The organism is Nocardia amamiensis, from assembly GCF_015477605.1.
In the GTDB taxonomy this organism is placed as follows: Bacteria; Actinomycetota; Actinomycetes; order Mycobacteriales; family Mycobacteriaceae; genus Nocardia; species Nocardia amamiensis_A.
Window position 1 is genome coordinate 57,672 of the sequence record NZ_JADLQX010000018.1, and the last position, 57,671, is coordinate 115,342.

At 68.1% G+C, this 57,671-nt stretch carries 40 protein-coding genes (2 of these 40 cut by a window edge); 22 read left to right on the forward strand and 18 right to left on the reverse strand.

Annotated elements, in window-relative coordinates; translation table 11 throughout:
- The 5 genes in view from IU459_RS23295 to IU459_RS23315 are tightly spaced (at most 37 nt apart) and all read left to right on the forward strand, a layout consistent with a single transcriptional unit that may run on beyond the window.
- A protein-coding gene (locus IU459_RS23295; RefSeq protein WP_195131694.1) for a type I polyketide synthase crosses the window boundary here: on the forward strand, positions 1-3,617 show its end. Its footprint begins 18,175 nt before the window's first position; 3,617 of the gene's 21,792 nt are visible here — the last part of the coding sequence; its start codon lies off the left edge, out of view; it ends in the stop codon at positions 3,615-3,617.
- Complete coding sequence (locus tag IU459_RS23300; protein ID WP_195131695.1) at positions 3,614-16,669, forward strand: SDR family NAD(P)-dependent oxidoreductase; 13,056 nt, start codon at positions 3,614-3,616, stop codon at positions 16,667-16,669. The genes IU459_RS23295 and IU459_RS23300 overlap by 4 nt, the downstream gene beginning before the upstream one ends.
- The gene (locus IU459_RS23305; RefSeq protein WP_195131696.1) at positions 16,666-18,510 is read left to right on the forward strand and encodes a thioesterase domain-containing protein; all 1,845 of its coding nucleotides are present in this window, start codon (positions 16,666-16,668) and stop codon (positions 18,508-18,510) included. Before IU459_RS23300 ends, IU459_RS23305 begins: the two co-directional genes overlap by 4 nt.
- 15 nt (positions 18,511-18,525) lie before the next feature.
- Positions 18,526-18,942, forward strand: a complete 417-nt coding sequence (locus IU459_RS23310; RefSeq protein WP_195131697.1) for a cupin domain-containing protein — start codon at positions 18,526-18,528, stop codon at positions 18,940-18,942.
- A 37-nt stretch (positions 18,943-18,979) separates the two neighbouring features.
- Positions 18,980-19,702, forward strand: coding sequence for a hypothetical protein (locus IU459_RS23315; RefSeq protein WP_228838380.1), 723 nt, complete (start codon positions 18,980-18,982; stop codon positions 19,700-19,702).
- Here the strand turns inward: IU459_RS23315 and IU459_RS23320 are convergent.
- Positions 19,680-20,438: a polyprenol monophosphomannose synthase gene (locus tag IU459_RS23320; RefSeq protein ID WP_195131698.1), complete on the reverse strand. Its 759-nt coding sequence runs from the start codon at positions 20,436-20,438 to the stop codon at positions 19,680-19,682. The two genes, IU459_RS23315 and IU459_RS23320, sit on opposite strands and share 23 nt — an antisense overlap.
- 86 nt (positions 20,439-20,524) lie before the next feature.
- On the opposite strand from IU459_RS23320, the gene gmd reads away from it, so the two are divergent.
- From gmd to IU459_RS23360, 8 genes are read left to right on the forward strand one after another with little or no spacing between them, the layout of a single operon-like run.
- Positions 20,525-21,547 (forward strand): GDP-mannose 4,6-dehydratase, encoded by a 1,023-nt coding sequence (gmd, locus tag IU459_RS23325; RefSeq protein ID WP_195131699.1) that lies wholly within the window; start codon positions 20,525-20,527, stop codon positions 21,545-21,547.
- Entirely contained in the window at positions 21,544-22,803 is a 1,260-nt protein-coding gene (locus tag IU459_RS39765) for a class I SAM-dependent methyltransferase (RefSeq protein WP_324198997.1), read from the forward strand. The genes gmd and IU459_RS39765 overlap by 4 nt, the downstream gene beginning before the upstream one ends.
- Positions 22,800-23,747 carry a GDP-mannose 4,6-dehydratase gene (locus IU459_RS23335; protein WP_195131700.1) on the forward strand — a complete coding sequence of 316 codons (948 nt, stop codon included), beginning with the start codon at positions 22,800-22,802 and terminating at the stop codon, positions 23,745-23,747. The genes IU459_RS39765 and IU459_RS23335 overlap by 4 nt, the downstream gene beginning before the upstream one ends.
- Position 23,748: 1 nt before the next feature.
- Positions 23,749-24,933 carry a class I SAM-dependent methyltransferase gene (locus tag IU459_RS23340; protein WP_195131701.1) on the forward strand — a complete coding sequence of 395 codons (1,185 nt, stop codon included), beginning with the start codon at positions 23,749-23,751 and terminating at the stop codon, positions 24,931-24,933.
- A 4-nt stretch (positions 24,934-24,937) separates the two neighbouring features.
- On the forward strand, positions 24,938-26,110 hold the full coding sequence (locus tag IU459_RS23345; protein WP_195131702.1) for a nucleotide disphospho-sugar-binding domain-containing protein: 1,173 nt from the start codon (positions 24,938-24,940) through the stop codon (positions 26,108-26,110).
- A gap of 58 nt (positions 26,111-26,168) precedes the next feature.
- Positions 26,169-27,734, forward strand: a complete 1,566-nt coding sequence (locus tag IU459_RS23350) for a glycosyltransferase family 87 protein (RefSeq protein ID WP_195131703.1) — start codon at positions 26,169-26,171, stop codon at positions 27,732-27,734.
- Positions 27,731-29,008 carry a flavin-containing monooxygenase gene (locus IU459_RS23355; protein ID WP_195131704.1) on the forward strand — a complete coding sequence of 426 codons (1,278 nt, stop codon included), beginning with the start codon at positions 27,731-27,733 and terminating at the stop codon, positions 29,006-29,008. The genes IU459_RS23350 and IU459_RS23355 overlap by 4 nt, the downstream gene beginning before the upstream one ends.
- A gap of 11 nt (positions 29,009-29,019) precedes the next feature.
- Entirely contained in the window at positions 29,020-30,369 is a 1,350-nt protein-coding gene (locus IU459_RS23360) for a cytochrome P450 (RefSeq protein WP_195131705.1), read from the forward strand.
- A gap of 63 nt (positions 30,370-30,432) precedes the next feature.
- On the opposite strand, the gene IU459_RS23365 is transcribed toward IU459_RS23360, so the two are convergent.
- From IU459_RS23365 to IU459_RS23375, 3 genes are all read right to left on the reverse strand, one after another.
- Entirely contained in the window at positions 30,433-30,687 is a 255-nt protein-coding gene (locus IU459_RS23365; RefSeq protein ID WP_195131706.1) for a hypothetical protein, read from the reverse strand.
- 361 nt (positions 30,688-31,048) lie between these two features.
- A complete protein-coding gene (locus tag IU459_RS23370; protein WP_195131707.1) occupies positions 31,049-31,201 on the reverse strand; it encodes an acyl carrier protein in 153 nt (50 codons plus the stop codon).
- Between the two features lie 454 nt (positions 31,202-31,655).
- Positions 31,656-32,393: an SDR family oxidoreductase gene (locus IU459_RS23375; protein WP_195131708.1), complete on the reverse strand. Its 738-nt coding sequence runs from the start codon at positions 32,391-32,393 to the stop codon at positions 31,656-31,658.
- A 317-nt stretch (positions 32,394-32,710) separates the two neighbouring features.
- On the opposite strand from IU459_RS23375, the gene IU459_RS23380 reads away from it, so the two are divergent.
- Positions 32,711-33,616, forward strand: a complete 906-nt coding sequence (locus IU459_RS23380; protein WP_324198998.1) for an NAD(P)H-binding protein — start codon at positions 32,711-32,713, stop codon at positions 33,614-33,616.
- A 43-nt stretch (positions 33,617-33,659) separates the two neighbouring features.
- Here IU459_RS23380 and IU459_RS23385 read toward each other — a convergent pair whose 3' ends face one another.
- A complete protein-coding gene (locus IU459_RS23385; protein WP_195131710.1) occupies positions 33,660-34,652 on the reverse strand; it encodes an SDR family NAD(P)-dependent oxidoreductase in 993 nt (330 codons plus the stop codon).
- Between the two features lie 207 nt (positions 34,653-34,859).
- Here IU459_RS23385 and IU459_RS23390 point away from each other — a divergent pair, with 207 nt between their 5' ends.
- Positions 34,860-36,110 carry a sensor histidine kinase gene (locus IU459_RS23390; protein WP_324198999.1) on the forward strand — a complete coding sequence of 417 codons (1,251 nt, stop codon included), beginning with the start codon at positions 34,860-34,862 and terminating at the stop codon, positions 36,108-36,110.
- Between the two features lie 11 nt (positions 36,111-36,121).
- On the forward strand, positions 36,122-36,757 hold the full coding sequence (locus IU459_RS23395) for a response regulator (protein WP_195131780.1): 636 nt from the start codon (positions 36,122-36,124) through the stop codon (positions 36,755-36,757).
- Here IU459_RS23395 and IU459_RS39770 read toward each other — a convergent pair.
- The 3 genes from IU459_RS39770 to IU459_RS23410 are packed head-to-tail and all read right to left on the reverse strand — an operon-like array spanning position 36,724 to position 39,116.
- Positions 36,724-37,464 carry a winged helix-turn-helix transcriptional regulator gene (locus tag IU459_RS39770; protein ID WP_195131711.1) on the reverse strand — a complete coding sequence of 247 codons (741 nt, stop codon included), beginning with the start codon at positions 37,462-37,464 and terminating at the stop codon, positions 36,724-36,726. The two genes, IU459_RS23395 and IU459_RS39770, sit on opposite strands and share 34 nt — an antisense overlap.
- Positions 37,465-37,473: 9 nt before the next feature.
- Positions 37,474-38,166 (reverse strand): alpha/beta fold hydrolase, encoded by a 693-nt coding sequence (locus IU459_RS23405; protein ID WP_195131712.1) that lies wholly within the window; start codon positions 38,164-38,166, stop codon positions 37,474-37,476.
- Positions 38,163-39,116: an LLM class flavin-dependent oxidoreductase gene (locus IU459_RS23410; RefSeq protein WP_195131713.1), complete on the reverse strand. Its 954-nt coding sequence runs from the start codon at positions 39,114-39,116 to the stop codon at positions 38,163-38,165. Before IU459_RS23410 ends, IU459_RS23405 begins: the two co-directional genes overlap by 4 nt.
- Before the next feature lie 80 nt (positions 39,117-39,196).
- Here IU459_RS23410 and IU459_RS23415 point away from each other — a divergent pair, with 80 nt between their 5' ends.
- The gene (locus IU459_RS23415; RefSeq protein ID WP_195131714.1) at positions 39,197-39,625 is read left to right on the forward strand and encodes an organic hydroperoxide resistance protein; all 429 of its coding nucleotides are present in this window, start codon (positions 39,197-39,199) and stop codon (positions 39,623-39,625) included.
- A 91-nt stretch (positions 39,626-39,716) separates the two neighbouring features.
- On the opposite strand, the gene IU459_RS23420 is transcribed toward IU459_RS23415, so the two are convergent.
- The 3 genes from IU459_RS23420 to IU459_RS23430 all read right to left on the reverse strand — a co-directional run bounded on the left by IU459_RS23420 (position 39,717) and on the right by IU459_RS23430 (position 43,383).
- On the reverse strand, positions 39,717-40,433 hold the full coding sequence (locus tag IU459_RS23420; RefSeq protein ID WP_195131715.1) for a hypothetical protein: 717 nt from the start codon (positions 40,431-40,433) through the stop codon (positions 39,717-39,719).
- A 661-nt stretch (positions 40,434-41,094) separates the two neighbouring features.
- The gene (gene prcB, locus IU459_RS23425) at positions 41,095-41,919 is read right to left on the reverse strand and encodes a proteasome subunit beta (RefSeq protein WP_195131716.1); all 825 of its coding nucleotides are present in this window, start codon (positions 41,917-41,919) and stop codon (positions 41,095-41,097) included.
- A gap of 138 nt (positions 41,920-42,057) precedes the next feature.
- Complete coding sequence (locus tag IU459_RS23430) at positions 42,058-43,383, reverse strand: family 1 glycosylhydrolase (protein ID WP_195131717.1); 1,326 nt, start codon at positions 43,381-43,383, stop codon at positions 42,058-42,060.
- A 414-nt stretch (positions 43,384-43,797) separates the two neighbouring features.
- On the opposite strand from IU459_RS23430, the gene IU459_RS23435 reads away from it, so the two are divergent.
- Entirely contained in the window at positions 43,798-44,889 is a 1,092-nt protein-coding gene (locus IU459_RS23435) for a hypothetical protein (protein ID WP_228838381.1), read from the forward strand.
- Positions 44,890-45,000: 111 nt separating this feature from the next.
- On the opposite strand, the gene IU459_RS23440 is transcribed toward IU459_RS23435, so the two are convergent.
- Positions 45,001-45,999 (reverse strand): SMP-30/gluconolactonase/LRE family protein, encoded by a 999-nt coding sequence (locus IU459_RS23440; protein ID WP_228838382.1) that lies wholly within the window; start codon positions 45,997-45,999, stop codon positions 45,001-45,003.
- Positions 46,000-46,340: 341 nt separating this feature from the next.
- Positions 46,341-47,057, reverse strand: a complete 717-nt coding sequence (locus tag IU459_RS39775) for a metal-dependent hydrolase (protein ID WP_195131718.1) — start codon at positions 47,055-47,057, stop codon at positions 46,341-46,343.
- 838 nt (positions 47,058-47,895) lie between these two features.
- Here IU459_RS39775 and IU459_RS23450 point away from each other — a divergent pair.
- Positions 47,896-48,804: a hypothetical protein gene (locus IU459_RS23450; protein ID WP_228838383.1), complete on the forward strand. Its 909-nt coding sequence runs from the start codon at positions 47,896-47,898 to the stop codon at positions 48,802-48,804.
- Positions 48,805-49,137: 333 nt separating this feature from the next.
- Here the strand turns inward: IU459_RS23450 and IU459_RS23455 are convergent, their stop codons facing one another.
- Complete coding sequence (locus IU459_RS23455; RefSeq protein WP_228838384.1) at positions 49,138-49,317, reverse strand: hypothetical protein; 180 nt, start codon at positions 49,315-49,317, stop codon at positions 49,138-49,140.
- A gap of 25 nt (positions 49,318-49,342) precedes the next feature.
- Here IU459_RS23455 and IU459_RS23460 point away from each other — a divergent pair, with 25 nt between their 5' ends.
- From IU459_RS23460 to IU459_RS23470, 3 genes are all read left to right on the forward strand, one after another.
- Positions 49,343-49,843, forward strand: coding sequence for a CGNR zinc finger domain-containing protein (locus IU459_RS23460; protein WP_195131721.1), 501 nt, complete (start codon positions 49,343-49,345; stop codon positions 49,841-49,843).
- Between the two features lie 257 nt (positions 49,844-50,100).
- Positions 50,101-50,739: a membrane protein YczE gene (yczE, locus tag IU459_RS23465; protein WP_195131722.1), complete on the forward strand. Its 639-nt coding sequence runs from the start codon at positions 50,101-50,103 to the stop codon at positions 50,737-50,739.
- Positions 50,740-51,071: 332 nt separating this feature from the next.
- Positions 51,072-53,285: a molybdopterin oxidoreductase family protein gene (locus IU459_RS23470; RefSeq protein WP_195131723.1), complete on the forward strand. Its 2,214-nt coding sequence runs from the start codon at positions 51,072-51,074 to the stop codon at positions 53,283-53,285.
- A gap of 44 nt (positions 53,286-53,329) precedes the next feature.
- Here the strand turns inward: IU459_RS23470 and IU459_RS23475 are convergent, their stop codons facing one another.
- From IU459_RS23475 to IU459_RS23490, 4 genes are all read right to left on the reverse strand, one after another.
- Complete coding sequence (locus IU459_RS23475) at positions 53,330-53,716, reverse strand: hypothetical protein (RefSeq protein WP_195131724.1); 387 nt, start codon at positions 53,714-53,716, stop codon at positions 53,330-53,332.
- 122 nt (positions 53,717-53,838) lie between these two features.
- Positions 53,839-56,088: a molybdopterin-dependent oxidoreductase gene (locus tag IU459_RS23480; protein ID WP_195131725.1), complete on the reverse strand. Its 2,250-nt coding sequence runs from the start codon at positions 56,086-56,088 to the stop codon at positions 53,839-53,841.
- The gene (locus tag IU459_RS23485) at positions 56,085-57,056 is read right to left on the reverse strand and encodes an enoyl-CoA hydratase/isomerase family protein (RefSeq protein WP_195131726.1); all 972 of its coding nucleotides are present in this window, start codon (positions 57,054-57,056) and stop codon (positions 56,085-56,087) included. The genes IU459_RS23480 and IU459_RS23485 overlap by 4 nt, the downstream gene beginning before the upstream one ends.
- Before the next feature lie 169 nt (positions 57,057-57,225).
- Positions 57,226-57,671, reverse strand: the 3' portion of a protein-coding gene (locus tag IU459_RS23490; protein WP_228838385.1) for a TetR/AcrR family transcriptional regulator. The gene runs 166 nt beyond the window's last position; only the last 446 of its 612 coding nucleotides appear in the window; the start codon falls outside the window, past its right edge — the gene reads right to left on this strand; its stop codon occupies positions 57,226-57,228.

Genomic DNA, 57,671 nt, shown 5'->3' on the forward strand with positions numbered 1-57,671 from the left:
CCCGTGAGCGGTACTGGATTCCGGATGTCGCATCCACGGCGGAATCCACTCCCATGCAGCTCACGCATGCCGCCACTACGCCGGTGCAGTCCACACCGGTGCACCTGTCCGCACAAGCCGGGCAATCCACGCCGGTGTGGCAGCCCGCGTCAGTGCACCAGGCCACGCCGACCCCAGAGCCCACGCCGACCGCGCAGTCCACTCCGGTGCCGCAGCCCACGCCCACGGCACAGCCTGCTCCTACGGCACAACCTGCTCCCACCGCGCAGTCCCCAGCAATACAGCGGCCTGTGCCCGGCGCGAACGCTGGATCGGCGCGGCAGTTCGCTCGGACGGACCGGCGGCTACTGGTTCCGGTGTGGCGGGAACTCCTCCTGCCTGCCGGGGATCTGCGTTCTCGGCGCACCCTCGTCGTCTACGACGCACGGACCCCGCACCCGCTGGTCGAGGCGCTGACTGCCGCGACCGGTGATCCGGGACGCCTGGTCCGGCTCGCGCAGCCGGATGGGTTGGCCCGCGACGACTTCGACGCGGGCGCACGGCACGGCCGAGGGTTGATGGCACGCTATCCCGATACCGACTCCGTGATCGATCTGTGCGACCTCGCCCCGGCACCGGGCGGCCGACCGACCGGCGACCTCGGGCGGATGGGCCTCTACCAGGGCGTTATCGAGGCACGAACGGGTGCCCTCGCGCTGATCCACCTCACCGCCGGGGACCCAGGCACCGACGGCCCGGAATCTGCACCGCTGGGTGGCCTGGCCGCCGCGCTCGCCGACGAGATCCGCGGCGTGCGGACTCGCAGCGTCCATCTGGTCGCCCAGCGCGACGCGGTGTGCGCGGACCCGGCTCGGTTGCTGGAGATCCTCGGCGCGGAATGCGCGGCCGATGACGGCGCACCGCGGGTGCGGTACCGCGGCGGGGTGCGCGAGGCCGTGGAATTCGCGGACGCGATCCCGCGCGACGGTCTCGTCGTCGATCCCGCGCGCACCTATGTGGTGACCGGCGGTACGCGCGGTTTGGGTGCGGAGTTCGCGGCGGCGCTGGTCGAGCGCGGCGCACGCCGCCTGGCCATCCTCGGCCGGGAACCACTTCCGCCAGAAACGGAATGGGACCGGGTGGCCGGTGCGTCCGGCTCGGATGCGGACAAGGTGCGGCGGCTGGTCGCGCTGCGTGATCGCGGTGTCGCGGTGCGGACCTACTTCGGCAGTCTCGCCGACGAGGCGGCATTGACCGGATTCTTCGACCAGGTGCGGCGCGAACTGGGTCCGATCGGCGGCGTGCTGCACTGCGCGGGAAGTGTGTCGCCCGAGAGTCCGGCGTTCGTACGCAAAACCGGCCCCGCCGTCGCGACGGTGCTCGCTCCCAAGCTGGCGGGTACCGCGGTTCTCGCGGACGTACTCGCCGCCGACCGTCCGGATTTCTTCGTGTTGTTCTCGTCGGTGTCGGCGGTGCTGCCCGCTCTCGCGGTGGGCCTGTCGGACTACGCGATGGCGAACGCGCACCTGGACCGGTTCGCCGAGGCCCAGCACGCCGCGGGACGGACCTGGTTCCGGTCGATCAACTGGCCGTCCTTCCGCGACACTGGATTCGGTGAGGTAACGAGCGCGGCCTACCGGGCCACCGGCCTTCCAGCCCTGACCGCCGCAGAAGGATTCGACCTGCTCGACGCCGTGCTGGGGCTGCCGGAAACTCCGGTGGTGCTGCCGTATCACGGTGCGGCGCTGCATCTTTCGACGAGAGCGAGCCAGTCGGCCGTCGAGGTCCGGCCCGCGTCGCCGACAGCTGCTGCCCAACCGTCGCCGAACGGCTCCGGGCAGGCGTATCAGGAACTGCTGCGGATCTTCGCCGACGAGTTGAAGCTCGCACCGGCGCGGTTCGAGGGTGACAAGCGGTTCGAGGAGTACGGCGCGGACTCAGTGCTCATCGCCTCGGCCGTGCGCCGGATCGAGCAGGTCGTCGGTCAGCCTTTCGACCCGGCACTGGTGCTGGAATTCCCGACCTTGGACGCGCTGGCGGGGCTGCTGACCGAGCAGTTCCCGCAACGTTTCGCCGCTGCGCCGCAACCGGATACCCTGCAGCCGACGAGCGACGCAACCACGCCAGGGGACGATCCGGTTGCGCCGCGCGGGGCGACGAACACCTGGTCCGCCGATGCCCGGCGGGGCCAGGCCGCCGAACCCATCGCCGTGGTCGGCATCGGCTGCCGCCTGCCGGGCGGCGACGATCCAGGCTCCTTCTGGCGCATGCTCGCCGAGGGCCGATCCGGCATCCGAGAAGTGGATCCGGCGCGCTGGGATCCCGCGCGGTTCTATCGTCCAACCGGCGGTCCCGGGTTCACCAACAGCAAGTGGGGCGGGTTCGTCGACGGCGTGGATCTGTTCGACCCGCAGTACTTCAGGGTCAGCGACGAACAAGCATGGCAGATGGATCCGCTGCAGCGGTTGCTGCTCGAGACGTCGGTGCTGGCCACCGCTGACGCCGGATACCGCCGTGAGGAGTTGGCGGGCAAACGGGTCGGCGTCTACGCGGGCAGCCGCGCGGCCAACTACTTCAACCGGATTCCGGTCGCCGACCGGCACACCATCATCGGCATCGGCCAGAACTTCATCGCGGCCCGGATCTCCGACTACTTCGACTGGCACGCGGGCAATGTCGTGCTCGACAGCGCGTGCTCGTCCTCGCTGCTGTCGGTGCACCTGGCCTGCCAGGCGCTGCGCGCGGGCGAGGTTGACGCCGCGCTGGCCGGCGGCGTGGAGGTGCTGCTCGACGAGATGCCGTTCGTGACGCTCTCGGCGGCGGGTGTGCTCTCGCCGAACGGCAGGTGCGCGACGTTCTCCGAGGACGCCGACGGTTTCGTGCCGGGCGAGGGTGCGGCGCTGCTGGTGCTCAAGCGGCTCGACGACGCGCTCGCCGACGGTGATCGCGTCTACGCGGTGCTGCGCGGCTCGGCCATCGGCAACGACGGGCACACCATGGGCATCACGACACCCAATATGCGGGCGCAGATCGAGGTGGTCACCGCGGCGCTCGAGGTGGCGGGGATGTCGCCGGACGCGCTGTCCTACCTGGAGGCGCACGGCACCGGCACCATGATCGGCGACCCCATCGAATTGAAGGGGCTGGCCACCGTGCTGGGCGACCGGTCGGGGCGCCTGGAGCCGTGCGCGGTCGGCAGCGTGAAAACCAATATCGGCCATTTGCTTTCGGCCGCGGGCATCGCCGGGGCCGTCAAGACGATCCTGGCCGTGCACCATGCGGCGCTGCCGCCGTCGCTGCATTGCGACAACCTCAATCCGCGCTTCCAGTTCGCCGGTTCACCGCTGCAGGTCATTCGGGAGCTGCGCCCGTGGCGGCCCGCCGACGGCAGGCCCCGCGCCGCGGGCGTCAGCTCGTTCGGGTTCGGCGGCACCAACGCTCACCTCGTCGTCGAGCAGGCGCCCGATGGGCATCGGCCGACACGTCGTCCCCTGGATCCACCTGTCTTCCGCAAGAGGAGCTTCATGCTGCCGAAAACGGTTCCGAGCACACCCACGGTGCCCGAGCCACGGTTCGTGGTCCCGATGACGCCGAGCGCCCCGGCGCCGTCGTTCCTGCGCGTGGAGCCGCTGCGATGAGGGGGATCGATCTGGACAGCTTCGCCACCACCCTGCACGCCGATGACCCGGTGGTGCGCGACCATCGCGTGCACGGCGTGCGGATCCTGCCCGGCGTGGTGTATCTCGACATGATCCTGCGCGCGGCGATGGCGGCCGGTTATCAGCCCGCCGACCTGACCATCCGGGAGGCGCTGTTCCAGCGTCCGGTCGCGCTCGCCGAGGACGGCGCGGTGCGCATCGCGTTTCGGGTGGACCGCCCGACCGGGCGCATCGCCATCGACGTTCAGCGACTAGACCACGCGGGCGCGCCGTACGGACCGGTCGATCCTGTCGCGGAATGCGTTCTGGTGCAGTCAGATACGCCAGACGAGCCGCCGGCGTCGGATACCGCGGCCGGGTCGACGCAGGTGCGCGGCATGGCCGAGATGTACGCGCAGAGCGGTAGCCGCGGCATCGAGCATCGCGATTTCATGCGGGCCACCGGCCATTTCACGCGCAGCGGCGACATCGTCACCGCGACGATGGGGCTGGGCCCCGAGGCGGCCGCGCACCTGCCCGGCTTCCTGCTGCATCCCACGTTCCTGGACGCCTCGACGATCGTTCCGTTCGTCGATCCGCAACGGTTGGGTGCCGACGACGACAGCGCGTTCATCCCGATCTACTTCGGCGACGTGCACGCCTGGCGGGCCACGCCGGAGGAGGTCTTCGTGCGGGCTTCGGTCCGCGGCGGGCACGGCGGAGACCTGCTCGAAGCCGACGTGGCGCTCTACGCCCCGGACGGCTCGCCGGTGGTTCGCTATCGGCTGACGTCGAAGCGTGTGCGCGGCAGCGCGGACATCCAACGGTTGCTCACACCGGCGGAGGGGACCGCGCCGCCGGTATCACACGATGCCGTGCGCGCCAGAGCGGCAGCCGCGCAATACGATCCGGCGGCTACCGGCCCGGCACCCGCCGCGCAGTATGGTCCGCCGGCCACCAGCCCGGCACCCGCCGCGCAGTATGGTCCGCCGGCCACCAGCCCGGCACCGGCCGCGTCGGCGGACGACCCACAGGCACTGATCTCCGCCGACCTGGCTGCCCTGGTCGCCGTCGAACTGGGTGCCGATGCGTCCGGTATCGCCACCGACGTGGGGTTCTACGAACTCGGCCTGGATTCCGGGCGCCTGCTGCGGCTGACCGCCGAACTGGAAGGACGGGTCGGCGAACCGCTGTATCCGACACTGCTGTTCGAATACCAGACCATCGACGCGCTCGCCGGTCACCTTGCCGAGACAGTCGGCGCGAAGTACCGAGCCGACGCCGCCACGGCAGTCCCGGCAACGACCGCATCCCAACCCGGCCCAGGTGCGAGCACGGCTGAGTTCGCCACGCAGTCAACGGAGCTCGGTTCAGCGCCGCAAGTGGCAGCCCCGGCGACCGGATCAACCGACCCCGGTCCCGCGCCATATGCATCCACGCCGACGGGATCAAACGAACTGGGAACGACTCCGCAGGCGGTTATCCCGGCGGCAGGATCATCCGACCCTGGTCCCGCGCCGTATGCACCCACACCGACGACAGGGTCAACCGGACTGGGTTCGGCGCCGCAAGCGGTTACCCCGCCGATCAGATCGACCGACCCCGGCCCCGCGACCGCAGGGGCGAGGGCCGCCGTGCAGCAAGCGGCCACACCGACAGCCGCATCGACTGAAATTGGTTCGGCGCCGCAAGCAGGCGCCCCGAAGGCGGGCTCAACCGAATTCCGTTCGGCGCCCCACCCGACCGCGCCGATAGCGGAACCGCCCTTCGCATCGTCGAGAACTGTCGACCCCACGGCAGCGGCCGGGGACGAGCTGGTCACCTTTGGTTTCGACTGGGAACCCGACACCATCGCACGCTCTCGCCGCGAAGCGACCAGCCTGCTGGTCTTCGACACGACCGACCACCCCTACCGTCACGCCGGGGCCGCCGCCGTGGTCAGGGTCCGGCCTGGTGACGAGTTCTTCTCCGCCGCAAGTGATTTCGTTGTCAATCCGGCAGACCCACGGCATATGGGCCTGCTGGTCGAGCAGCTGATGGCCCGCGGGCTGCGCTTCGACGCCACCCTGTATCTGTGGCCCGATTCGATCGGCGACGATGACTCGCGGGACTTGATCGAGCGCGTGTACTTGCCTCTGCGTGATCTCGTGCGTGCGACAGCCGGGGTATCCGAACCGCCGGTACGGCTGGTGCTCGCTGTCACGCGCGCGACGCCCGCAGGTGAGCTGAGCTGCGCCCTTCTGGGTGGTTTCGCCCGCACGCTGCGGCTGGAGCAGCCCCAGCCGATCCTGCGCGCTGTGCAATGCGAGCCGGAGGCGGCGATCGATGACATCGTGGCCGCCGAACTGGGCGTGGAGGAACGCCACCCGGCCGCCGAGATCCGCTATCGCGCTGGCCGACGCGAGATCCGGCTGCCGCGCTTGCGTACGGACCCCACGGGCGCCGCCGGGGACAGGGTGCTGCGGACGGGATCGGTGGTCGTGGTGACCGGCGGATTCGGCGGCATCGCCCGGCATCTGGCGCGCCGTCTCGCGACCGACTACGGCGCCCGTCTGGTGCTCGTATCGCGTCGCCCGCTCGACGCCGCAGCCGCTGATCTGCTCGCCGAACTCAACGACCTCGGCGCCGAAGCGGTGCATGTGCGCGCCGACGTGTCGATCGCCGAGGACGCCGAGCGCGTCGCCGCCATCGCACACGCCACGTTCGGGCCGGTCGATGTGCTCTACCACGGTGCGGGACAGCTGCGCGACGGGCTGGTGTCCGGCACCGGCCGCGACGAAGCGGTTTCGGTTCTGGCGCCGAAGGTGCACGGCGTGCGCCACCTGACCCGTGCGCTGCCGGAAGCCCGGCTGACGGTCTTGTTCTCCTCGATCTCCGCGGTGATCGGCAATCCGGGGCAGGCGGACTACGCGGCGGCCAACCGCTATCTCGACGTCTTCGCCGAACAGCGTGACCAGGCCGGAACCAGGACGGTCAGCGTCAACTGGCCGCTGTGGGCCGACGGCGGCATGCATCCGCCCGCAGAGCAGATCGCCGCGCTGCGGCGGGCCGGGATCGGACTGCTGCCCACCGCGACCGGACTGGACCTGCTGCTGTCGTGCGCCGCGCTGGACCGCGCCCAGCTGGCCGCGGTCTGGGGAGACCCCGAAGTCGTGCGCGCCCGGCTTCGTCCGGCTGCCTCGCCGGCGAGCACCTCCGTCGAGTCGGTGGCCGCCAGCGAGCGCCCTGCCCCGGCGAGGCCGACAGGCGTCGGGGAGCCAATCGCGATCGTGGGGATCAGCGGACGCTATCCGCACGCCGACGACCTCGACGAGTTCTGGCGCAATCTGCGCGACGGCCACGACGCCGTCGGCCCTGTTCCCGCTGAACGCTGGTGGTTGACCGCAGCCCGAGACACCCCCGGCGCACCGCCGATGACCGGCGGTTTCCTGCGCGAGGTAGGCGGTTTCGACCCCCAGTTCTTCCGCATTCCCCCCGTGCAGGCGCCACTGCTGGATCCGCAGGAACGGTTGTTCCTGCAACAGGCGTATGCCGCGCTGGAGCATGCGGGCTACCACCACACCGACCCCACGGTGCGGGATCGGCGCGTCGGTGTATTCGTCGGCGCCACCTGGAGCGACTACCGACTGCTGGGGGTGGAGGCAACCCGCGACGGCGATCCGGTCGCCGTCGCCTCGATTCCGTCGTCCATCGCCAACCGCACCTCCTACACCCTCGGCCTGGGCGGACCGAGTCTCACCGTGGACACCGCCTGCTCGGCATCGCTGACCGCCCTGCACCTGGCGCGGCGCAGCATGCTGGACGGCGAATGCGACGCCGCCATCGTCGGCGGCGTGAATCTGCTGCTGCACGAGGACAAGTTCCTGCTGCTGAGCAGTCTGGGCATGATGTCGGACAGCGGCCGGTGCAGGCCGTTCGCCGCGAGCGCCGACGGCTACGTCCCGGGCGAAGGCGTCGGCGCGCTGTATTTGAAGCCGCTGGCCGCCGCTCGCGCCGACGGTGACACCATCCACGGTCTGATCCTGGGCAGCGCCGTCAATCACGGCGGCCAGACTTCCGGGTACAGCGTGCCGCACCCCGGCGCGCAGGCCGAGGTGATCACCGAGGCGCTGCGTGCGGCGGGAGTCGATCCGGCGGCGGTCGACTACCTGGAGGCGCACGGCACCGGAACGCCGCTCGGCGATCCGATCGAAATCGCCGGTCTGGCCGCGACGTTCGGCCGATCCGATGGAACCGGTCGCTCTCGCGCGCTCGGCTCGACCAAGTCGAACATCGGCCACCTGGAAGCGGCCGCGGGCGTCGCGGGGCTGACCCGCGTGCTCCTGCAGATGCGGCACGGACGGATCGCGCCGACCCTGCATGCGGCCCAGGTCAATCCGGCCATCGCGTTCAACTCGGTGCCGTTCCATCTGCCGCGCGAGCTGGAGGACTGGCCGCGGCGCACGGTCGACGGCGTCACCATGCCGCGGCATGCCGGTGTCAGCGCGTTCGGTGCGGGCGGCGCCAATGCCCATGTGGTACTTGCCGAATTCGTCGACGACCGAGCTCGGTCCAGGGTGCCGGGTGGGTCGGAGATCTTCGTGCTGTCGGCACGCACAGCGGCCCAGCTGCGCCGCTACGCCGAGATCATGGCGCAGCACTTCCGTACTCTCGACCCCGACGATTTCGCCGACGCGGTGCGCACATTACAGGTGGGCAGGCCCGCGCTCGCGCACCGGCTGGCGGTGGTCGCGTCCTCGCCTTCCGCGGTGGCCGACGCGCTCGACCAATTCCGCACCGATCAGCTCGGTCCGGTGGTGACCGGCACAGTGGACGCGCAGACCCGTCCGCTGTTCGGCCCGCCGGCGAGCGATCAGGACCTGGCTCGCCAGTGGGTCGCGGGCGCCGACATCGATTGGCGTGACCGCGGCGGCCCGGAGAGACGAATCCCGTTGCCGGGCTATCCCTTCGACCGCACCGACTACTGGATCATCACGCCGCCGCGCTCCGGTTTCGACTCCGCGGTGGCGCAGTTCGAGGCGGCTACCGGGCCCGCGGGCATCGTGGAGCCCGGCAAGCCCGAGCTCGGCCGCTACGCGGCGATGCTGCTGTTCGCCACGCTCGCCGGGATGGGTCTCACACCAGGGGAGTGGACCGCCGAGTCGATGGACGCGGCACTGGGCGTGCGGCCCGAGTTCGCTCGGTTGCGCACCAGCTGTCTGGACATCCTGCTGCGGCACGGGCTCGTCCGGTCGCAGCAGGGCAGCATCGTCGTGCCCGGCCCGCCTCCCGGCACCAGCGGCATGCGCGCCGACCTGCTCGCACGCTTCCCGGAAACCGAGGCGTACGTGGCCCTGCTCGATGCCTGTCTGGCCGCGTATCCCCGCGTGCTGCGCGGGGAGCTGTCCGCCACCGAGGTGTTGTTCCCCGGCGGCGACCTGGGGCTGGTCGGCGCGGTCTATCGCGGCAACGCCGCCTACGATTTCACCAACGGCCTGCTCGCCGAGTTGGTGTCGGCCCTCGCGCAGCAGCGCGGCACCGCGCGTCCCTTGCGGGTTGTCGAGATCGGCGCGGGCACAGGCGGTTCCACGCATGCGGTGCTCGCCGCACTGGCCGACCGCGGGATCGCCTACGAGTACCACTACACCGACGTCTCGCACAGTTTCGTCGCGCACGGACGACGCACCTTCGGCACGTACCCGAACCTGCGTTTCGCCGTGCTGGACATCGAGACCGATCCGGTCGCGCAAGGATTTCCGGCGTACGACGCCGACCTGGTGGTCTGCGCCAACGTCCTGCACGCCACGCGCTCGATCGACTCGACGCTGCGAAACGCGCGGCGGCTGCTGGCACCAGGCGGCGTACTGGCATTCACCGAGGCGACCACCGATCTGGAGGTGCTCGCATTGACCTTCGGGCTGCTGGAGGGCTGGCACGCCTACCGCGATCCCGCAGCGCGAATCCCGCACTCCCCGTTGCTGTCCGAACAACAGTGGCGCGCCGCCCTGAGCGCTGCGGGATTCTCCGGAATCCGAGCATGGGGTCCCGGCCTGTCCGAAGACCCGGAACCGAGCTTCCGGCTGCTGGCCGCCGTCAGCGCCGCCGCGCCCGCTGATGGTCGGTCCGGGACCGATGTCGCCCCGGAACCGGCGCAAACGGCTGCGACCGGCGCATCCACGTGGGCTGCCCACACCCCAGCGCGGGGATCCCAACACACCGGCGCCGTCCCGCAGATGGCACAAGCCGCCGCAACCGGCGCATCGACGCAGACCGTCGGGAACTCGGCACTGGGCGCCCAACGCATCGGCGTGGTCCCGGAACCCGCGCGAGCCTCCGCGGTCAGCTCATCCACCCAGATCGCCCACATCCCGGCGCGGGAAGCCGAACGAATCGGCCTGGAATCGACGCAGACCGACGTCGGCGCATCCGAGCAGTTCGCTGAAGACTCGGTGCCGGCGGTGGAACGCATCGTCTCGGAACCCGCGCGGACGGCGACCGCCCCCGCATCGGCCGCCGCTGTCTCGGCGCTCGAGGCCGAGCTCATCGGACTGGTCGCCGATGGACTCGGCGTGGCGCACTCCGAGGTGCGCGCCGAATTGCCGCTGTCGGAATACGGCGTCGATTCGATCCTCGCGGTGAAGATCATCGACCGCGTCAACGCCCGCTACGGGCTGGCGCTGCGGCCGACAGTGGTGTTCGACCACCCCTCCGTGCGGCTGCTCAGCAGGCGTATGGCCGAAGACGGCGCGACGGCGACCAGCACACCGACGACTCAACCGACCGACAGTGCCCCCAGCCGAATGTCCTCGGCGGCGCGCCCATCGGCATCCAGCCCCAAGACCGTCGGCGCGCCATCCGCATACAGCGCGCCGACCGAGGGGCCCAGCGAAAGGTCAGCATCCATGGACATTGCCATCATCGGCATGTCCGGCGAGTTCCCGGGCGCGGCGAATCTCGCCGAGTTCTGGCGCAATCTCGCCGCCGGACACGACTCCGTGACCGAGGTGCCGGCTTCTCGCTGGCCGGTCGCCGACTACTTCCGGCCGGGCCCGGCGACGCCGGGCAAGACTTACTCCAAGTGGGGCGGGTTCCTCGACGGCGTCGACCAGTTCGATCCGGCGTTCTTCGACCTGGTGCCTGCCGAGGCCGACTACATGGACCCGCAGCAGCGATTATTCCTCGAACACAGCTGGCTCGCGCTGGAGGACGCCGCCATCGACCCGAAGTCGTTGCGGCGCAAGCGGTGCGGCGTGTTCGCCGGGTCGCCCGGGTCGGACTACGCGACCCTGCTGCGCAACCGCGCAGCGGTCGGCTCGCATCACATGTTCACCGGCAACAGCCCCGCCATCCTGCCCGCGCGAGTGGCCTACCATCTGGATCTCACCGGTCCGTGCCTCGGGCTGGACACCGCGTGCTCCTCGGCGCTGGTCGCGCTGCACCAAGCCTGCCGCAGCGTCGCCTCAGGCGAATCCGAGCTCGCGCTCGCCGGTGGCGTCGCGGTCTTCGTGACACCCGAATACCACCTGCTGGCCTCCTCGATGGGCATGCTGTCCCCGCGGGGGCGGTGCGCGAGCTTCGGCGCCGACGCCGACGGTTTCGTCATCGCCGAGGGCGCCGGGGTGGTGGTGCTCAAGCCGCTGGCCGCCGCCGAACGCGACGGCGACCCGATCCACGGCGTGATCCGCGGCATCGGAGTGAACCACGACGGCCGCACCAACGGCATCACCGCGCCGAGCGTGCGCTCGCAGACCGAACTGGAGCTCGCGGTCTACCGCGACGGCGGAATCGACCCGGCCACCATCGGTTATGTCGAAACACACGGGACCGGAACACGATTGGGCGACCCGATCGAGATCGAAGCGCTCACCGCGGCCTTCCGCCATTACACCGACGCGGTCGCCGCCATCCCGGTGGGCTCGGTGAAGTCGAATATCGGGCACGCCTCGCACGCGGCCGGGATGGCGAGCCTGTTCAAGGTGCTGCTGGCCATGCGCGCCGGACAGGTGCCGCCCTCGCTGCACGTCGCCTCGGTGAACCCGCTGCTCGGCCTGGACCAGTCACCGTTCTTCGTCAACACCGCGCTGCGTGAGTGGAGCGGGCCGCGCCGCGCCGCGATCAGTTCCTTCGGTTTCAGCGGCACCAATGCGCACGTGGTGGTCGACGCCGCGCCGATCGCCGACGCCACCCGTCCGCACGTGCCCGGCGGTCCACAGCTGATCGTGCTGTCCGCACGCAGCGCGACGAGCCTGACCCGGATGGCGCGGACACTGCGCAGGCATCTGGCCGCGAATCCGGACCTGGTGCCCGCGGACATCGCGCGGACGCTGGCACACGGGCGCAGCGGATTCGAGCACCGGCTCGCGATCGTCGCGGACTCCTTGGACGCCATCGCAGCCCGGCTCGCCGCGTTCGCCGAAGGCGACCGCCCCGCAGGCGTTTTCACTGGCGTGACCGACGTCGTGACGGACCGAGTCGGTGCGACGGTGCTGGGTGATCCGGTGGCGGCGGCGCAGCAGTGGGTCGAGGGCGGCCACGTCGAGTACGCGGGCTGGACCGACCCGGCGGCGCGTCGTATTCATCTGCCCGGCTACGAGTTCGACCGGGAACGGTGCTGGGTACCGGAGGAGGCCGGTGCGGCTTCGTCCACGCATGCAACCGGCCTCCCGCCAGGGGCTTCCGGGGCGGATGTAGCCGCAGCGTCCCGAACAGTCGCGGCAGCCGAGGGATTCGCAGTGTCCGATACCGCCGCCGCGCCGACTGTCTCCACGCCGGAGGCTGTGTCTGCGCCTCCTACACCTAGTCAGGGTGCAGCCGTTCCCGAGGATGTCTCGGACCGATCAACACTCGCGGCCCGCGTTGTCGCCGGTGTCGTCACGCCGGCAGACGCCGGGTCCGCACCGCCCTTGCCGGTGCAGGCACACACGGAGGCCGCATCCACCGCGCCGTTGTGGCGTACCGCGGAGACCTATCTGAAGGGTCTGCTCGCCGAGTACTGCCGACTGGCCCCGGATCGTATCCGGACCCGTATCCCGTTGCAGGACTATGGCATCGACTCGGTGCTGATCAGCAAGATGAACGACCGGCTGGAAACCGACTTCGGCCCGCTGCCGAGCACCCTCTTCTTCGAATACCAGACCATCCGCGACCTCGCGGGCTATCTCGCCGACGAGCACGCGCCACGGGTGGCCGCACTGGCCTCCGGACTCGCATCCGGGGCGGCGTTCGGCAGCGCAGCGGCATCAGCGCATGTCATGGCCGGCTCAGTGCACGTGGACGTGGCACACACCGCACCGACCGTGGCCCACGCAGCGCCCGCCGATCCGGCAATCGAGGCGTCGCACCGCGCACCGGTGCCAGCGCAGACGATGGCGACCGGCCCGGCAGCTTCGGCGAGCGCGCCCGCCCAACGACCCATCGGCGACGATTCCGACGACGACATCGCCGTCATCGGCATGGCAGGTCGGTTCCCCATGGCGGGTGATATCGAGGAGTTCTGGGCAAACCTGGTCGCGGGGCGGGACTGCATCGTCGAGGTTCCGCCGCAGCGATGGGACCACCGCGAGTACCTCTCCGACGATCCGGACGAGCCGGGCACCACCTACGCACGCTGGGGCGGGTTCATCGACGACGTCGACAAGTTCGACGCCCGCTTCTTCGGCATCACGCCCAAGGATGCCGAGGAAATGGACCCACAGCAGCGCTTGTTCCTCGAGACGTCCTGGGCGGCATTGGAAGATGCGGGTTACACGCCGGATCGCGTGCGGGCCAGCGCCGCGTCCCGCGGTCTGCTCGATGCCGGAGTGTTCGCCGGGGTGGGCTATGCCGAGTACCAGGCGTTCGTCGGCGTGCCGATTTCCGGGTATTTCGCGGTGGCGAACCGGGTTTCGTATCACTTCGGGTTCAGCGGTCCCAGCCTGGCGGTGGATACGGCGTGCTCGGCATCGCTGACCGCGCTGCACTTGGCGTGTGAGAGTCTGCGCCGCGGCGAGTCGGCATACGCGCTGGCGGGCGGGGTCAACGTGTCGATCCATCCCGGGAAGTACCTGCTGCTCGGCTATGGCCGGTGGGCCTCCACCGATGGACGCTGCCGGTCGTTCGGCGCGGGTGGCGACGGCTATGTGCCGGGCGAGGGCGTGGTGACCCTGGTGCTCAAGCCATTGCGGCATGCGCGCGCCGACGGCGACCGCGTCTACGGCGTCATCCGGGGTAGCGCGATCAACCACGGCGGACGCACCAACGGCTTCACCGTGCCCAATCCCGCGGCTCAAGCCGACCTGATCGGCCGGGCGCTGACCACCGCACGCGTCGACGCGGGCGACATCGGCTACGTGGAGGCGCACGGTACCGGCACCGCGCTGGGCGATCCCATCGAGATCGCGGCGCTGAGCAAGGCCTATCGCCGCTCCACGACCGAGCGAGGTTACTGTGGCATCGGTTCGGCGAAATCCAGTGTCGGGCATCTGGAGGCCGCCGCGGGTGCCGCGGGCGTGGTGAAAGCGCTGCTGCAATTGCGGCACGACACCATGGCGCCGAACCTGCACAGCGATCCGCCGAACCCGGGGATCGACTTCGCGGCCACACCGTTCCGGATCATCGACCAGCCCACGGCCTGGCCGCGCCCCGAGGACGGGCAGCCCAGAATCACCGCCGTCAGCTCGTTCGGCGCGGGTGGCTCGAACGCCCACGTCATCCTGGCCGACGCCGACCCGATCGCATCGACTCCCGAGGACGGGCAGCCCAGGCTCGTCGTGCTCTCGGCCCGCGACGCCGATCGGCTGACCGAGCTGGCCACCCGCGTGGCCCGGAGGCTGCACGAGCACCCGGTCCCGCTGCCGGACGTGGCGTGGACGCTTGCCGTCGGCCGCACCGCGTTCCAGCATCGGCTCGCGGTGGTGGCCGCCTCCACGGCGGAACTCGTGGAACTGCTCTACGGCGCGGCGGCTTCGGACACGCCCACGCCGGCCGAAGGCATGCTGATCTTCCGCGGCGTGGCCCGCACCCACCGTGAGCTCGACGAGCTGCCCGGCGAATCGGACGCCGACCGCACGGAGGTCCGCGCCCTGCTGCGCTCCGGGAATCTGCCCCGTGTCGCCGAGCTGTGGGCGGGCGGATGGACGGTGGATTGGGAACAGAGCTACGAGCGGCCGTTCGGCCGGATCGTGAGCCTGCCCGGCTACCCGTTCGCGCGGCGCAGGTACTGGATCGTGCCCGAGGACTACCGCCGGCGCAGCCATCCGGCTGCCCCACAGCTGGTCGCGAAGACGGTGGTCGCGCACGAGAACGACCCGGCCGACAGCTGGCGACGCAACGGCCACTCCACGAATGGCGCTGCGGCCCAAGAGATCCTGCGTGCCGATCCGACCACCCCGGAACTCCTCGCACCCGATACAGCCACTACGCCGAGCACGATCACCGAACCGGCTACTGGGATCACTGAACCGGCCGGGGTCACCTCGCCGAACCGGCATGCCGAACCGGCTGAGATCGTCGCATCGAGCGGGACCACCGCTGTGCGTCCCGGGAACGCCGAGCTGGCGGGCGACGGCTTCGACACCGCGCTGCGTGACCAGCTCAGCGAACAGATCCGCGACATCTTCGCCGATCTCACCAAGACCGACCCCGCAGAACTCGACCTCGACGCGGAGTTCGCCGACTTCGGATTCGACTCCGTGGCCACCGTCCGGATGCTCAACCGCCTGATGAAGCACTACGACGTGAAGATTCCGGCGGAATCGACCGAGCTTTATCCGACTATCGCGTCGCTGTCGGAATACCTGGTGGCCGAAGGCATCATCACCGGAGGGACGCACGCCGACGCGCCGCGTGCCACCGAGACCGCGGCGGCCGCCGAAACACAGCAGCACATCCCGCCCGTGACCATGGACGCCCCGATTCCGGTGCGCTCGGTCTTCATCACCGGCGTGACCGGGGTGCTGGGCGGCAAACTGCTGCACGACCTGCTCTCGGACACCGACGTGCGGGTGACCTGTCTGGTGCGCGGCAAAACCGTGGACGCAGCCGAACGCCGGATCAAGCACTTCCTCGGCACTTACGATCCGGACGGCACCCTCGACAAGGCGTTCGCGGACCGGGTGACGACGGTGCTCGGCGACGTCTCCAGCGAACGCCTCGGTCTGGACGAGGTGACCTGGCGGCGCCTCGCCGACGAGGTCGACCTGACCATCCACGCCGCGGGCCGTACCACGCTGGTCACCTTCTACGACGCCCTCGCCCCGATCAACGTCGAAGGCACCCGGCGCGCGGTCGAATTCGCGCTGCGCTCGCGCGGCAAGTACCTGGTGTACGTGTCCAGCTTCAGCGCGCTGGGCGATCGGCTCAACTTCAACAACCCGCCGTTCACCGAACGCGACCTGGAACTGGGTCAGGGCTACGACCACCTGCCCTATCAGCAGACGAAGTACGAGTCCGAGAAGCTGATCCGCGCGGCCAGCGAGCAGGGACTGCTCTGGGACATCGTGCGGCCCGGCAACATCATGGGCGACAGCCGCACCGGCCGGTACCCGTTCTCCGAGGTCAGCGTCAAAGGCGCGTACTACGACATCCTCAAGACGATGATCGAGGCCGGCGAGACGATGCTGACGCCGGTGCACTGGGACATCAGCCCGGTCGACTACGTCAGCGCCGCGATGGTGCACATCGCCTTGCGCAGGCCCACCTACCGGGAGACCTACCACCTGACCAACCCGGACATCCGCCGCTACTACGACGTGGTCCGCTACGTGCAGCGCGCCGGTTATGAGGTGAGTCTGGTGCCGCTGGAGGAATTCCACCGCAGGGCCACCGACCGGCAGATCTACCGGCTCGGCACCGACGAGGTCTACGACAGCCAGACCCTGGAGATGTTCAAGTACGGCATCGAGCTGTTCGGCACGATCCACTACGAGGAGAGCTCCTACGCCGACTGCGCCTACACCCGGCGGGTCCTGGGCGCGGCGGGCATCGACTGCCCGCCGACGGAGGAACTGGTGCGGGTCTACCTGGCGCACTGCGCCGAGATCGGCTACCTCCCCGCACCACGCACCGCCGAGTCGACCGCGGAGGTGCTGCGATGAGCACCGAGCCGTTCGGAAAGGGCGGTGCCGCACTGCCGCAGCCTGGCCTGACCGACTGCACCATCGTCTTCCCGGGACAGGGCGCCCAGCGGACCGGGATGGGCGCGGACTTCTGTGCCGAATTCCCGCTCGCGCGAGAGACATTCGCCGAAGCCAGTGACGCGGTGGGTGAGGACCTGCTGCGGATCTGCGTCGAGCGGGATCCGCGGCTGCACCGCACGGAGTACACCCAGCCGTGCGTGCTGACCATGGAGGTCGCGGCCTACCGGGTGCTGGCGGCCGAATACGGTGTGCGGCCGGTCGCCTTCGGTGGGCACAGTCTCGGTGAGTACGCCGCGCTCGTCGCGGCGGGCGTCTTCGAGCTCGCCGACGGGGCGCGGCTGGTGCGTACCCGCGGGGCGCTCATGCAGCGCGCGGTACCGGAGGGCGAGGGCGCGATGGCCGCGCTGATCCTGCCGGACATCGCCGACTCCGCGGCGGCCGAGCTGGTGGCCGCGGCGGGCGCGGAAGTGGCCAACGACAATTCGACCGATCAGCTCGTCATCAGTGGTGCAAGCGATGCCGTCGCCGCCGCCCGCGCGGTGCTCGCCGAGCGTCTTCCGGACCTGCGATTCGTCCCGCTGCGGGTGAGCGCGCCGTTCCATTCCCGGTGGATGCGAGGGATCGAGGCGGAGTTCGCCGAGCATCTGGCCGCCTGCGCGCCCCGCACACGCGCCGCCCGCGCGGTCGCGGTGACCTCGAACTACACCGGAGAGTTCCACCGGCCCGAGACGCTTGCCGAGCATCTGGTCCGTCAGATCTCCGCGCCGGTGCGCTGGACCGACAATATGCGCGCGCTGCTGCGCTCCCGCACCCACCGGTACGAGATCGGTCCGTCGGCGCCGCTGTCGAAGTTCTTCGCGACGCTGGGCGCGCCGGTGACCCGGATCGCGACGGTGGGCGATCTGCGTGCTCTTCCGATCGAGGCCGGCAGCCCGAATGACCAATCGAAAAGCCGTGCCGCTTCAGCAATTTCGGCAACGATCACGCAGACGGCCACAGAACCGGCGCGAGCGACAGCCGAACCGGCCGCGATGCCGCCCGCACGCGAGACGGGTGCGCTGACCGTCCACCGCCGGACCGCGGGCACGCCGAAGCTGCGGTTGTTCTGCTGGCCGTTCGCCGGCGGCAAGGCCGCCGCCTACACCCCGTGGCGGCGCCAGCTGCCCGACTGGGTCGAGTTGTGCGTCATCGAGCTGCCCGCCCGGCAACGGCATCTGGCGCAGACGCCGATCCGCCGCTTCACCGATCTGGTCGACGCCTCCCTGGCGCAGGTCCTTCCGCTGACCGATCTGCCGTTCGCCTTCTTCGGCCACAGCCTCGGCGCACTGACCGCCTACGAGGTCGCGCGCGGGCTGCCCGCCGGGGTCGAACCGCGGGCGCTGTTTCTGGGCGGCGTGGCGGCGCCACATCTGCCCCGGCCGGGGCGCCTGTCGGGTCTTCCCGATCACGAATTCATCGCCGCGGTCGGCCATTACGGCGGCATTCCGCCGGAGGTGCGCGACACACCCGAGGTGATGGCGCTGTTCCTGCCCGCGCTGCGCAGCGACTTCGAGATCTTCGACGACTACCGATTCACCCCCGCCGCCGCACCGTCGTGCCCGGCCCACCTCTTCGGCGGTCGCGACGACCGCCAGGTGGCGACCACCCAGCTCGAGGCCTGGCGCGACGTCCTGCCTGGGTTGCGCTCCACCGAGCTGCTGCCCGGCGGTCACTTCTTCCTCGTCGAGCATCGCGAGGCGTTGCTCGGCTCTCTCGCGAACAAGCTCACCGCTGTTCGCCCCGACGTAGTACCCGCTTGATGAAGGGATGCAGTAATGAAGGTCGAAGTTCTCACCCCGTCGTGCAATCTCGACACCGTCCGCGATGGGCGCGGCGGCATCTTCACGTGGGTTCCCCCGGAGCCCTTGCTGGAGTTCAACCTGATCTACATGCACCCGGGCAAGGTGCGCGGCTTGCACTACCACCCGCACTTCGTCGAGTACCTGCTGTTCGTCGAAGGCAACGGCGTGCTGGTGACCAAGGACGACCACGAGGATCCGAACTGCCCGGAGGAGTTCATCCACGTGTCCAAGGGCATCTGCACGCGCACCCCGATCGGGGTGATGCACACGGTCTACTCGATCACGCCGCTGACCTTCATCGCGATGCTGACCAAGCCGTGGGACGACTGCGACCCGCCGATCGTCCAGGTAGCGCCGCTGCCGCACACCTTGGAAGGCAACAAGCCATGAGCGGTGGCTCGCGGAGGCATCCCGGAAAGGGCGCGGCATGAGCGGGCTGCGCGTGGCGGTGGTCGGCGCCGCGGGCTATGTCGGCGCCGCGCTGGTGGAGGCGCTCGGCAAGCGGACCGAGTGGGAGGTGGTGCCGGTGGTGCGCGCCGACCACGAACGCCACCGCACCGCCGGCCGCTACGACGTGCTGATCAATGCCGCCTGCCCGTCGAAACGGTTCTGGGCCGAGCACAATCCGGACGCCGACCACGCGGAGACGGTGGACAAGACGCGCCTGCTGCGCGAGCAGTGGCGCTGGGACCGGTTCGTGCAGATCAGCAGCATTTCCGCGCGCACCCAACTGGACACCGTCTACGGGCGCCATCGCGCCGAGGCCGAGCAATTGTGTTCCGGTGCGGACACTTTCGTCGTCCGGCTGGGACCGATGTACGGCGGCGACTACCGCAAGGGCGTGCTCGCCGACATGGCCGCCGACCGCCCGGTGTTCGCCAGTGGCCGATCGCGGCAGAGCTTCGCGCCGGTGGACTGGTGCGCGGGCTGGATCGCCGAGCATCTCGGCGACACCGGCCTGCGCGAGGTGGGTGCGCGCACCTCCGTGACGCTGGCCGAGGTCCGCGACGCGGTGGGCTCGCGCTCGGAGTTCGCCAAAGACTATGTCGACGACCAGTTCCCGGTCACCGCCACCGGCTCCGATTGGCCGGAGGCGGCGGCGGTGATCGACTGGCTGGCCGGAAGGGTCACCGGTGCACGAGCGAGCTGATGCGATGACGGCTGGGCCGCAAGTACTTCTCCGCGCACAGCACCAACAGGAAACGCACGCTGGTCGCCACGTCGCGGGTGCGCATCTTCGACGCGCCCGCGGTGCGGTTGAGTACGTGAATGGGCACCTGCTCGATCCGGAAACCGTTGGCGTTGAGGATGTAGAGGCTTTCGAAGAAGAACGAGTAACCGGTCGAGCGGACCTTATCGAAAGCAGCTACCGGAACAGCGTCCAGACGGTAGTATCGGAACGCGCCGGTGGCATCGTAGGGCATCCGCAGCAATGTCACGGTGAGAAAATGCCCGACCCGGGTGAGGACCTTGCGGAAGGGAGTCCAGTCGGCCAGGCTGTCCTCTTTCAGATATCGCGAGCCGACGACGATGTCGAAACCGTCGGCGGCGGCGCGCAATGCCGGAAGATACGACGGCGGATGCGCGAAATCGGAGTCCATCGTGATGATGTGCCGGTACCCCTGCGCATAGGCCCAGCGGATACCGGCCTGATGCGCGGAACCGACGCCTTGGCGACCGGCCCTGTGCAGCACGTGGATTCGGGGCGCGTGCTGTCGTGCCAGCTCATCGAGCAGGTCACCGGTGCCGTCGGGGGAGTTGTCGTCGACGAACAGGACATCGAAATCCATGCCCTGTTCCAGGATCTGAGCAAGCAACGGCCCGACGTTGCGACGCTCGTTGTATGTCGGAATCATGACCAGAGTTTTTTCGGAGGCCGCGCTCATGCAATCGAATTTTAGTACCGGCGGCGACCGAAAGATAGGTGTTGCCGCCATTTTCGAGACCCGTTAGTCTCAGGGTTGGAGGTTTGATGAGAAAAGCTTTGATAACCGGCATCACCGGCCAGGACGGGTCTTATCTGACGGAATTCCTGCTGCAGCAGGGATACGAAGTGCACGGGATTATCCGGCGTGCGTCGAATTTCAATACCGATCGCATCGATCACCTGTATTCCGATACGCATTCGCAACGCCGGCTATTCCTGCACTATGGGGATCTCATGGACTCCAGCAGCCTCAACCGCATCCTGGAGGACGTGCGCCCGGCGGAGATCTACAACCTGGGTGCGCAATCGCATGTGCACATCTCGTTCCAGATCCCGGAGTTCACCGCCGAGACCAACGCGATCGGCACGCTGCGCATCCTGGACGCGATCCGCAAGACCGGCATCGCGACCAAGTTCTACCAGGCCTCGTCCTCGGAGTTGTACGGCGGCTTGCACGACGTCGCGCTGAGTGAGGACACGCCGTTCCATCCGCGCTCGCCGTATGCCGTGGCGAAGCTGTACGCGTACTGGATCACGGTGAACCACCGCGAGGCCTACGGGATGTACACGGTCAACGGCACCTTGTTCAATCACGAATCACCCAGGCGCGGCGAGGTTTTCGTCACCCGCAAGGTGACCCGCGGCGCGGTGCGCATCGCGCAGGGCAAACAGGACAAGCTCTTTATCGGCAACCTGGACGCCCGCCGCGACTGGGGCTACGCCAAGGAGTATGTCGAGGCGATGTGGCTGATGCTGCAGCAGCCCGAACCCGACGACTACGTGATCGCCACCGGCGAGACACACAGCGTGCGCGAGTTGTGCGAGACCGCGTTCTCCGCGACGGGCGTCGAATTAGTCTGGGAGGGAACGGGTCTCGATGAGAAAGGGATCGATAGGCGCACCTCCCGGGTGTTGGTCGAGGTCGATCCGACCTACTTCCGGCCCGCCGAGGTGCATCATCTCACCGGTGACCCGACCAAGGCGAAGAAGAAGCTCGGGTGGGAACCACGCACGAGCTTCACCGAACTTGTCGAACTGATGGTCGCCCACGATATGGAGAACGCGTGACGCAAGCAGTGGCGGTGGATTGCTGCCGGGTGTGCGGGAACACCCGGCTCGAGACGGTCGTCGATCTCGGCACGATGGCGCTGACCGGAGTATTTCCGGCCACCGACCCGACCGCCGTGCCGCGCTACCCCTTGGAGTTGGTGCGCTGCGTGCCCATCGGCCCTGAGGAATGCGGGCTCGTGCAGCTGCGCCATACCGCCGATTTCGACGAGATGTATTCCCCGGGTTACGGCTACCGCTCCGGGTTGAATCGATCGATGATCGATCACCTGGGGCACCGGGTGGCCAGGATCCGGGAACGCATGTCGTTGACGCCACAGGATCTGGTGATCGACGTCGGCAGCAACGACGCGACGCTGCTGCGGGCCTACCCCGAGGGGTCGGCGACCATCGTGGGGATCGACCCGCTGGGGGAGAAGTTCCGCCGGTTCTATCCACCGCATGTCCGGCTGGTGACCGGATACTTCAACCGCGAACTGGTCGAATCGGTGCTGGACGGACGGCGAGCCAAGGTGATCACCTCGATCGCCATGTTCTACGACGTGCCCAGCCCGCTGGAATTCATGCAGGCGGTGTACGACAGCCTCACCGACGACGGCATCTGGGTACTCGAACAGAGTTACCTGCCCGCGATGCTGGCCACCACCTCCTACGACACCATCTGCCACGAGCACCTCGAGTACTACACCCTCGACCAGATCGAGTGGATGGCGCGGCGGTGCGGATTCGTGGTGCTGGAAGTGGAGCGCAATTCCGTCAACGGCGGCAGCTTCGCTCTCACGCTGGGCAAGCGGGGCGCACCGTCCACCGCCGACGCCGCCGAGCTGGACCGGATGCGTCAGGAGGAAGCCGCGCTCGGGCTGCACACCCCACAGCCCTACGCCGACTTCGCCAAACGAGTCGAGGAGCATCGCGAGCAGGTCCGTGACTTCTTCGACCGCTCCCGCAAAGCGGGCCTGCGCACGCTCGGCTACGGCGCCTCCACCAAGGGCAATGTGGTGTTGCAACACTGCGGTATCGGGCCGGAGGACCTACCCTGCATCGCGGAGGTCAACGACGACAAGTTCGGCAAATTCACCCCTGGCAGCGCGATCCCGATCGTCTCCGAGGCGCAGGCACGCGAGCTGGCTCCCGACCAGTTCTTCGTGCTGCCTTGGCACTTCCGCACCATGATGCTGGAGCGGGAAAGCGCGTTCCGCGCGGCCGGAGGACGGCTGGTGTTCCCGCTGCCGGAATTGGACGTGGTCTCCAGATGACCGTCGTCGTCACGGGCGCGGCGGGGCAGGACGGCACATTGTTGTCGGACCTGCTCGCCGCGCGCGGTGAGCAGGTGCTGCGGATCGGCCGCGGTGGCCCCGTCGACATCACCGACGCGGCGGCCGTCGATCACGTGATCGCGACCGAACGCCCCCGGCAGGTGTATCTGCTGGCGGCAGTGCAGCACTCCTCGCAGGACGACCACGGCGACCCGCACGAGCTGGCGCGCGTCTCGCATCGGGTGAACACGCTGCCGGTGCAGCACTTCGCGGAAGCGATCGAGCGCCACCGCACCGGCACCCGGCTGTTCTACGCGGCCTCCTCACACGTCTTCGGACCCGACCACGCGACGGTGTGCGACGAGAACAGCGGACTGGCGCCGGACTCGATCTACGGCGTGACCAAAGCGGCGGGCCTGCTGGCCTGCCGCGCCTACCGCGCCCGTGGCGTGTTCGCGGCCGCGGGAATCATGTTCAACCACGAATCACCCTTGCGCGCGGACAAGTTCGTCACGCGCAAGATCGCGCGCGCGGTCGCGCGGATCCAGCGCGGCGACACCGACGTGGTCGAGGTGGGCCGGCTGGACGCGGGCGCCGACTGGGGGTACGCGCCGGACTACGTCGAGGCGATGACCCGGATTCTGGCCCTCGACGAGCCGGACGAGTTCGTCGTCGCCACCGGCGAACACCATACGGTCGCGCAGTTCTGCGCGGCCGCGTTCGGCATGGCCGGACTGAACTGGAAAGACCATGTCCGCGAACGCTCCTCGATGCTCACCCGCAGCAGGCAACCGCTGGTGGGTGACGCGACGAGGCTGCGCCAGCGGACCGGGTGGCGTCCATCGGTGGACTTCCGCGGCATGGTCCGGGCCATGCTCGTCGCCGAGGGCGTGCGCCTGGTGGAGGAATCGAAGCCGGTGCGCACCGGCGGAACGGATGGATGACGTGAACCTGAACGACGAGAATGTCCTCGCCGCCCACCTGATCGCGATCGCCGACGGCGTCTACGAGGAGACCGCCGCGCGCATCGGGGAGATCGGCACCGAGGCCGTGGCCGAGGCGGTGCTCGAGGAGATCGCCTGGCGCGCGGGTCACGGCACCCGCCCCGGGCAGCCGGTCACCGCGGTGTTCGAGCTGACCCATGAGGGCAAGCAACTGGACTACCTGCTCACCCTCGGCGCCGACGAACCCGCCATCGCCCCCGGCGCCTTGGAAGATCCGTGGCTGGTGGTGCGCCAGGATCTGGTGGAGCTGCTGCGCGCGGTCTACGGCCCGCCCGACGCCGCCATCGGCACCCGCGCCATCGCGATCAAGGACGAACCGGGGCCGGCCAGCTTCGCCCCCGACGACCCGTGGCGGCTGGCCCGCGACGCCGCCGCCGTCGCCGCCGACCGGATCGTCACCGCCTGCCGCCCCAACCACTACGACCTCAACGCGCTGTCGCTGCAGTTCGGTTCGGACAAGTGGGGCGGGCACTGGTACACCCAGCACTACGAGCGGCACTTCGCCCCGCTGCGCGACAGCCGGGTGCGGGTACTGGAACTGGGCATCGGCGGATACACCGCGCCCAATGTCGGCGGCGCGTCGCTGCGCATGTGGAAGCAGTATTTCCGCCGCGGCCTCGTGTACGGGCTGGACTATTTCGACAAGTCCGGCATCGCCGAACCCCGGCTGCAACCGCTGCAGGGCGACCAGGGCGATGCGGCGTTCCTCGACGAACTCGGCCGCTCGCTCGGCCCGTTCGACATCGTCATCGACGACGGCAGCCACATCAGCGGCGACGTGATCGCCTCGTTCCGGGCGCTGTTCGCGCATGTGCGGCCCGGCGGACTATACGTGGTGGAGGACACCCAGACCTCCTACTGGTCCGGCTGGGGCGGAAGCAGCACCAGCACCGACGACCCGGCGACCACGGTCGGCTACCTGAAAACCCTCGTCGACGCCCTGCACCAGCAGGAATTCGAAAAGGATTCCGGCCGCGCCGCGGGCGAGTTCGACGACTGGATCGGGGCGCTGCACTTTTACCACAACATCGTGGTGATCGAAAAGCGCCGCAACGCCGAGCAATCGGCTCCATCATGGGTGCCTCGGCACACCAATCCGATGGAGTGGATGAAGCCGAAGGAGTGAATCGATGAAGTTTCTTGTGGTGCCGGTGCCTTCGTCCGGGCATCTGCTGGCGATGGTGCCGTTCTGCTGGGCGCTGCGGCTGGCCGGTCACGAGGTGCTGGTCGCCTCGCGCGACGACGTGACCGCGACGGCGCTTCGCTCGGGGTTGAACGCCGTCGAGCTGACCGCGCTGAACGTGCCGATGGACGAGCTGCGCGCCAAAGTGAACGAGGGCATGTTCCCCCTTCCGCTGTTCGCCGACCGCGACCAGCCCAGCGGGCAGGGCCTGTGGCAGATCGCCGCGCAGAACTGGCACAACCACGCCGGCCAGTACCTCGAGACGTTCGCCGCGGTGGCCAGGGACTGGGGCGCGGACGTGATCCTCACCGACCCGCTGGCCACCATCGGCCGCGCCCTGGGAGCGGAACTGGATCTGCCGGTCCTCGTGCACCGCTGGGGCATCGACCCCACCGGCGGCCCGTTCACCGAACGTACCGCCGCGCTGGCCGAAGAGAACGGCACCCGGCTGGCCGACCCGGTCGCCATACTCGACATCTGCCCGCCGCGGTTGCAGGCGCCGGACGCGGCGGCGAGCATCCCGGTGGGTTACGTCCCGTTCAACGGCACCGGCGTACTGCCGACGTGGCACCGAAACGACCACGGCCGCAAGCGAATCGCGGTCTGTATGGGCGGCAGCACGCTGAGCCTGACCGGTCCGCGGCCGCTGGAGTCGGTGCTGGCGGCGCTGGGCGAGGTGGCCGACGCCGAGGTGATCGTGGCGCTGTCGGCGCACGACCGTGCCGCGGTCGGCGAGTTGCCCGACCATGTGCGGGTCGTCGAGGAGGTGCCGCTGAACCTGTTCCTGCCGGGCTGCGATCTGCTGGTGCACCACGGCGGCTCGACCACCGGCCTGACCGCGGGCTGGTTCGGCCTGCCGCAGCTGGTGCTGCCGCAAATGTTCGACCAGTTCGACTACGCCCGCGGCTTGGTGCGTGCAGGCGCGGGCCTGGCCGCCGAGACTCCGGCTGCCCAGGGCGACGTCGAAGCACTCGCCGCATCGATCCGCACGCTGCTGCGCGAACCCGACTTCCGCGCGGCCGCCGAGCGGATCGGCTCCGACCTGCGCGCCGCGCCCCCGGCGCAGGACGTGGTGGCGCAGGTGATTCCGCTGCTGGCCGCCGGGGCAGCGACAAGATGAGACCAGCCGCGCCGCCCCGAGCCGGGGCGGCGCGGGAACCGAAAGCCGTAGGTTGCAGATGATATCCAGGACATGGACCCGCTTCCGGGGTTCGCTCGACTACTACGCCGCGATGTACGCGGTGTTCGTGGTCGGCATTCTCGTCCCCGTCGTGATGATCGTGCTCGCGCTCACCGGCCTACCAGGGCCGATCACCGCGTTGCTCGGAATAATCTGCGCGGCAGTGCTTTTCGTGCTGTTCGTGCCGACCGTCCCGGCGGAGTGGCGGGAGGTGGTGCGGAGCAAGCCGATCGTGGTGCGTGTGCTGTGGAGCGTGGCCGTCCTGCTCGTCGTCGCAGTGCTGGCCCGGCTGACGCAATTCATCCTCGACGCCGACAACGTCGATGCCTCCCTGTCGGCCGACGACGAATTCCTGGTCAAGAAGTCCCATCTGTCCGGCTACATCAGCGGGGCGCTGATGGCCGAGCACGAACCCGCCAGTCTGTACGACCGGCACCGGTACGAATCGCCGCAGGCGGATTCGGTGCTGCCCAGCGTGGCCCCGCAGGATCGCGACGCCTACCTGTACCCGCCGCCGTTCCTGCTACTGCCGCGGTTGCTGCTGCTGTTCAGCCACGATTTCGCCACCCTGCGCGCACTGTGGTACTCGCTGTACGTCGCGATCGTGCTGGTGGCCATGTTCGCCATCGCCCGCTGGATCGGCGGCAGGCAGGGCGCGGTGCTGGCCGCGCTGACGCCGGTGGTGTGGATCAGCCTGCCGACTCTGGCGACTTTGCAGATCGGCAACATCCACGTGCTGGTGCTCTACGTCGGCGCGGCGGGCGCCATGGTGTTGTTCCATCTGCAGCGCAATGTCTTCGGCGGTGCGGCGCTGGCGTTCGCGATCATCGCCAAGGTGTCCCCGGCGATCCTGCTGGTCTATCTGCTCGTGCAGCGGCGCTGGCGGCCCGCGGTGTGGACCGCGGCGTTCTGCGGCCTGTATTCGGCGGCGACGCTGGCGATCTTCGGCTGGGAGCCGTGGCGGAACTTCCTGTCCGACGGCACCTGGCAGCGGCTGGCCAGCGGCGAGTTCCACCAGTTCGTGCTGGTGGAACGGGCCAACCAGCTGGTCAACTACTCGCCGTTCGGGCTGCCGTACAAGGCGGAGATCATCGGCTGGGACATCGGCGACCCGACCGGTCCAGCCCGCCTGATCACCAACGTCTACACCCTGCTGCTGCTGATCCTGGTGGCGGTCACCGCGGTCCGCATCCACCGGCGGGTGGCCGCGGGCGCGCAGGGGCCGCGGTTTCGCGCCGAGCAGCTGGCCATTTGGCTGGCGGTGCTGACGCTGGCGTCGTTCCGCGCCCCGTTCGGTCCGTGGGTGTACATCGCCGTCGGCGCGGTGTGGATGCTCGCGGTGTACGCCGGGCTGATGCGCGGCGGCGCACGCACCGTCGCGCTGCTCACCGTGGCCTGGTTGGTCGTGGCGGTCTACAACGAGAACGTCTACTTCACGCTGGTGGGACAGACGGCCATCTACGTCGCCTGTTTCGTGGTGGCCTGGCGCGCGAGCGCGGGAACCGAACCGGACCCGGCGCCGCGCACCGACGAGCCCCAGACCGAACGGGTGGCTGCGGCATGAGTACTTATTGCGTCATCGGCGCGGGCGCGGCCGGATTGGCGACCGCCCGCGGATTCGCCGCGCGCGGCCTGGAATTCGAGGTCCTGGAGGCAGCCGACGGGATCGGCGGGATCTGGGACGCGCGGCGGGCGGACTCACCGGTCAGCCACAACACGCATGTCATCGCTTCCAAAGGCGTCCAAGCTTTTTCGGGTTTCCCGATGCCCGAGGACTATCCCGACTACCCCGGGCACGAGCTCGTGCTGCGGTATCTGCACTCCTACGCCGACGCATACGATCTGTGGCCGCACATCCGGTTGAACACCGCGGTGCAGCGGATCGAGCCCGCGGACGACGGATGGACGGTGACGCTGGCCGACGGCGACCAGCGCGCCTACGCGGGAGTCGTCATCGCCACCGGGCACGACCGCACCCCGCGAAGCATCGACATTCCCGGTACCAGCACCGTGCCCGTGCTGCACTCCAGCGAATACCGCCATCCCGAACAAGTGCTGGGCAAACGCGTACTGGTGGTGGGCGCCGGGCAGTCGGCCGCCGACATCCTGTCCGACTGCGCGGTGAACGCGGCGCTGACCCTGCACAGCAGCAGACGCGGGTTCTACTGCATGCCCAAATATATGCTCGGCCGCCCGACCGACAGCATGTTGCAGGGCCGGATGTGGCGGCCGCTGCGCAAGCGGGCCTTCGAGCGGCTGTTCGGGTACCTGCGCGGCCGGTCCCGCACGTTCGGGCTTCCGGTGCCCGACTTCGACGAGGGCATCGTGATCCCGATGCTGGGCGACCAGCTGCACCACTACTACACCCACGGCGACATCACCCCTAAACCCGATGTCACCGCGATCGATGACGACCGGGTCACCTTCGCCGACGGCACCGAGGAGAAGGTCGATCTGGTGCTGCTGGCGACCGGGTTCGTGCCGAACTATCCGGTTGTCGACCGCGCCCACCTCAACTGGGCCGAAGGTAACCTGCGACCGGACCTGTACCTCAACATCTTTCCGCCGCACACCCGCGACCTGTTCGTGGTCGGAATGGTGCGGCCGATCGGCTCGCACTGGGACGTGTACGAGAAGCAAGCCGACCTCGTCGCCGAGTATCTCGGTGCGAAAGCGGCTGATCCGCAGCGGGTCGCGCGCTTCGACCGCGCCACTCAGGGCCGCCAACCCGACCTGTATGCCGGGCTGCGGCTCTACCACGCCGACCAGTACCCGCTGGTGGTAGAGAAACAGGACTACGTGAACCAGCTGCGCAAGCACGCCAAGCTGTTGAAGTGAAAGGTCGGACCATGAAAGCACCCGGACCGAGTCTGGTGGAAACCGGACGCATGCTGCCGAAGTTGGCGAAGAACCCGCTCGCCACGGTGGGCGAGCTGCTGGACGGCTACGGCGACGTCGTGCGGGTCAAAGCGGGCCCGATGCTGGTCTACCTCGTCGCGGACCCGGCGATGACCGAGTACGTGCTCAAGGACAACTACACCAACTACCGCAAGAGCCCCATCTACGACGAGTTCAGCATCCTGCTCGGCGAAGGGCAGCTCACCACCAACAACCTGGAGTACTGGCGCAAGCAGCGCAAACTCATCTCACCGGCGTTCTCCCACTCGCACGTCAAGGGTTTCGCCGACGACATCACCGACAGCGCCGCGGCGATGCTCGACAACTGGGACGCCGCCGCCGGGGAGTTCCGCGACATCTACGACGACTACGTGAAGCTGCTGCTCGCGGTGACCGGCCGAATCCTGTTCAGCATCGATCTGTCTACCGACACCACCCAGGTGACCGACGCGATGCGGGCGGCGTTCGCGTTCATCATGAAGCGGGTGAACGCGCCGGTGAAACTGCCGCAGTCCTTCCCGACGCCCGAGGCGCGGCGGGTCGCGCGCAAGGTCGGCGAACTCGACGACGTGGTACGGCATCTCATCGCCGAACGCCGCCATGGCGCCGACACCACCGACGTGCTCACCGCGCTGGTGCGCGCCCGCGACGAGGGCGGGCAGGGCATGCGCGAGGAAGATCTGCTCAACGAGATCAAGACCCTGCTGGTGGCGGGCCACGAGTCCCCGGCGAACGCGCTGTCGTGGGCGTGCTACCTGCTCGCCACGCACCCGGAGGTCCAGGAACGGCTGGCCGAGGAGGTGCGCTCGGTGATCGGCGACCGGGCCCCGACCTTCGCCGATCTGGGGCAGCTCAGCTACTGCCGCATGGTCATCGAGGAGACGATGCGCCTGTATCCGCCCGCCTGGATCGTGGAGCGCACGCCGATCGACGACGACGAGATCGGCGGCTACCACGTCCCGGCCGGTGCGCGAGTCACCTTGTGCATGTACTACATTCACCGCGACAAGCGGCTGTGGGACGACCCGGAGCAGTTCCGTCCGGAGCGCTTCACCGACCAAGCGGTGGCCGAGCGGCACAAGTTCGCGTTCTTCCCGTTCTCCGGCGGTCCACGCATCTGCCTGGGCAAGGACATGTCGATGACGGAGATGGTGCTGATCCTGGCGATGACGGTGCAACGTTTCCGCCTCGAACTCGACGACGCCCACCCGGTGGTGCCGCTGGCGTCGGTGAATCTGCGACCGGAATTCGGCATCCGCATCCGGCCGGTCCGCCGCGTCACCGAGCCACTGACGACGTGACCGACAGGCGAATTTCCCGAGCTGCCGTGATGCCCACCTGACCGGCATCCGTTCTGGTCCTTGTCAGAACAAGCCGACCGTGCATCCTTCGTCGCGTATTCCCTGGTAGCGCGCTCCCGCGCAGTGCCGCATGGCCGCGTCCAGCCGGGGAATCAGCTCGCCCGCCTGTCCCAACGGCACCCGGTAGCCGCCGCGGACCCTGTGAAATTCCCACCGGTGCTCCATCTCCGGATGCCGAACCAGGAAACCCGCATCCGCGGGGAACAGGTCGAGCCGGACCATGACATCAGGTGGGAGCAACTTAGGGCGCTGGTTCACCGTTCGCGACACCGAGATCGCCGACAGCTCACCCCACCCGGCCGCCAATGGCGTCCCTGCGGATCTTCCCAGCGGATGCCGGACTTATCGACGATCAGTTGGCGTGGACGCGTTATCGTTCGCCACAGCAGTAACCCGACAACCGCGATAACCAGCAGGACGGCCCCGATGACAACAGCGGCGGCTTCCGCAGCGCGACCCGCCCGACACCTTGCCGGTCATCGCACTGACCACGGCGAACAGACCGAACTGCCCTGCGACAAGCACACCTGCCGAAGCCTTCCTCCGGACACCCTGTGCTATGTCGATCACGATCGGCTCGACTACCTGTTCAGACACCAGCACAGCGTACGGGCGGACCTCACCGGTGCGAAGCGAGCGCACAGTTCGGCGGCCAGCAGTTCTGCTGTGGGGCATCCCAGATGATGGCGGCCGGGACGTCGATGCCCAAGCGGGTGCCGAGCCGCCGAATGAGTTCGCGGATTATCGGGAAAGCCGGCCAGGGAGGGGTCATCCACTGAAGTGGACGACCGAGAGCATCCCGGCGGCTAGGTTCTGTCCTGTAAGTCACCGGAGCCAGAGGATGATGGCGGCGATGGTGAGTTCGGCCTGGTAGTAGGCGGCGCGTTTGGCATAGCGGGTGGCCAGGTCCCGGAATTGTTTTGAGCCGGTTGTAGCAGCGCTCGACCACGTTGCGCTGCTTGTAGGCCTCGGCATCGAACACCGGTGGCCGCCCGCCGCGTGAGCCCTTCGCGGCGCGGCGGGCGATCTGGTCGTCACGTTCAGGGCTGACGAACCGGACCCGCCGCTACGCTTCACCACGCCCCGGGAGCTGGTTCACACCCGAGCTCGGTGGCATCGCACGCTGGTGAGTCGATACGTCCCGCCGCTGGCGCTCACCGACGACCATCGCCGACACCTCGGCCGAGAATGACGGCGGCGGGCGGGCGACCGCCACACACATTCGACTAGGCGTTCTGGAGCCAGTCCTGGTAGTGCGTGGATGCCAGGTGTGCGTCCGGTCCGGCGGTGAGCACGTCGCCGGTGACGACGGCGAACATGCCGGCTTTGTCATCGGTGACGACGGTCCGGGTGTCGTGCCGTGCGGCCAAGGTGAGCCTTCCGAGCTCGTCGAGCGGAAAGACGTCCGGACCCGCGACGTTGCGGATGCCCTGCAGCGGGGTGCCGGTGGAGACCTCGACGACGGCGTCGACGACGTCCGCGGCGGCGATCGGCTGGAGTCGGGTGGCGGGCAGGCGGACGGTGTCACCGTCGGAGGTGTCGGCGAAGACGGCGTCCATGAACTCGAAGAATTGGGTGGCGCGCACGATGGAGTACGGCGTGGGTCCCTGCCGGAGCAGGTCCTCCTGCAAGGTCTTGGCCCGGTAGTAGTCCAGCTGGGGCACCTGGTCCACCCCGACGATCGAGAGGACGACCTGGTGCCGGACACCGGCCCGCTCTCCTGCGGCGAGCAAGTTGTGCATGGAGGTGCGGAAGAAGTCCAGGGATGCCTCGTCGAAGGTCGGCGAGTTCGCAAGGTTGACCACGACGTAGACGCCCTCCAGCGCCCGGTCGAGGCCCTTTCCTGTGATCAGGTCGACCCCGGTGGACGGTGCCGCGGGGACGGCCTCGTGTCCGGCCGCGGTCAGCTTCCGCACCACTTGGGAGCCGATTCGTCCGGTACCGCCGATCACTGCGAATTTCATGGTTGTCACCTTTCACGGCGTGGCCGGGGCCTGCTTCCTCCTTTGCGAGTGAAACGCCGCTCGGTCCATCCGACGGGTACTCGACCCAGAACGTCCAGTCGGTGCCATGTCCCGGCTCTAGCGGCCGGGTGCGTACTCGACGTCGTAGCTGCTAGTGTCAGGCCAGATCCGCAACCGTGATTCCGCGATCAGCGCGGCGGCCGAGAATCCGCCGCGTCGAATCCGATCAGGCGCAAGATCTCCAGCCGACTACGACGGAGGATCTTGCCATGCGCCAATTCGACTCTGCCGCACCGGAAACGAATAGTCTCTACCTGGTGACGGCCGTTTGCCCTCGCAAACGCGAAGGCGCCAGTCCGACCGGAATCGTCGGCCGAAGCCTGGCGCGCCGACTGCTGGCCGCCGGAGCCAGGGTGCGTGTGCTGACCGAGCCCGGCCAGGACGAAGGTTGGCCGGCGGACGTCGAACTCTTGCTGGGGTCCATTACCTCACCCTCGGACTGCGCCACGGCATTGCCCGGTGTCGAGGCGATGTTCCTTGCCGGCGCGATCCCGTCCACGGTGGAGGACGTTCTCGCCCTGGCGAGCGCGGCCGGACTGCGCCGGATCGCGTTGCTCTCCTCGCACGGACCCGAATACGAGCAGGAATACCCGCCCGAGACCTGGTTCTGGCTCGTGATCGAAAGAGCCGTGGAGCGCTCCGGAATCGCGTGGACTCACATCCGCCCCTCCGCGGTGATGGGGTCCGCCATCGAGGGAACCTACCCCGCCACAGGCTCGGACTGGCCGGACACGATCGGAGCTGACAGCGTCGTTCGCGAGGCGTTCGCCGATACCGGCCACTACCCCTTCATTCACGAGGATGACCTCGCCGCTGTCGCGGCGGCCGCACTGACCACCGACAACTACACCGGCACCGTCATCGAAGCCGTAGGCCCACCGCTGAGCACCCGTGCCCGAATTCTCAGCATCGCCAGGGCAATCCGGCGGGACGTCGGCCACGTCGAACTCACACCGGACCAGAGCCGCGCGATCTGGCGCCGCAACGGTTGGCCACCCGGTGCGATCGACGTCACGCTCTACGCATTGCAGGAGTACACGATCCACCTGGCGGCGCTCACGCAATGGACCCGCGACCAGCGGCCCAGCGTCCAAGAGATCATCGGGCGACCGCCACGCACATTCGACGAGTGGGCTGTCGAACACGCGGGCCTGTTCCGCTGACCGCACTCACCTGCACACGGACGGTCGGAAACCCGTGACGAACCTACGCGTGCGCGGTCTTTCCGCCGTCGATGACGAGCTGCGCCCCGGTGAGGTACGGGTGTTCCGGTGAGGCGAGAGTGAGGGCGAAGGACGCAATCTCGTGTGCCGTCGCCAAGCGGCCCAGGCCGGGCACATTGCTGCCCGCCCACTGTTTCATGAGGACCTGCCACGCATCGTCGGGCAGGCTCTCCATGCCCGCCGCACGGCGCACCAATTCGGTGTCGGTGGTGCCGGGTACCAGCGCGTTGACCCGGATGCCGTCGGCGGCGTAGTCGAGTGCGGCGGACTGAACGAGCCCGACCAGACCGCGCTTGCTCGCCGTGTAAGCGCCGCGACCGGAGTCGGTCGCGAGCGCATTGCTCGACGAAGTGACCACGATGGTGCCGCCTCCGCTCCGAAGCATGTGCGGCACTTCGTATTTCATGGCCAAGAAGGTTCCGCGCAGGTTGGTGTGCACTACCCGGTCGAAGTCCTCGGCGCTGTACTCGTGCAGTTTCTTCTGAATCGTGATGCCCGCGTTGTTGAACGCGACATGCAGTCCGCCGTAGGTGTTCACTGCCGCGTCGACGAAGGTGCGGACTTCCTCTTCGACCAAGACGTCCGCCCGGAAGTAGGTCGCCTCCCCACCGGCCTCTCGGATCTCGCGTTCCACCGCCCGCCCGCGCTCGGTTCGCCTTCCGCAGAACGCGACGCGCCCGCCTTCGGCGGCGAACAATCGTGCCGCCGCGGCGCCGATTCCCGAGGTCGCTCCGGTGATCAGCACTGTCTTGTTCTCGAAGCGCCGTAGCCCGGAGGCCGCGAGTGGCGTCTGGACCGCGGCGTCCGGGGGATTCGAATCCGCTCCCAGTGCGATGCCTCCGGCCAAGCCCGCGGCCGCACCGACCGCGAGACCCGACGCGGCCGCTACCGTGCCGAGCAGTTTCCGGCGGCTGGGGCGCGGCAGCGCCGTCTCATGAGCGGGATCGGAGGGGGTGTACTGCGCTTCGTTCGTCATGGCACCACTGTCGCGAGGTCGCCGTTGCCGCGAATCCGCCATCGGGGCCGAGATTCCGGCGGCTAGGAGGACCCGCGCTCGTGCCGGGGGAGGAATGCCGACTGGAAGGGCGGTGCGTCGTCCGACCGAATCCAGGCATCTGCGGTGGCGTCCTGGTGATCACGCGTAGACCGGACGGATGAGGCGTCTCCTTCCCGAGGAGGAACCGTGTCGCGGCGGTCGCCCGGCATGATGGTCAGCATGTGGAAAGCCCCCGGTGTGTCCCGCGGCGTCGAGTCCGGGTTCGACGTGCGGTTCGTTCCGGTCCGGCTCATTCTTCTGGCGGTGCCCGCCGTCGGGTGCCTGCTCTTCTTGGTCGATGACGCGAGCGCGGTGGACTGGACGATCGCGATGACCGCGGTCGTCGTCGCGGCCGTGGGGGTGCGCTGGCCATTGGCCACCGCGCTGATCGTGGCGGTTCTGTTGTTGCTCGGCTTCGAGTTCGGCGACACCGGCCCGGTGGTGCCCAAGGTCGCGGCGGCGGTCACGCTGGTCGAGCTGTCGGCACGTCGAGGCGGGTGGCCTCCGCTCGCCGCTGCGGGCGCGGTAGCCGCCGCGTATGTACTGCACCCGACCGGTGATCTCGCCGCGAACGGCTACCGCGCGGTCGTGATGGCAGGCGCTCCATTGTTGATCGGCGGCCTGCTGCGCGCGGCGCGGGAGAGTACCGAGCGCGCCGAGCGCGAGGCCCGCGAATTGGCGCGACGGCGGGACAGCGAGGTGGCGGCGGCGCGGGCGCTCGAACGCACCGCTATCGCCAGGGAGTTGCACGATCTGATCGCCCACCACGTGTCCTCGACGGTGCTGCGGGTCGGCGTGGCCAGACACGCGTTGACCGACGCGCCGCCCGTCACGCTGGAAGTGCTCGACGACATCCACGCCAGCGGCAAAGAAACCCTCGCCGACCTGCGCAGGCTCGTCGCGATCTTGCGTGATCCCGCGATGGCGGGCGATTCCTTCACCGCACCGGCGGACCTTCCCGCCGCGCTCGACGCGGTCGTGGCTCGCGCATGCCGGCTGGATGTCACGGTGACCGCCACGGTGGACGACGAGGTCACCGTGGTCGATGCGGTGCTGGCGCTCACGCTGCTGCGGCTGACGCAGGAGGGCATCGCGAACATCGTCGCGCACGCCGGGCCGGGAACGTCAGCCACGCTCACCATTAGCGTGCACAACGGCGAGGAAGTCGATTTCTCGTTGAGCGACAGCGGCTCTCGCGCCGGTCCGGCGCCGGCACGGTCGAAGGTGGCGACCGCTGGACACGACGAGGATCGTCGAGAGCCGGGCGATCATGGCCTCGGCTTGATCGGGCTGCGCGAGCGCGTGGAGTTGCTGGGCGGCGAGCTGACCGCCGGGCCTTCCGGCCCGGGGTGGCTGCTCGCCGCGCGTCTTCCGCTGCGCGGGCGGGTGAGCTCGTGACGGTGCGTGTCATGCTCGTCGACGACCAGCAGCTGGTTCGTGCCGGTTTGCGCATGCTCTGTCAGACCGACGATGAACTCGAGGTGGTGGGTGAGGCCGCCGGAGGCACGGACGCCGTGCGCCTCGCCGAGCAATTGTGCCCCGATGTCGTCCTCATGGACCTGCGCATGCCGGGGATGGATGGAATCCGGGCCACCGCCGCCATTCTCGCGGCCCACCCCGCCACCAGGGTCATCGCACTGACCACCTTCGACGACGACGATCACCTCTATCCAGCCCTGGCCGCGGGCGTCTGCGGATTCCTGGTCAAAGACGCCGCACCGGCCGAACTGCTCCATGGCATCCACCGCGCCGCCGCCGGTGACCACCCGTTCTCGCCCGAAGTCCTGCGCCGCGTCGTGGACTCAGCCTTGGCGCAACACCGGCCTGGCCCACCCGAGCATCCGGATCAGCGCGCACCGCAGGGACTGACTCCTCGGGAGACGCAGGTACTCGCACTCGTCGCCGATGGTCTCGGCAATGCGGAGATCGCCGAGCGCCTGCATCTCGGCGTCACCACCGTGAAGACCCACATCACCAACCTGATGACCAAAACCGGCGCAGCCAACCGAGTTCAACTCGCGGTTCTCGGCGTTCGAGCGCGCTGAGTCCGTTGAATTGCCTCGTCAGCCCGGTCTTGTTCCGCTGCCTTTCGGGTGCGCGGTGACGGCAGGCGGAACAGACCTTTGAGCCTGCGCAGCGTTTCGCCGTCACCACTCGCGGATGCGGCACCGGTTTCGATCGCCTCGGCGAGGGTCAGGGTTTGGCTGGTCAGGCGGAGGAACGCCGCCTCGCTCATGGTGATGATCGCGTCGGGGTGCTGAGCAGGTCCGTGCAGTGTCTCGATCGTCTCGTCATCAATCCGGGCGTGGAAGATTTCGTCGTCGATGCGGAATTCGTACACCGCGCTCAGTCCGGCGGCGGCCTGCGGATCGAAGCAGGCTCGCAGACCCAGGACCGCCCAGCCCGGCTGGAAAGTTTCGGCGGGGTCCGGTTCACCCATCGCCCATTTCAACCCCCACCGGGCCAGAGCAAGGATGGTGGGCCCGAGTTCCTCGCCGGCCTCGGTAAGGGCGTAGGCGGGCGTGCGAGCGGGTGGTGGAAGGGTGATTTTCCGCGCGAGCCCTTCGCGTTCCAGATGTTTCAGGCGAGCGGCGAGGAGACCGGTGCCGAGGCCGCGGAGGCTTGCCTGCAGGTCGCTGAACCGTTTGGGTCCGGTCAGCAGTTCGCGGATCAGCAACAGCGTCCAGCGCTCGCCGACGAGATCGAGGGTGCGCGCGGTCGCGCAGTACTGGTTGTACGTTCGCTGATCCACTTCATCATTCTAGATTTCACGCTTCTGCTTGTTGAACAACGTCAGCAGGATGTCGGCCAGTGCTTCTGGGTCGGTCAGCATGATGTCGTGCGGGCCGTTCATTGCGAGGGTCCGGTATCCCGCGGCCTCGCCGAATCGGTCGAAGGGGTAGGTCTGCGGTCGGCAGTAGATGGCCGTTCCGGGAATCCGGTCGACGACTCCGGTCAAGCGAGTGCTCTCGGTGAACGTGCGCAGCGGCTGCGGACGCAGACGTGCGGTGAGCCAGGACGAGGCGTCGGTGTCGGCGACGCCGAACGCGATCGGGGATGGTGCCGGGATCTCCACTCCACGACCGGATGTCGCGGCCGCGGTTCGGATTGCTTCGACGAAGGGGGCGGGAGCCAAACTGAACATACTGGCACCGTCGCCTCCTGCCCAACCGTCCAGGAGCACGACGTGGTCCACGGCGTCGGGCCGCGCGTCGGCTGCTTCCCGGACTACCAGACCCGCGTAGCTGTGCCCGACCAGCACTAGTTCGTCGTCTCGGGGGACGGTATCGAGGGCTGCGACGACAGCGGCGGCGTGGTCGTGGAGCCCGCGGTCGCCACCTGCGCCGAGATCCGGAGTGAGAGCGCGCGCCCCGGCGGCGTGCAGCAACGGGAGGACGCGGTCCCAGGCCCAGGGGCCGTGCCAGGCGCCGTGCACGAGAACGAACGTGGTCACTGGTGATTCTCCTTGCGCAGCAGGGGCATGACTCGGTCCACGAATTCCTCCATGCCGGTGTTGTGGTCCTCGGTGGCCAGGCGGATCACCAGGTCGCGGGCGCCGGCGGTGACGTAGCCGTTCAGCCAGTCGGCGGCGTCGCGAGCGCTACCGGCGAACAGTGCCTGGATCGACGCGATGAACTCGAATGGGGCGTTGTAGTAGCGCTCGATACTCGCGCGCAGGCGTCGGTGCGCCCGTCCGGGGTCTTCGTCCAGGCAGAGCGTCGCGTACAGGGCAGGGGTCACCGGCCGCGTCGTCGCCCGTTCGATGGACTCGCGGTCCTCCGCGTAGCTGGTTGCCGTGACCGGGTATGGGAGCCAGCCGTCGGCGAGGCGAGCCACGCGCCGCAGTGCCGCGCTGCCACTTCCGGCCAGCCAGATCGGCGGCCCTCCCGGGCGAGACGGTAGAGGCGAGAGCCCCACGTCCTGGAAGGCGAAGTGCTCACCCCGGTACGAGACCGCCTCTCCCGACCACAGCCGTCGCATGACCGCGATGGACTCCTCCAAACGGCTGACGCGACTGCGGAACCCGATGCCGATCGCAGCGAACTGAGCTCGGGTGTTCGGGTTGGGGAACCCGCCGCCCATACCCACAATCAAGCGTCCCGTCGACAGTTGGTCGAGGGTCGCGAGTTGGTGCGCCAACAGGATCGGATGACGCAGCGCCGGCAAGAGCACAGCCGTGCCGAGCGCGACACGCTCGGTGGCCTGAGCGACGCCCGCCAACAGCAGCAGTGGATCCGCGCGCGGCCTGGTGACGGGGCTGTCGCCTGCCCAGACCGAGTCGAACCCCAACTCCTCGGCCCGCTGTGCCTGCGCGATGAGCGCTCTCGGTTCGTGCACACCCTGTACGGACTGGTCGCGGGTGGGCAGCAGATAGCCGACATTCAGCATCGTGTCTCCGATCATCTTGTTTCGGATACTAAAGTATTGACTTCTTGATTTAGAAGTGCCAAGTTCTGATCTGTTACCTGGAAGGGAGTTCAACAATGACCACAGCGCTATACACGGCAGAGGCGCACGTCGCTGGAGGCAGAAATGGGCACGGGCGCACATCCGATGGGCGATTGGACCTGGACCTGCGGCAACCCAAAGAACTGGGCGGCGATGGTGCGGGCACAAACCCCGAGCAACTTTTCGCGATCGGGTACGCCGCATGCTTCGGCACGACACTCGCCCTGGTCGGGCGGCGCGGCAAGCTCGAGGCGAACGATGCGCAGATCGACTCGTCGGTCGCACTGATCCCGATCGACGGCGGACGCTTCCAGCTCGGCGTCGAACTACGGATATCGCTGCCCTCGGTCAGCGGCGAACAGGCGGTCGAGCTGGTCGAGACGGCCCATCAGGTCTGCCCGTACTCCAACGCCACACGTGGCAACATCGCTGTGGCATTCGTGGTCAACGGCACCCGGCTATGACTGGTTCACCGATCGTGCGTACTGGTACCGCGGTGAGCGGCGAATGCCGCCCCGCCGCCAGAATCGGCATCGGGGCGGCAATATCAGGCAGTTAACGGGTGAGTACCGGCTCGGGGGTCGTCGAACGGTGCCCGGAGCTGTTGCCTTCCAGTGGGTTCGCCGGATTCCGCACCCAGGTCACATTCGCGACCAGGTCATCGTCGAACACCAGCTCATCCCACAGCACCTGATCGCTCTTCGCTGCGGTCGGCCGCGCAGCCGGTCGCGGCTCCGTGGCGACGGCCTCCGGTTGCGCCGGCGCTTCGGGCTCCGGAGTGGCGAACCGCCACAACGCCTGCATCGGGCTGATGCCGTAGCGGCGGGTGCCGTGCGCCAGCGCGGCCACCGCGGCGCCGGAGGTCAGCACGCCCACGGCCAAGGCCACCGGCGTCAAGTTGGCACTGCTGATCCGGCGCCCGTCCGCCCCCGGCCTGGTCGCCTCCTTGCCATCGAGGAGCCGGAGCAGCCCCGAGCCGAAGCCTTCACCCTCATCGATCAGGATGCGCAGTTCGGCCCCCTTGCCATCGAGGTACATCAGCGTGATGAGCACCAGTATCGCCACGGCCGCACTGGAACCCATCACCAGGCACGCGAGCGCTTTCGTGCGCAGCCGCGCATGCGCCGCGACCGCGACCACGGTCATGACCATCGCGGCGCTCGCCACCAAGCCCCAGCCACCGACGACGTTCACCTCACGCAGCTTCGACGCCGACCACGCGTCGAAGCCATCGGTGAACCCGTCGATCCGGCCGAACGCATTGGAGCTCACCGTTCCACCACTTCCGGAAGCCACGATCCACGGTTGAAACAGCAGGACGAAACCGACCGCGCTCGCGACGGCGCTGCACAGAAAGCCCCAGCTCGATCGAAGACCCAGCCCCCGTCGTCGTGTCGCGCCGCGTGCCGGGTGATCGGCGCCGCGGCTGCGGCGGTCTCGCGCTTCGGACACTTGCCAGGGGGTTGGTTGAACCATTGCTCCAGTTTCGCCAGGTTGCCGGAATTTCCTGCCGCGCAGCGTGATAACGCACAAATTGCCCGGAGGGTAGGAAAGTCGCAACTTCTCGATGAGGTGGAATTCGAATGGGCGCCATCGGCCATCGACGAAATCACCGTAAGCATCCCGCCGAAAGGGAGCAAGCGTGATCGATATCCCACGCGTTGTCGCAGCTCCCGGCGATGCGAGCAACGGATGTGATCCAACCCGTCGGTAACATTTCTCGACCGACGATATCTCGACTTTTGCCGCCCATTCCGGTTCTGGACCGGTGGATTTCCGGTGCGTCGACGCTTCGCCAGGCGCGGCCGATCGTAATTACTGTGACGGGCTTAACAACGCGGGTCTGGGACTTCGATCACTATTCCCGGCGCTGAGAAGTCGCTGTGGGCAGCGATTTTCACGGCGACAGCAGCCGCCAAGAGAGCCACGCCCCTCAGTGCCGTTCCGCCGCCGCCCGGGCGTCCACGACCGTGCGGGCGATCTCCGCGAGACCCTCGGGCGGAACCTCGACCGCCCCCTCCTCATCGACCACCACCGCAGTGGGATAGATGTCGCGCAGCAGATCGGGGCCGCCCGTCGCGGTATCGTCCTCGGCAGCATCGAACAGGGCCTCCACCGCCATCCGCAGCGCCTCCTGCTCCTCGATGCCGCGACGGTAGGTCTTCTTCAGCGACGACTTCGCGAACACCGACCCCGAACCCACCGCGGTATAGCCGAAACGCTCCTCATAACGACCGCCCACCGCGTCGTACGACACGATCCGCCCCACCCGCTCCGGATCGACCGCGTCCGCGTCATAGCCGACCAGCAGCGGAATCACCGCCATATCCTGCAGGGCCGCAGGCAGATTGGCCCGCACCATCGCCGACAACTTCGTGGCCTTGCCGTCGAACGTCAGCGACGCCCCCTCGATCTTCTCGTAATGCTCGAGCTCGACCGCGAACAACCGGATCATCTCCAACGCCATCCCCACCGTGCCCGCGAAACCCGCCGCCGAATAGGTATCGGTGATGACGACCTTCTGCATATCGCGCGTCGCCACCATGTGCGCCATCGTGCCCCTGCGGTCACCGGCCAGCAGCACACCACCGCGATAACTGACCGCGACGATCGTCGTCCCATGCGGCGCGATGTCCGCATCGCCCCCACCGCCCACACCAGGGTCGGGCAGCAGTTGCGGCGCGTACCGGCGCAGGCACTCCGAAAACGAGGCCGCCGGATACCGCAGGCCGAGCGGGAGGTGACTGTCGGACGTCATGGATCACCTTTCCGGATGGAGCATGCACCACCCGCGAACGCGACACGTACTCCCGCCGACGTTACCGGAACCCCGCCACTCCGCGCCGCGCATCGAACATGGCCCTCCCCACCAGGACCGAAGACCTCTGGGGACCCATCACCCCTCGGCAAGCCCCTCTCCGGCGCAGGCGTCCGGCGCGTCGATCTCGATGCAGGGAACCGGAGCGCGCGTCGGGCGGTAGCTCGGCTCTACGCCGCCCTGGCGGATCAGCCGGGTATATGCATCGACCGCGTCGGTCGGCCGGCGAGCCAACGTCGGATCGGTCAGCACGTCGACCGTGTAGAGCCCGAACCGCGGCGCGTAGGTACCCCACTCGTAGTTGTCGGTGAGGCTCCAATAGTTGTAGCCGATCACGTTGATTCCATCGGCCTTCGCGCGTTGCAACCAATACACCGTGTCCCGCAGATGATCCGCACGGGTGTAGCCATCCGGGCGAACCTGCCCGTTCTCCGTCGGAAGACCGTTCTCCACCACATACAACGGACGATCCGGAAACTGACGCGCGTAATGCCGCAACGCGTAGTAGACACCCTCCGGATGCACCGGCAACTCCCACATCGGGACCCCACCCACCGCACCGCCCTGCGCCGCCTCCCCGGTCTGCGGCAGGGGAGCGAAGTAGTAATCGACCCCGACGAAGTCCAGCTTCGCCGAGATCCGATCGACAATCGGCTGATTGACCTCCGTCTCCGCACCCGCCACATAGCCGAGATTGCTGGTCACCATCGCATCCGGCCGGAACCGATGGATGACGTCGTAGATCTCGTTGTGCGCCTGCGCGATCCGATCGACCATCGCAGGCGCCTCCTCGACGCTGATCCCGCCCGTACGCAACTCGGTGCCGACATACGCGGCAGGCTCGTTGAACGTCACCCACAACGGACCCCGCGAGGAATACCGCTGCACCACCTTGCGCATGTTCGCCAGCCAGTCCTCGACCATCCCCGGATTGCGCCACCCGCCACGGTCCAACGCCCATCCCGGATACACCCAGTGATCCAAGGTCAGCATCGGCCGCATGCCCGCCGCCAGAATCCGCGCGATCACATTGTCGTAGAAACCGAACGCCGCCTCGTCCCACATGTCCGGCGTGGGCTGCAACCGCGCCCACTCGATGCCCACCCGGTAAACCCGCACACCCAGCCGCGCCGCCAGATCGATATCGTTCATGTAGCGGCGGGTGAAGTCCACCGAATCGCGGTACGGGTCGGCCGTCGCACCCGACGCGATATAGCGCGACCAGTTGCTGTCCGGTGCATGACCTTCAGATTGAAACCCCGACGACGCCACGCCCCACAAAAAATCCGCCTCGAACGGCGCCACCTCCCGAGGCGGATGAGCAGCGGAAACGCCGGACACCATCAGCATGGCCGCCGCGGTCGACAGCGCGGCCAACCCGCTCCGGGAACTGCGTGTACGCATCGCCGTAGCGTAACTGGATGATTGCTGTGTTCTGGTGCAGCCTTCCGCGTGTCGCCGGTCGCGAAACCGACACGATTCTCCCTCGATACCGCCGCGCCAACCCCACGCAGCCCCGGGCATCCGCCAGCCCTCCGGCGTGCCGACTCGACATTCCATCGCGAAGCGCCACCGCCCTTCCCGGCCACCGGCCGACACCGTCGTATCCGACGCCGCCGCAATACTTCTCACCAATCCGCAAACCCCAAGGCGACGCCGCCCAGCGACGCCGCAGCCAGCTCCAGCACCCAGGCCCGACTCTCATGAACGAAGCCGACTTCGATCCTCTCCTGCGCGTCCTCGCGAAACGCCGCACGCCACCACAAGAGCGCAGCAATTGACCGCGCACATCCGCCGCCGATCGACCAGACTTGCCGGGTGACCAGATACGCATTCGATGCCGACCGCACCGCCCTCGTCGCCACCTGGGCGACCGGACGAGGTGACCTCGCCCAAGCGGTGGCCACGCTGCCCCCGCAGGTGACCACCGACCAGGCCACCGATCTGGCGTCGAACCTGACCACCCTGTCGCGGTTCCAGTGGCGCACCTACACCCATCCGGCCAGTGCCGCGGGCGACCCTGACGTCCCCAACAGCGAAGCATGGCGGCGCGCCGAGGAACGCAGGAACTTCAAACAAGTCGAAGCAGCGCTGCGCAGCCCCAACCTGCCCACCGACGAAGGCCTCCTCGTCTCCTACAGCGGAGTCGTCGAATCCGCCCACCGCATCGGACGCACCCTGCACGACATCGGCGACGACGCCCTGCGCGACACCCTCCTCGCCGAAGTACGCGCCGAACAGGAAGCCATCGAATCCGCCGAACGCGGCGACCTCTCCGGCCGCGCCCGCCAAGCCGTCGAACTGTCCCGCCCCGACGTGTCCCCGGCCCAAGTCCACGCCGCCGACGCACTTCTGCGCGCCGACCCGCTCGGCACCATCGAACTGTTCACCGAACTCGACCCGGCTTCGGCTTCGGTCGCCGCCGCACACTGGCTGTACGCCGCGGCCGAAGTCGCCGGCGAGGCCGCGAACGTACCCACCACCGACGTCGTCGCCGAAGCAGACGACATCGAAGCGCTCCAAGTCGAAACACCCACCCTCGTCCTCGAACGACTCGCCGCGGGCGACACCCCCACCGAGGTCGTCCTCGACCTCATCGCCGAAGCCATGGCCGTGCACGAAGGCCGCGTCCCGGCGCCGTGGAGCCTCGTCGCCCAGGTTGCCGAAATCGAAACGCAGGCACACCGATTCGGCGTCGACGCCGACACGCGTGAGGCGATGCTCACCGGCTTCCGTATCAGCCGCCTCGACCCCGCGCGCCCCGCGCTCGACCTCCTGGAAGACCTCCTCGACGGCATCCGCGGCTGCCTGCTGCTCTACGCCGCACACACCGACGGTGACGACCCCGAAGCCCGGTTCACCGCCGACGTCCGTCTCGAAGCCGACGCCGACCCCGAAGATCTCCTCTAGACCACCGAGCGCGCGAATCATCGACACAGCGCCATCGCGCACGCCGGAGCCGAGCGCAGGCATGAGCGGGGCATGAACACGCCATGCCCCGCTCCACCCAGCACCCCGTCGCTACGGCACCCGCGACACGGCCACCGCCGACTCGGTGAGACTGCCGAGATACAGCACGCCGTCCTGCTCGACCACACCGGTCACCATCGAGTAATCCGTTCCTTCAACCTGCAGATCGTGCACGACCCCGCCGTCGAAATCGACCGCCATCACCCACACCGTTCGCGCCGGCTTCGGCTGCACCCACTCCGGCAACGTCCACACAACCCGCCGCAGGATGCCCGGCAACGGAAGAAGGCGGTCCAACAAGGGATTTCGCGGGGAAGGGAGCGTGATCCACACCAAGCCGTCGCTGCCGAGACCCATATTGTCCGGGAATCCGGGCAAGTTCTCGATCAACCGGTCCCGCGTTCCCGCCTTCGGGCCGGTCAGCCAGTAGCGCGTCACCCGGTAGCCACCGGTCTCGGCGACCAGCACGCAGGAACGCTCGGGCGCGAGGACCACGCCGTTGGCGAACTGGAGATCGTCGATCAGCGTCTCCACCGAGCCCGAGGGATCGCGGCGGAACAGGCGGCCCGTGCCGGAGTGTTCCAGGATGTCGCCCATGTACTCGGCAAGGGAGTACCGGCTCGACGACGCCGAGAAGTAGATCGTGCCGTCGGTATCGCGGACGACGTTGCTGGCGAACCGGAGACGCTCACCGTCGACCTCGTCGACCAGCACCGTGAGCGTGCCCTCGGCGTCCAACTCCAGCAGTCCGCGCTCGAAATCGCAGATGAGTACTCGACCATCGGGGTCGGCGTGCAGACCCAGCGGACGACCTCCGGTGTTCACGAGCTCACGCACGTCGCCGGTCGCCGGATCGATGCTGAGGATCGCGCCATCGTCGGTGCCCGCCACGATCCTGCCGTCGGGGGAGAGCACCACATCCTCGGGGCCGGCTCCGGGCAGCTCGATCCTTCTGACCTCGGGAAGGGGTGGAACGCTGCGGGTTTGACCGGCGCGAGCCGGAGCAGGAGGGGGCGTCCAGCGCTGCGGCTGCATGGTCGAAGCGAGCATGGGATCAGGGTAGCCGGGGGAGTGCGGAATTCTCCGCGGAAACTACGCCACTAGGGGAGCGCGGTTCCGGTTCGAGGTGAACGGGCCGGAATGAAATAAATCTCCCCTGATACCGACCACCTGCGAATGACATGTTCTTACGTAGATATTCGCATCTAACTATACATATCTCATTTCAAGTTCCGCCGGAGCAAACACCCACAACTTCCAATCAGCAAGGACGCCAGGGGAGCCCGAAGGCTCGGGAGTAGGTGTTCGCGGAGAACGCCTATGGAACCACGACTGGTCCGCCGCTTTCGGGATCATTTTGGCACTGATCCGGTAGCGGCGGGTGCTGTACGTCAGGGCTGGTGGGTGATGGTGTACCAAAGGATGGCCAGCGTGCCGAGCGTGAAAAGCGGTGACACGATCCACATTTCGACCTTGTTGCCGGTTCGATCGATGATCGGGAAACTGACGCGGATGTCGAAGGGCCAGAACAGGCGGCAACCCCGGTCGGTGAGACAGTCGCCGAGCAAGTGGGCCAACGCGCCCAGTCCCACCGCGAAGGGCAGCCAAACCGGCTTGTCCGCGATCCAGTGCTGCATCGCGAAGGTGCCTCCCGCGGCGAGAACCACGATCGGCCCCCACGACTTGAAGCCGTTGCCGGACGGGCACAGATGCAGCGCGCGCACAGCCAAGGCCAGCAGGAAGAAGACCAGGCTCAGGGTGAACCAGCGGCCGAGCCAATGCTCGCCCGCCCAAGTGCCGAACGCGACGGCCGCGACGAACGCGAGGGAATGTGTCGCGCGGCGATGGCCGCCTGAGATCCACGAAATGAGCTGGCATGCGGTATGCGTAATCGGGCCCAACGCGTGCGCGATCGTGCCGTCGGGATGGTCCGCATCCGGGAGCAGCGCGGCTCCCGCGGTGAGAAACACCCCGAGCAGCAGATCGACCGTTCCGAGATGCCCCGTCGCATCCTGCAGGGCCGGATAGGTCAGTACCGTCACCGGCAGCACCGCTGCCGCCGCCGACCAAGCCAGCGCGCCGCTGGTCGCATGTGAATGTCCGAGCACCGCTCGAACATTAGTTCAACTCTCGATCTGTGCGCGAATAGCGTTGTCGGGTCGAGTAAGTGGGCTCGATGATGTGGCAAATCGAATCGTTGGTCTGCAAAAGCCTCGCGCGCTTGGCTTTTGCGGGAAGTGGATCGACCGCCCGGGCGGGGAGTCTCGATGGTGGTGTAGGGGAGTGCTTGTCGTCGCGCCAAAGAGGACGGCGCTGGGGCCGGTGACGCGGTGGAGCTGGGCCCTCGCATGCCTCTGAACATTTCACTCGATCGTCGCGTTTCGACTTGACCGCGCGCCCACTACAGAACATCTGGATACGTAAATCTGCGTATATATGCATATACAAACCTCTTCGCTCCGATATCCAGACTCTGTCCGCCATTACGTTTCAAGAACCGCATAGAGGGCTACGTGAGACGCGATCATGACCTGGGGGAGTGTGCCGATGCGTCCTGGAAGTCGAGCCACGGTGTGCCGCCGGCCGCGTGCAGTGCGCGTGGGAAGGGCGGCTGCAGCGCCGCATTCCGCGAGTGAACCGGTCGCCAGCTGTTTCCCAGGTTTGGGGAGTCAAGCCTTCTGCCTGCGCCTACGCTGCATCGCGTAGCGCGACCTGATCGATTGCCGCCCGGTCGATCCGAGCTTGCCGAGGGTGCGTGGCAACTGGCTGGTTTCGCCCAGGTCGGCGCGAGTAGCGGTAGGCCATGCGTAGGAGGTTGCGGTGGGTAGGGGTCGCGGAGTACATCTGTGCGGCAGTGTGCCGTTGGCTGATGCGCGAACGGTTTTCTCGGAAGCCGCAGGGCGGATCGGGACCCGGTTGAAGCGTATTCCGGACGGGGAAACCGGTGTGCGCGACAACTGGGTGGTCTGGCAGCTTCCCAAGATGCAAGCGCATCCGGACCTGGAAACCGTTCCGCCACCGAGCCCGGAATACGGGCCGAGCGAACGAGTGCAACCCAAGCCGGGCGTAGATGCGGCGTCAATCGACTTCGGTCCCTTGGGGTACGCGGAGGCCGCTCTGGAGTCCTGGCAAGTGTTCCGGCGGCTGCGCGAGGACGGCGCGATCCCGGAGGGCACCCGATTCCAGGTATGCCTGCCGACGCCGATCGCGGTGATCGGGGCCTTCGTCGCGGGACCGCAGGGGGAGTTGGAGCGCAGATACGAGGCGCAACTGCTCGCCGAACTCGCCATCATCCTCGATGGCATTCCAGGCGACGAGCTCGCGGTGCAATGGGATACCGCGGTCGAGTTCGCGATTTTCGAGGGCGTGTTCCCGTCCTGGTTCGGAACCGATTATCCGACCCAGCTCGAGGAAGTGGGGAAGCGGCTCGTCCGGCTGGGTGCCGCGGTGCCCGAACCGGTCGAAGTCGGCTATCACCTCTGCTACGGCGACTTCGGTCACCGTCACTTCGCCGAACCCGTCGACACCGGCCGGCTGGCCGCGGTAGCGGGACGCATCGTGGCAGGACTGGACCGGCCGGTCCAGTGGATCCACCTGCCGGTTCCGCGCTCACGCACCGATGCGGAGTACTTCAAGCCCCTTGCCGACCTCGCGCTTCCACTCGAAACCGACCTCTATCTCGGCTTGGTCCACGCTACGGACGGCAAAGCGGGGGCGTTGCAACGCATCGAAGCCGCCCGCACGGCCGTAACCGACTTCGGCATCGCCACCGAGTGCGGCATGGGTCGCCGCCCAGCGGACCAGATTCCCGCTTTGTTCGACCTGCACGCCGAGTTGGCCGAAACATTGTCCTGAACTGATTGTCTCGGTGCCGGATCATCTTGCGAGGTTGGTCCGGCGCTGGACCAACCTCGCGTCGAGCGGGGAGATGGCCGTGCGTGCGAGCAAGGGCGGTGCGTCCTCTAGTTGACATAATGTTGATTATCGGCGGTAATTTCGGGGTAGCCGGTGAGCTGGGTTGTGATTGTGTGGTGCGGTCATTGCTCGATTGTTCGCGGAGTCTGCCTGGAACGGCTGCCAGGTGCCCCGTGCCGCACTTCAGCCATGTTGTCGAGTTTGCGGTCGCACATTCGTGGCAGGATCTTTGCGGTAGTGAAAACCGTTGGCGGATGCGAACTTTGCGAACATTCAGGTCGCTCCGGACGGCATTGTTTCGTCGCCCAGCGTGCTGCGTCCCGCGGCCGCGACGATGGTGCCGTGTTCGCTGATCAGCCATTGGCCGCAGACGCAGCGCAGGTAGCGCACCGGGCCGTGTGCGGAGATCGGGACGGGTGCGGGCCAGGAGCAGGCGGGACAGGTAGCAACCATGGTCTCAGCCTGATGTAATGGCTTTGTGCATTTCAACCCTTACGGTGGCGCGGCGGCCGAGTTGGCGGCCCGGCTGGTGAACGCGGAGCCGGAGCAAGATTTGATCCGGCTGCTGGACGAATCCGGGTACAAGCCGCTCGGGTCGTTGAACGCCCGCCGGCTCGCCGGACTGCGGCGGTGGATAGCCAGACTCGACGAGGTCTTCGGTAACCCCAGCGTGGAATTGCTCAACGCGCTGCTGGCGGAGACCACCAGTCAGCCGTATATCTCCACGCACGATGGACGAAAGCCGCACCTGCACTACGCGCGTGAGGATGCGCCGATGGATGAGCGGGTGAAGGCGTATACCGCGGCGGGGCTGGCGGAGCTGTTCTGCGAAGATCCGAACCGTATCGGCCGCTGCGCCCGTGCCGGTTGCGGACTGGTGTTCATCGACACCTCCCGCAATGGGCGGCGCCGGTTCTGTTCGACGCGCTGCTCGAATCGGGTGCACGTCGCCGAGCATCGCACGCGCCGCTCGGCCTGAAATGAGTTGTCGAGTGCCAGCCTGGATCAGGGTGCTGGCCGGTGGTAACTCTAGGCGGTCTTCGGGATGACTGGTGAATATTGGGAATTCGCTAGACGCCTCTCCCCTGGCCACCCAACTGGCCGCATAGAAACGTCACAGTGATGAAATTTGTGGCGCCATCACTCTGGTGACGATGTTCGGTGGATTCTGTTTTGCGGGCCAGCGATCGGTGAGTGGCTCTGGTTCTTGGGTCCAGTCCGGGGCAGGCTGGGGCGGTGCTGGTTCGTCGGTTGATCGCGTTGTACGTCGGGTTGTGGTTGTACGGGTTCTCGATGGCGGTGATGGTGCGGGCGGGGCTGGGGCTGGATCCGTGGGATGTGTTCCATCAGGGAGTCGCGCGGCATGTGCCGATCAGTTTCGGTGCGGTGACGGCGATTACGGGTGTTGTGGTGCTGCTGGCGTGGATTCCGTTGCGGCAGTTGCCCGGGCTCGGCACGGTGAGCAATGTCGTGGTGATCGCGCTGTCGGTGGATGCGGGGCTGGCGTGGTTGCCATCGTGGGATTCGCTCATGGTGCGGGTGGGTGCGATGGGTGTCGCTGTGGTACTGAACGCGGTGGCGAGTGTCTTGTACATCGGGGCCGGCATGGGTCCGGGACCGCGAGATGGGCTGATGACCGGACTGGTTCGGCGGACCGGTGAATCGGTGTGGGTGGTGCGCACGGCGATCGAGGTGACGGTGTTGGCGATCGGGTGGGTTCTGGGCGGCAGCGTCGGTATCGGAACTCTGGTGTACGCGTTCGGGATCGGACCGCTGATCCACCTGATGATTCCTACGGCGAATCGGTTCTTGCCCGGATTCGCGCCGCCGAAAGCGCATGCTGTCGCCAGCGGGTCCGCCACCTCGAACGTGTAGCCCGCTCCCCTGCGGGCTGTTGGCGGAGATCGGATATTGAACCCGCTCCAGGATGGCGGGGCCGCGGTGTGATGCCGAGCGCGCTGGAGGTTGTCACCCGGTGGGCGTTCGAGGCCGGTTTTCCCCGGCTGGAGGTGCTGCATTCGGTGCACGATCTGCCGTCGTGCCGCGGTGAAGGCGGGGTTCGTGGTGGAGGGGCAAGCGCCGCGCCGCACACGGACGGATGGCATGACATGCGGGTGCATGCCCGGAACCACGGAACATAGAGCCCTGTACGGAAATGGCGGGCCCGGTTAGCCTGTGGGTGGCGACCCGGCAGAAGGTGAAAATCCATGAGTACTCGCACCATTGCCCGGCAGTGCACGTTGTGCGAGGCGCACTGCGGAATACTGGTCACCGTCGAGGGTGACCAGGTGACGCGGATCGAGGGTAACCCGGAGGACGTGCTGTCGAAGGGATACATCTGCCCCAAAGCGACGGCGATGGGCGGGTTGCATCACGACCCGGATCGGTTGCGTACCCCGGTGCGGCGGGTGGGTTCGTCATTCGAGCCGATCGGTTGGGACGAGGCGTTCCAGGAGATCGGGCGGCGGCTGCGCGAGGTGCGCCGGGTGCACGGGAGCAGCGCGATCGGTATGTATCTGGGCAACCCGGCGGCGCACAGTTCGTCGGTTCTGTATGCGGTGATGTTGCGTGCGGCGTTGTTGACGAGGAATTTCTTCTCGGCGTCGTCGATCGATCAGTTCCCGCAGGAGTTCGTGGCTTGGCGGATGTTCGGCTCGAATGTGCTGATGCCGGTGACCGATATCGATCGGACCGATCGGCTGGTGATTCTGGGGGCGAATCCCGCGGTGTCCAATGGGTCGATCACCACGATGCCGAATGCGAAGCAGCGGATTCGTGAGGTGCGTCGGCGCGGTGGGAAGGTGGTGGTGATCGACCCGCGGCGGACGGAGACGGCGCGGTTGGCCGATCAGCATGTCGCGGTGTGCCCTGGTGGTGACGTGTATCTGCTGCTGGCGATGTTGCATGTGCTGGTCGTCGAAGAGTTGTGTGATGAGCGGGCTGTTCGCGCGGTGAGCAATGGCTGGGAGCAGTTGCGTGCGCTGGTGGTCGAGGCGGAGCCGGAGCGGATGGCGCCGCACGCGGGTGTGGATGCGGAGACGATTCGTGAGCTGGCCCGGGAGCACGCGGCGGTGCCGTCGGCGGTGCTGTACGCGCGGATCGGGGTGTGTCAGCAGGTGACGGGGACGCTGACGCATTGGTTGGTGAACACGATCAACGCGGTGACGGGCAATCTGGATCGGCCGGGCGGGCAGATGTTCGCGACGCCGCCGATCGACGCTGCGCGGTATGCGAAGTATCTGCCGATGGGGTACGGGGCGTGGACGGATCGGTCGGGGACCTACAAGTCGTTCCGTTCGGAGTTGCCGGTGGCGGCGTTGGCGGAGGAGATCCTGACCGAGGGTCCGGGGCGGATCCGGGCGATGATCACGTATGCGGGCAATCCGGTGTTGTCGACGCCGCAGCGCGGCCGGTTGGGTGAAGCGCTGGATTCGCTGGATTTCTATGTGGCCGTGGATATGTACGTGACGGAGACGACGCGGCACGCCGACATCATCTTGCCGCCGATTTCGCCGTTGGAGCGGGAGGACGTCAGCATCTTGTTCCCGTTGTTCAGTGTGCGCAACAACCTGCGTTTCGACGCGCGGGTGTTAGAGCCGCCCGCCGACGGGTTGGAGGATTGGCAGATCATGGCGCGGTTGATCACCGAGGTGGTGCGGTTGCCCGCGCGCCGGTTCACCGGGCGGGTGCTGAACGGGGTGTTCGATCGGATCAGTCCCGTGCGGATAGCCGCGGTCGGAGTGGTGACGGGCCCGTATGGGGTCTTGAAGCGTGGTCGCAAGGGGTTGACGGTGGGTAAGGCGCGTGCGGCGGCTGGGGGGATCGATCTGGGGCCGCTGCGGCCTCGGCTGCGGTCGTTGATCGGGACGAAGGATCGGAAGGTCTGTTTGGCGCCGGAGGATTTCGTGGCTGCCGCGCGGGAGGTGCTGGCGGATGCGCGGGCTGGGAAGGCGTTGACCACACCGGCGGAGGGCTTCGATTTGAAGTTGATCGGCCGCCGTCATCTGCGCAGCAACAATTCGTGGTTGCACAATGTGCCTGCGATGGTGAAAGGGCGGGATCGCTGTACGGCGCTGATGCATCCGCAGGACGCGGCCGCGCGCGGGTTGGGTGACGGCGAGCGGGTGACGGTGCGTTCGCGGACCGGTTCGATCGTGGTGCCGTTGGAGGTCAGTGACGACATCCGGGTCGGGACGGTGGCGATTCCGCATGGGTGGGGACATCAGGAGCCGGGAGTCGGTTGGACGGTGGCGGCGTCGCTGCCGGGGGCGAATGTGAACTTGTTGCATGATCCGGGGGTGACGGACATGTTCTCGGGGGCCGCGGCGGTGAACAACACGTGGGTGGCGGTGACGCGTGCGCCCGTCGAGCACGGTGATGGTGACCGGGTGAGCGAGCGCGAGCCCGCGCCGAGCGCCTGACGTGGCATGGTGCGGGTCTTGCCGCGGTGCGTGCGCTGTGTGTGTCAGCGCGTTCGGACCGTGACCCGGTAGCCGAGGCGCAGTTCCCTGCCGATGTGGGCGGCTCCGCCGAGGTGCAGCCAGCGATGTGTGCCACCGCGTGGGTCGGGCAGGTATCCCGCTTCGACGTGCGCTACGCCGAATGGGTAGGCGCCGGAGGTCGACGTGGCGACGGCGTTCATCAGGAATGCTTCGGCCCAGACGTGTGGTTCGGGTGCATCGTCGGAGAGGGCGGCGGCCTCGGGGAGGAAGAAACCGAATGGTTCGGGTGGTGCGCCGGAGGTCTGGACGAGCATGCCGGTGCGGAACAGGCGCGCGGTTCCGGTGTGCACCAGGCACTCCGGGGTCAACCGCAACGGTGGGGCGGGTTGCAGTTCGAGCTGGAATGCCATGCGATGACTGTAGGGCTGCTCGGGTGTGGCAAGTGCTGATCGGGCAGACATGCCGGGTGTGGCCTGCGACTCGGGATCCGCGGCGGGCGCGATCACCGCACACACCGCGTCGCGATCGGTGGTCAGGCGGGTTCGATCCGGGCGGGGACGTGTTTGTGCCAGGGGGTGCCCGCGATGGCGTCGCGCCAGGTGAGGTCGGTGAGTTCGTTGGCTGCGACGCCGACGCGCTGGGTGCGGTCGCCGGCGGGTAGGTCGAGGCCGAGTCCGTTGGGCAGGGAGGCGTGGCCGGGTTGCATGCGGTCGGTGATTTCGACGGCGGCGACGGCGTTGCCGCGGCGGGTGGTGATGCGGGCGCGGTCGCCGGTGGTGAGGCCGAGGCGGGTGGCGTCGTCGGGGTTGAGGCGCAGTGCGCCTTCGGGGTCGCGGCGGCGCCAGGTGTTGTCGCGGAAGATGGTGTTGGCGGTGAAGGAGCGGCGCTCCCCCGCTGAGAGGACGAACGGGAATTCCGCGCTGGTGTGGGTGGCGGGTGTGGCGGCGAGTTCGCGTAGGGCGTGCAGGAGTTCCGGGATGGCCAGCGGGATGCGTTTGTCGGGGTGTGGCAGGTAGTCCCAGGCGTCGGTGTAGTCGTCGATGGTGAAGGTGACTCCGGATCGGCTGGTGAGGATGGCGTCGAACAATGCGTCGGCGTCGCGGTGCCCGGCGCGGCGCATCGCCGCCGGGTAGACCTTGGCGACGCGTTGGGTCAGCGCCCACAGCACGGCGGCGGAGCGGGCGCCGTCGGGCAGGGTGGGGCCGAGGGTTTCGTAGAGCACGTAGGGGGCCAGGCCGCCGAGGGATTTGTCGATGGCCAGCAGTGCGGCGAAAGTCCAGGCGTAGGGGCGTCGTCCGAGTCGGGCCGCGGCGCGCAGCAGGCCGAGTTTGCCGCGGTCGACGGCGCCGAGTTCGCGCAGCAGCCGGGCGTAGATCTCTGGTTCGGGCAGGGTGCCGGGGAGCGGGTCGAGGACCGGGGCGCGCAGGTGGAAGGTGTTGTGCGGGAATTCGAGGTTGAAGAAGGTGGCTTCCCATTTCTCGAATTGGCTGGCCGCGGGTAGGACGTAGTCGGCGTGCCGGGCGGTTTCGGTGAGTGCGACGTCGATGACGATGACCAGGTCGAGTGCGTCCAGTGCGTCGCGGAAGGCGGCGGAGTCGGCCAGCGAATGCGCTGGGTTGGCGGATTCGATGATCATGGCGCGGAATCGGTCGGGGTGGTCGGTGCGGATCTCTTCGGCGATGCTGTTGCACGGCAGCATGCCGCCGAACAGGGGTGCGCCGGTGACGGGGCTGCGTTTGATCTGGCGGCTGTAACCGGCCAGTGGCGCCATCCACGAATGGGGTTGCATGCCGCCGGGTTTGGCGAAGTTGCCGGTGAGCAGCCACAGCAGTTTGTTGAGATAGGAGATGAGGGTGCTGTTGGGGCTTTGCTGGACGCCGAGGTCTTCGTAGGTGGCGACGCTGGTGGCGGTGCCGATGCGGTGGGCGGTGCTGCGCAGCAGGTGTTCGGGGATGCCGCAGATTTCCGCGTAGGCGGCGACGTCGATGTGGGCGAGGTCGGCGAGGACGGTGCCGGATCCGGTGGTGTGCTCGGTGAGGAAGGTGTGGTCGGCGAGGTCGTCTTGGACGAGGACGGCGAGCAGGGCGGCCAGGCACCAGGCGTCGGTTCCGGGGCGTACTTGGAGGTGGATGTCGGCGAGGTCGGCGGTTTCGGTGCGCACCGGGTCGAGGACGATCATGGTGCGGGCGGGATCTTTGGCGATCTGTTGCAGGACGGTGCGGGCGCGTGGGACGCCGTGTGACTGCCAGGGGTTTTTGCCGAGGAAGATCGAGACTTCGGCGTGTTCGAAGTCGCCGGTGGTGTGTCCGCCGGTGAGGTGGGCGTCGACCCAGCCTTCGCCGGTCTTCTCCTGGGCGAGGGCGCTGGAGCGGTAGCGGCTGCCGAGGGCGCGGCGCAGGGCGGTGCTGTAGGCGCCGCCGAGGTGGTTGCCCTGTCCCCCGCCGCCGTAGTAGAAGATCTTGTCGCCGCCGTAGTTGTCCTTGATTTCGGTCAGCCGTGCGGCGACTTCGGAAATGGCGGTGTCCCAGTCGATTTCGGTGAAGCTGCCGTCGGGTTCGCGGCGCAGTGGGGTGGTGAGCCTGGTTCCGCCGTTCTGGTAGTGGTCCAGCCGCAGCGCTTTGTTGCAGGTGTAGCCGGCGGAGGCGACGTGGTCTTTGTCGCCGCGGATCTTGGTGAAGCGGCGGTCGTCGAGCTGGATGAGCAGTCCGCAGTTGTTCTCGCAGAGGATGCAGGCGGTCTTGTGCCATGCTCCGGTGGCCGGCGGTGTGGTGGATGCGGTCATTTGCTCACTTGGTCTACGCGGGTGCCGTCCAGCCATGGTTTCGGGTCGGCGAGGAATGGGGTGTCGGCGAGGCGGTCGAGGTCCTCGAAGAAGGCTCTGGTGGTGCGGGCGGCCGCGGCGGTGGTGCCGACGGAGACGAATCCGGCCTGTTCGATGTCCAGGCCGCGGGACAGCGACTTGTCGGTGCCGAAGTAGACGGCGCGTTTGAGTTCGGCGATGACGACGGGGTTGCGGGCGGCCAGGCGGGCCGCGGTCGCCTGGGTTTCGGCGAGGAGTTCGCCGGTGGCGACCACGCGGTGTACCAGCCCGAGGTGCAGGGCTTGCTGCGCGGTGAGGGGTGCGCCTTCGAGGGTGATCTCGATGGCTTTGGCGGCGCCGAGCAGGCGGGTCAGGCGTTGGGTCGCTCCGCCGCCGGGGATGAGGTTGGCCAGTGTCTCGATCTGGCCGAGGCGGATGTGGTCGGCGTCGGCGGCGTAGCGCAGGTCGCAGGCGAGGGCGATCTCGTGGCCGCCGCCGAGCGCGGGTCCGTTGATGGCGGCGAGGTAGGCGACGCCGGAGCGGTTCATGCGTAAGGTGGTGCGTTTCCAGCGGTAGCCCCAGACCAGTCCCGCGCCGAGTCCTCCGCCGCGGCGTTCCACCAGTGCCGCCGCGCCGGGCAGGCGCAGTGCGGCCGCGGCGGTGCGCAGGAATGGCGCTGCGGCGCGGGCGGGGATGAACGGGTGCGGCAGCTCGATCATGCCGGTGAGGGCGGCGGGGTCGGCGTGGGTGAGGAAGCGGCCGGGGAGCCCGCCGGTGAGCACGACCGCGCCGATGGTGTCGTCGGTGTCGACCGCGGCGGTGAGGGTGTCGAGGTCGCGGACGACCGCCGGGGTGACGAAGTTCCACGGTGGCGCCACGACTCGCGCGGTGAGTACCCGCCCGTCTCGTGTGAGTTCGATGGTCTCGAGGTGCAGGTCGGCGGCGGACATCGGCGGCTCCTTCGGTGCGCGCGTCAGCGGTCGGAACGCGAGAGTGTGCCCGGGCGAGGGTTATTCGAGGGGTTGTTCGGCCTGCTACCGACTATGGCATACACCATAATGGGTGTGTCAAGAGGCGGGCGGCGGGACTGCGGGTGGCAGACTCCGCGGTTCGCGCCGGTCAGCGGGTGGCGGACACGAGGTCGCGCAACTCGCCGACCGCGTCGTCGAGGGGGGTGATGTCGCGGTGGACGCGGCACAGCGCGATGGCGCCCTCGAACGCGGCGACGGTCAGGGTGGCCAGGCGGCGTGCGCGGTCGGCGGGCACGCCGTTTCGCTGGAGCATCTCGGTGAGCGCGTGGTGCCAGCGGTGGAAGACCTCTCCGGCGAGGCGGGCGAACTCCGGTGCGTCGTCGTTGGTTTCGACGGCGACGGCGACGATGGGGCAGCCGGCGCGGAAGTCGCTGTCGAGCAGGGTGCGCCGCCACATCGCCGCGAACCGGTCCAGGGCGGTGGCGGGGTCGTTGTCGCGGGTGAGGCGTTCGATGAATGCCGACATCAGCTCCCCCGCGGTGCCGATCGCCTCGGTGATCAGCTCGGTGCGTCCGCCGGGAAAGTGGTGGTACA

Excerpts from the sequence above, each read along its gene's own strand:
- IU459_RS23415 (WP_195131714.1), top strand. The coding sequence starts at position 39,197 with ATGACCACAGCGCTATACACGGCAGAGGCGCACGTCGCTGGAGGCAGA.
- IU459_RS23360 (WP_195131705.1), top strand. The coding sequence starts at position 29,020 with ATGAAAGCACCCGGACCGAGTCTGGTGGAAACCGGACGCATGCTGCCG.
- IU459_RS23410 (WP_195131713.1), bottom strand. The coding sequence starts at position 39,116 with ATGATCGGAGACACGATGCTGAATGTCGGCTATCTGCTGCCCACCCGC.
- IU459_RS23345 (WP_195131702.1), top strand. The coding sequence starts at position 24,938 with ATGAAGTTTCTTGTGGTGCCGGTGCCTTCGTCCGGGCATCTGCTGGCG.
- IU459_RS23305 (WP_195131696.1), top strand. The coding sequence starts at position 16,666 with ATGAGCACCGAGCCGTTCGGAAAGGGCGGTGCCGCACTGCCGCAGCCT.
- IU459_RS23475 (WP_195131724.1), bottom strand. The coding sequence starts at position 53,716 with ATGGCATTCCAGCTCGAACTGCAACCCGCCCCACCGTTGCGGTTGACC.
- IU459_RS23310 (WP_195131697.1), top strand. The coding sequence starts at position 18,526 with ATGAAGGTCGAAGTTCTCACCCCGTCGTGCAATCTCGACACCGTCCGC.
- IU459_RS23480 (WP_195131725.1), bottom strand. The coding sequence starts at position 56,088 with ATGACCGCATCCACCACACCGCCGGCCACCGGAGCATGGCACAAGACC.
- IU459_RS23315 (WP_228838380.1), top strand. The coding sequence starts at position 18,980 with ATGAGCGGGCTGCGCGTGGCGGTGGTCGGCGCCGCGGGCTATGTCGGC.
- IU459_RS23470 (WP_195131723.1), top strand. The coding sequence starts at position 51,072 with ATGAGTACTCGCACCATTGCCCGGCAGTGCACGTTGTGCGAGGCGCAC.
- IU459_RS23375 (WP_195131708.1), bottom strand. The coding sequence starts at position 32,393 with ATGAAATTCGCAGTGATCGGCGGTACCGGACGAATCGGCTCCCAAGTG.
- IU459_RS23350 (WP_195131703.1), top strand. The coding sequence starts at position 26,169 with ATGATATCCAGGACATGGACCCGCTTCCGGGGTTCGCTCGACTACTAC.
- IU459_RS23455 (WP_228838384.1), bottom strand. The coding sequence starts at position 49,317 with ATGGTTGCTACCTGTCCCGCCTGCTCCTGGCCCGCACCCGTCCCGATC.
- IU459_RS23370 (WP_195131707.1), bottom strand. The coding sequence starts at position 31,201 with ATGACCCCTCCCTGGCCGGCTTTCCCGATAATCCGCGAACTCATTCGG.
- IU459_RS23320 (WP_195131698.1), bottom strand. The coding sequence starts at position 20,438 with ATGAGCGCGGCCTCCGAAAAAACTCTGGTCATGATTCCGACATACAAC.
- IU459_RS23440 (WP_228838382.1), bottom strand. The coding sequence starts at position 45,999 with ATGCTCGCTTCGACCATGCAGCCGCAGCGCTGGACGCCCCCTCCTGCT.
- IU459_RS23300 (WP_195131695.1), top strand. The coding sequence starts at position 3,614 with ATGAGGGGGATCGATCTGGACAGCTTCGCCACCACCCTGCACGCCGAT.
- IU459_RS23395 (WP_195131780.1), top strand. The coding sequence starts at position 36,122 with ATGCTCGTCGACGACCAGCAGCTGGTTCGTGCCGGTTTGCGCATGCTC.
- IU459_RS23430 (WP_195131717.1), bottom strand. The coding sequence starts at position 43,383 with ATGCGTACACGCAGTTCCCGGAGCGGGTTGGCCGCGCTGTCGACCGCG.
- IU459_RS23335 (WP_195131700.1), top strand. The coding sequence starts at position 22,800 with ATGACCGTCGTCGTCACGGGCGCGGCGGGGCAGGACGGCACATTGTTG.
- IU459_RS23485 (WP_195131726.1), bottom strand. The coding sequence starts at position 57,056 with ATGTCCGCCGCCGACCTGCACCTCGAGACCATCGAACTCACACGAGAC.
- prcB (WP_195131716.1), bottom strand. The coding sequence starts at position 41,919 with ATGACGTCCGACAGTCACCTCCCGCTCGGCCTGCGGTATCCGGCGGCC.
- IU459_RS23385 (WP_195131710.1), bottom strand. The coding sequence starts at position 34,652 with ATGACGAACGAAGCGCAGTACACCCCCTCCGATCCCGCTCATGAGACG.
- IU459_RS23355 (WP_195131704.1), top strand. The coding sequence starts at position 27,731 with ATGAGTACTTATTGCGTCATCGGCGCGGGCGCGGCCGGATTGGCGACC.
- gmd (WP_195131699.1), top strand. The coding sequence starts at position 20,525 with ATGAGAAAAGCTTTGATAACCGGCATCACCGGCCAGGACGGGTCTTAT.